We start from the raw sequence: 56,511 nt of genomic DNA, 5'->3' as shown, positions 1-56,511 counted from the left end.
CCATTACCCGCCCACCCTGGGTCAATGAACAACTGTCGCGACCGCAACCCGCGCAGTTCCTGATCGATTCGGCCGCAGCCGGGCGCGGGGTGGTGGTGAGAATCCCCTTTTACCCGCTGGACCTCAACCGGCCTCCCAGTACCTACCGGGCGGTACGCGATCGCATTCGCTTGATCATCGGCGAGCAAATCATCGAGCACATCGTCACAGAGAATGAGGCCAGCAGCCGCAACCCGATTTCAATCACGGTCTATTACGGCACCTGGCTGCGCATCGGCAGTGGCTTTCAGGCCTGCGCCTACGATGTCATCGATGAGGTCGGCAACTACGCGTCGGGGCGCTCGCCGATGCAACTGATCGAAGTGCGGCTGGATCCCAACGAACGGTTGCTGGACGCCGCCCAGATTGTCGAAGCACCGACCGGCACGCTGGACGCGGACACGCTGGCAGGCAAAGACGCAACCCTCAGGGTGGCGGTCGAGGGAAAAGGCTGGGCGTCGGGCGACGGTCTTCGACTGACCATTCGCGGGCGTTTGCCGGAAGGTGTCGATGTCGAACAGACCTACGATGCCAGTATCACATCGACCACAACGCCTTTCGTCGACGTCCCATGGCCCAATGCTGACGTGCGTATGCTTATCGGCGCCTTGATCCAACTGAGTTATGAGCGAATTCGCACAGGACAAGTCAACCGGCCCTCGGAAAACACCTTCGTCCAAGTGAGCGGAACCCCCGAACAAACCGGCCTCGTAGCACCGCAAGTGCCCGCCGCCAGCGGCGGCGTCCTGCATCCCTTGACCGACCCGGTGACCGTTACGATCGCGGCTTACACCGGCCAAAAGCCCTTTGACCGTGTCACGCTGGTGCTGGAAGGCACCTACGCCAACGGCCACCGTTTTTATCAGGAGCACGGGTTGCCGGCCGGCGAAGGCAGCGTCGTGTTCGAACTGCACAATGGGATCGACGGTGACATCCGCCAGCTCGATGGCGGCGAGCTGATGCTCTACTACTACATCAACACCGCCGGGGGGCGCCCACCGTCGGCCATTCTGCAACTCAACATCGGCGAGCCCCAGGACGCCCTGCCCGCGCCTGAGGTGTTGCAAGCCCCCGCCCCCGCCTTCAACTTCGACCCCGAGCAATCCCGAGGCAATGCCAACGTGAGGGTTGCGGCGCATGCCGCTTTCACGGAGGGCGCCACGGTCACCCTGTACGTCGAAGGCAGCGCCATGGGCGGCAGCGCCCCACCGGACCGGTTCCCCATCACCCGGCCGTGGGTCGGGCAGGACCTGGCGTTTGTCATCGCACGGGTGTTTGTCGTGGCCAACCTCAACGGCTCGGCGCGCATTTACTATCGGGTGGAGCACACCGGCCAGCGCACCCGTTATTCCCAGGCGTTGGTGATGACCGTCGGTAGCGGCCTGCAACTGCCGGTGCCGCATATTCTGGAAAGCACGATCAACATCGCCGACCCCTCCACCGCCCGGCTCAACCCGCAACATGTGCTGGAGCCGCCGGTCTGTACGTTTCGGGTGAGCTACAAGCCGATGCTCGCCGGCGATGATATCCAGCCCAGATTCATCGGCACCTACGGGCTCGGAACGCCCGTCATCAATCCACGGCCAGGCGACCCGCTGAAGGGTTATGTCGACTTCATCATCAGTAATCGGGTGATTGCCGCCAACCTGGGCAGAGACGCTGCATTGTCCTATACCGTGACCCGCGCCGGTGCCACCAGCGCCTCCCAGGTGCTGACCTTGACCATCGACCCGCTGACTGAGCAAGCGCTGGACCTGGTCAACGTGCCCCAGGCGTCGAACGGCATCATCAACGCCAACGTGACGCACAGTGCAGTGATTCAGGCATGGCCGTTCATGCGGATCGGGCAGCCGGTGTGGCTCGAAATCAAGGCCGCGGCCAATCGGGTGCTGCGCGACGGCACACCGCTGAGCGCCGCGGAATTCAATGCCAAACGCGTGGAAGTCCGCTTACCCGCCGATTATCTGCGTTCCTTGCCGACCCAGAGCACCCTGCGGGTTGAGGCGCGGGTATCGCTGAACGGCAGCGCCCATAAGGATTTCGCCATCGCCTTTCGCCCTGTCGACTACCGCATGAGCAACACCGTGGGCATCTTCGCCACGATCCCGGTGGGCAATTCGCCGAACGCCCTGGCGCTCAGCCCGGACGGTACGCGGCTCTACGTCGCCTGCACCTTCGGCCGCACTTCGATCTGGGTCATCGACACCCTGCGTAACCGCGTCATCGACAGCTTCGACGTGCCGGGCTCGCCGTTGCGCCTGGCCATTCATCCAACGGCCGAGCGTCTGTATGTGACCGACAACAGCAGCGCCACCAATACCCCGATTCGCCTCTACAGCACGCGGGACTATTCGCTGATCGACACGCTGACCGGGTTCACCACCGTCCGAGGCATTCGCTTCAATGCCAACGGCTCGCGCCTGTATGTAGCCGATGAAGGTGCATCGCGCCTGGTCGTCATCGACACAAGCAACCACCAACGCGTGGCTTCGATCCCGGTGCGCGCGCCCATCGATGTCGCCGTCAGCCCCGATAACAACCGCGCACACGTGGCCACATTCTTCGACTGGTCCATCATCAATCTGCCGACCAACAGCCTGATCAACAGCGCCGACACCCGCTCCGCCCCCGTCGCCATCGCCCATAACCCCCGTGGCTCTCAGGTGTATATCAGCGCGCGCGAAGGCGGCAGCGTCACGATCGGCAATACCTCGACCCAGCGCATCGAGCAGACCTTGACCGGGTTGCTGGGCCCCTACGACATCGCCTTCGAACGCGGGCGTGATCGGGCCTACGTGTCGCAGACCGATGGCGACCTGCTGGGCATTATCGATACGCGCTCGCGACAGGTGATTGGCAGCTATGCCGGGTTTAACAAGCCGCGCGGGCTGGTGGTGGCCCCAGACGATTCCCACGGCTACGTGGCCAATATCGGCGGGGATTCAGTGTCGTTGGTGGTGTTTTAGCTGACGGACAAGTCGGGTTCACCATTCGTCGGCACTGTCATTTCTCACAGCTAGGCAGGCGATAGATGACGGGCGCTGAATCAAGCCAGAGACCCACTTGTGTGACGGGTTTCCGATCGTTTTCCCTATGACAAGGAATCCTAATCATGACATACGATCAAGCCCCTGACCCCATCGACAACCAGTCGATTTTTCCGGAGGCCCTTGATATTTCCTCCAGCGATACACTCGGTGTGCTTCACCCCAATGACCTGCGTCGCAAAGGCTTCACCTCACCACCGCCAACCGACGTTGCATTGAACTCAAGAACATTTATCAACACTCCATTTTCCGACTTGCCCCTGTATTTCCCAACGTTATGGGAACCTGTCGCAGGTGCTGATGGTGGCTTCAATGATGCCGCCTTGAAGGTAAACCCTTCGGGGGTCATCTGCATCCTTCTGCCGTATCTGGAACAAGCTGAAAATGACTTCATTTGGCTGGAACTCAACGGCGTGCAAGTAGCCTTCCATACCGTCAGCGCTGACGAAGCCGACTTGGGCACGCAAATTGTCCTGTTTATAGAAAGCACCCGCTTTATCGATCAGGCAAACAATAAGGTACAGGCCTTTGTCGAACAACTGAGCGGCACAATTGATAAAAGCAAGCTGTTCACAATCTACGTTGATCGTGAGCACCCAGTCGGCCCGGACCCTATCGTCAGCACGCCCAACGTCAACGAAAATATGGCTGCCGTGAAGTTTGCAGACCCACAGATCGAGGCCTTCGGCGTGATCACGAAGGAAAATGCCATCGCTGGGGTCGAGATATTGATTGAAGACTATCCACTGAATCCCGCAGTTCCCACGAAACATCACCGTAAAGAAGGCGACGTAATTTTCGTAAGTATCGGCGGCTTGCTGATCAAACACACGGTTACCAATTTTGAAGCCTCAGGCAACTTGCCTATTAGTGTCTGGGCCTATTTCGGCACATGGGAAGCGCTACCTGACAGCGAATATATTGTGGAATGGTATGTGCTCGACAAGGTGGGTAATCATTCCCCAGGCTTCTCGCCTCGCAGGCTCATTGAAGTGCAATTGGGGAGTGGCAGCGAACCAATACTGCCCGCCGTGTTTGTAACCGAGTCCGACTACGACGAGGAGCACGATCAGGACTTTATCGATATCCGTGATCTCGATGGCGACGCAAACATCGAATTGCCCATACGCAATAACGGATACGCCGTCAGCGATACGGTGCGCCTGACGATAAAGGGCCTCAGCGCCAGCAGCGTGCCAGTCGAAATAACCATCGACCATCGGGTGACCTCGATCACTCCAATCAGGGTCAACATCCCCCTGCCTGCTGACTTTCTGCTGCCCCTGCCGGGTGGGCACATCTTCATCACTTACAAACGGATTCGTCCAGGCGTTGCTGATCGTCCCTCCAGAGGCTCGCTCTACGCGATCTACGGTGACCCGGTCGGAACCCGTTTACCACCACCACAAGTCCTGGATTTGGACAGTGACGGCTCTCTACCCGACCATACCAATCCGGTACGCATTCTGGTGCCTAAATTCCTCGGGCAGCATGAAAATGACAGAGTCGACTTGATAGTGGTCGGCCGTAGCGCCAATAACGTGCCCAGCTATGCCGAATTCACCGAAATGGCAGGTATCGGTGACGTTGTTTTCTTGTTGGAGAGCGCATTCTTCAATGCACTGAGCGGTGGGTATTTTACTGCTCATTACTTGATCAATGGTGGCGTAACAAGGCCAGCCTCTGAACAGGTAACGGTGCCTGTCGGTGATGCAAGGGCAACATTACCGCCCCCCAGGACATTGCAAGCGTTACCGCCCGGTTTTGTGTTCGACCCCGGTACCAACCTGGCCAACCTCAATGTCAGGATTGACCCCCATCCGTTCATTGTAGAAGGCGTAGAGATCAGAGTGATCGCCACAGGTACCCGTCCAGGCGGCAGCATTACGACTGACTGGTTCAATGTCGATATCAACTGGGAGGACGCGGTCATCCCTTTCACTATTCCGAGAACTATCGTCCTGGCCAATCTCAACAGCACGATGACGCTTTCCTACGAGGTAAGGCCTAAGACGCCAGGTGCAATTTCCCGGTTTTCCCAGGAGCTTGTGATCTACATCGGCATTAAGCTGGAACTGTCCGAGCCGCCGGTTGTTGTGCAGGCCACCGCAATTACGCCAACCCTGTCGCGCCTGAACCCGTTGCACGTGCTGCCTCCGGTCGAAGTAGAGTTCAGGGTGAAATACTTCCCGATGCTCGACAGCGATGACGTCAAACTGAGGGTCGTGGGCAAATCAGGCTTGGGGACTCCCGACATTCCGTCAAAACCCGGCATTGCGGAGCCTGGCGAAGACTATATTAGATTCGAACATTTCAGCGATTTTGTCGCCGCCTACCTGGGGGACTCTTGCGAGGTGTATTTCGAGGTTACCCGCAGCGGCAATACCACTGGGTCGGTACCACTGACCCTCGAGGTGGAGCCTCTGCCGGCACAAGCATTAGACTTGTTGAGCGTTCCTGAGGCCACGGCAGGTGTCATTGATATCAGAAACGCCGCCACCGTCAGAACCGCTGCCTGGCCCTTTTATGCAGTAGGACAATCCTCGTGGATCTATCTGGAAGGTGTCAAAGCCGGGAATCAACCCCACTTGCTCACTTTGCGAGATGCTAGCAAGGCTCTTAATCAACAGGAGTTTGATCAAAGGTTCGTACAGGAGCCCGTACCGAGTGCCTATTTGAGCCAGCTGCTTGCAAACAGCAAGCTGCACGTCAAAGGCTCTGTATCCGTGGACGGTACCAATGGCGAGGCTAGCGCCTTGAACCTGGAAGACGTCAGCTATACGGTCAGAACTACGCCCGCTCTGGCAATGGATACCAGCCCAAGGTTTCTAAATCTCAATGGTTACTTGCTGGTGAACTTTTTCGGTGGTTTCAATGAGATCTTTTACTTTGGCTCAGCTCGGACTGCCACTGGCGGCGTACCACCGTACACCTACAGTTCCAATAATCCAGGAGCCATTTCCGTCAATGCGGGGGGCCGCGTTCACATCACTGCCGCAGGTACCGCGACGATCACAGTTCGGGACAGTGCGCAACCCGCGCAAACAGCCAGCTATAACGTGACTGTCAACGGGTCCTTCCGCAGATGCCGGTTTGTGGGGACAGGGCAATGGCATTCCATGGTGAGTGCAGCCGCTGCATGGGGCGGCGTACTTCCTAACTTCAGTATCGCTGTTGAGCTTAGTGGCCAATACAGTGGGCGCTGGCCATCGATGGGTAATATATGGACCACTGAACAAGCACCTGGCCAACCGCAACCTGGGCTGGCTTATTGCTTTGTCAACATTTATGGAAACCGGGGGTGGCCACCTAATGACATGCAGTGGGGTAGTACAACTAACAGCTTCGATGGTTTAGCGATTTACTAACACTGTAAACATAAAAAGCCCCGTTTCTTCCGAGACGGGGCATTTTTTCATTACCCAGCATGTTGAGTTTCCTTCGGGCTATACGCTCACGCTTTTAACATCGCCACCCAACCGCGCACGCCCGGCGGCGGTTCAATATGTTTACCCGCGCAATATCTCCAGGGTTTTACCATTCGTCGGCACTGTCATTTCTCACAGCTAGGCAGCCCATTGCACGGGGCGTTGAATCAATACTGAAGCGCCCTCCTCCTCCCCACGGAACATTGCGCCCACGCCTATTGCCCAGACAGGACGATGATCATGACCTTCGATCAAGACACTGACGCCATCTCAGACGACAACACTCTACCCGCGCTCATCGCCCCCTCCCACCACCGGCCCGGCGGGCTTATGCCCAATGAACTGTTCCCCGACGATGCAACCTCCGGCATCCGGCCGTTCAGCGACCTGGTGGTGCTTTTCCCCACTGAAACAAAGCCGGTTAGCGGCCATGATGCAGCGTTCAACGCAGCGGCATTGACGGTCAACACCAACGGCGTCATCTGTCTGCTGCCGGGGTATCTGAATAAAGCCGAACATGACTTTATCTGGATTGAAATCAACGGAGTGCGGGGGCCTATCCACACTGTTACCCAAGAAGAAATCGACCTTGACCAACTCACCCTCCTGTTTATGGACGCCGGCCGTTTTATTGACCAGGCGAATAATACGGTGCAAGTCTTCGTCGAACATCTGAGCGGCACCACTGATAGCACCCGCCGGTTCAATTATCTCGCTGATCGCGAGCCACCTGTCGGCAGGGACCCGATCGTCAGCACGCCGTATAACGACAACATGAGTCCCGTCAGGTTTACCAACCCGCAAATCGAAGACTTCAGGGTGATTACCGATGCCGATATCAGCGCGGGCGTGAAGATACAGATTGGTAATTACCCACTTGACAGGGCAGAGCCTCAAGTTCACCACCGCAAAGAGGATGACGTCATTCACCTGAGTATCGGTGGCGTGATCATCAAGCACACCGTCACGTCTTTCGAGGCCTCTGGCAATAACCCGATAACAATCACGGCGTATTTCGGAACCTGGAACCAGTTGCCCAACGGCGCGCACCTTGTCGAATGGTTCGTCGTCGACAAGGCAGGTAATAAATCACCGGGTTTCTCCCCCTCCCGAATGATCGAACTGCGGGTCGGGAGTGGCGTTGAACCTCTGCTGTCGCCTGTGCATGTCACCGAGTCCGATTACGACCCGGAAAGCGAACAAGACTTCATCAATGTGCCGGACCTCGATGGCGACGCGACCATTGAACTGCCGATACGCGGCCAGGGGTATAGCGTCAACGACAAGGTTATCCTGACCGTCAGCGGACTCAGCGCAGACGGCGTGCGTACCGAAATCACCCTCGAATACGACGTACAATCTATCAACGTGATCCGGGCGCTTATCCCGCTGCCCCTTTCCTTCCTGCGGCCCCTGGCAGGTGGTCGTATCCTGATCACCTACAAACGCGTTCGCCCTGGAACTCCCGACCGCCACTCCGAAGGGGCGCTATATAACATTTTCGGCGACCCCGTCAGTCAACGACTGCCGCCTCCAGAGGTACAGGACCTGGTCAATGGCGCACTGCCAGAAGATACCAACCCAGTCCGCATCGTGGTCCCGCACTACTTCGGGCAGAACCCCAACGACCGCGTTGACTTGATCGTACTGGGGCACTCCGCCAACGGTACGTCCACTTATGCCGAATACACGGAAATGGCCGGCAATGGCGATGTTGAATTCTTGTTGGACAACGCCTTCTTTACCGCACTCAGCGGTGGTTATTTCGAGGCGCATTACCTGATCAATCGAGGTAATCCAAGACCCGCCTCAGAAAAGGCAAGCGTGCCCGTCGGCGATGCCCTGGAGGACCTGCCAGCGCCCACCACATTACAGGCGGTGGCGCCTGACTTCACCTTCAACCCATTGATTCACAAGGCTAACTTGAACGTCAGGGTGCGTCCGCACCCCGCCATCGTCGCAGGCACCGAACTCAGGCTGATCTTTGTAGGGTCGGCACCCGGCGGCAGTTTCACCAGCCCCTGGTTCGCGGTCGACATCAACTGGGAAGACGCCGAGATCCCTTTCACCGTCCCTCGCAATATTGTCCTGAACAATGACGATGGCACGGCACGCTTGTACTATGAGCTCAAGCCCATTAGCGGTCCGAACCGTTTCTCTCTCGACCTGCTTATCAAAATAGGCACGCCTCGCACCCTGCTGCTGCCCCAAGTAGTGCCAACCACATTCATCTCGGACACTCGCGTTGAACTCAACCCCACACACGTGATTGCACCTCAACCACAAACGATTGAGATTCGCGTGATCTCAGACAAACTCCCGCGTGATGCAGACATCAAAGTCAATATCAAAGGCAAATCGGGGATTGGTAATCCAAACATTCCTGCGAAACCGGCCGTGCCTGAAGCGGGTGAGAACTACACACGCTTCGAGCTGTCGAGCGACTTTGTTGCGGCTTATCTGGATGGTGAGTTCACGGTGTCGTACCAACTCATTGAATCCTCAGGAACGACGATTTCCGGCGACCTGACAGTAGAGGTCCTGGCGCTGCCGAGTTCGTTGCTGGACCTGGTCACTATCCCTGAAGCCTCGGGTGGGACGATCAATACGGCGGTGGCGAACAACGTGCGGATTGATAAATGGCCGTTCTTCAGGGCCGGGCAACCCGTGTGGATTCAGTTACTCAGCACGACCAATCGCGACCTGCGGCTTGCGGTCGGCGTGACATCCGCGGAATTCAATGCCGGACGCACGCTCGACCTGATACCCGCCAGCTATTTGTCGGGCTTGGAGAACAACAGCGAGGTTGCGGTCAAAGCCTGGGTATCGCTGGACGGTTCCAACAGCCTGGATACGGCCAAGTACTTCAAGGTGCCCACTTATGTGACGCGTAAGGGAACCGGGGAGATTATTCGTCATATTACAGCTGGGAATGGCCCGGCTAAAATCGTAATCAGTCGAGACGGCACAACGGCATGTGTCGCGAACTCGCGTGCCAATGCGATTTCAATCATCAATCTTACAACTGATGCAGTCAGAACACTGAGCACTCCCTATGCCTATGCTGCTTATAGATTGGCGTTGCACCCTACTGACTCAAGGCTCTTTATCTCGGCCTATGGCAGTACCGCCAACTCCAACATCCTAGTCTTTAATATCAGCTCCTTCAGCTTCTCTTACCCCTACAACTATGGCGCCATAACCCAGGCAATTTGCCTAAACCCCACCGGTTCGCGAGTACTTTTCGGCCCTAACACCGCATATGGTAACTATGCGCTGTTCGGCTACAATACAATAAGCAACCAGCTTTCAACTTACTATACTGGCACGTCCGCCCCTAGAGCTGCGATAGTCGATCCACAAGGCATATCGGCATTTACAACGGGCGTCAACACGGAGCGATTTATTTTCAGCAGCGGGCTGCGTACCCACACCGTTGTCAACGGGGGAGTTGCTCAAGAACTTGCCCACAGCCCTCTTAACTCCCCCTTGGAACGACTCTATGTGTCGGTATCGGCCATAAACAGAGTTGAAATCTACAACACCGCCGATGAGGGTCTTACTCACGTCAAAACCCTAACCGGGCTGAGTGATCCAAGAGGAATTGCCTTCCATCCCACTCTCCCCCGGGCGTATGTAGCGGAACTTTCCGGTAACCGTGTCAGAGTCATTGATACGACCACCGAGACACTCGTTGGTACTATTACTGGTTTTGATCAACCCGATGGGGTGGCTTGCACACCCGATGGCCAATACTTGCTGGTCTGCAACTCTGGCAACACGACCGTGGCGGTGGTGAGCATTTAAAAACCACCCCGCCCTGCCTTAAAGCAAAAAAATGCCCCGCCTCTTTCGAGACGGGGCATTTTCATTACCCGCACGGTTTATACCGCTACCGCGCTATACATCCAGCCCGTTAAAAATCGTAGCGCAAGCCCAGGTTAACCCCATACGGCTGCTTGATGTTCTTGCCCGTGCTGTGTTCCAGATCCGCATGCAACTTCAGGTTCTGCGATACCGACATCGCCACACCCGCACCCAGCTTCAGGCGCGAACCCGACAAGTCATTGTTGAACGAATTGTCGTTGACGAACACTTTGTTGCTCTGATCGAACTCGTGGGCCACCGCCGCCTTCAAGTACGGCTGCAAGACGCCGCCGCTTTCCAGCTGGATATTGCGCCCCACGGTAGTACCGAGTTCACCGATCACCGTACTGGAGCGGTCACCCTTGGCGTCCAGGCCATTGTCCAGCGTGTAGCTCTGGGCCTGGGTAATCACCGCAGACAACTGGCCATATGGTTCAACGAAGAAACCGTCGTCCAGCGTGATGTGGCGACCGACTTCCGCCGATGCGCCCACCGCGTTTTGCGTGTAGTTGCCCTTGGCTTTCTTGCCGTCACTCATGGCCACATTGGACTCGTTGTGCAGGCGGTTGAACTTGAGCACACCGTCAAAGTAGAACCCGCTCTCGGCATCCAGCCAGGTGGCGTAACCGCCGACATAGTAGCTGTTGACGGTAGCATTGCTGCCATGGTTAAGGTCCAGGTCCGAGGTGCTGTGACCGGCCATTGCACCGATCAACCACTGGCCGTCGCCACCCGATACCGGCACGTCGGCACCAAGGGTGAAGCCGCGTTGCGACTGGTTGTAGCCCAGGCCGGTCTTGTCATTGGACACCTCATACTTGTTGCCATAGGCGCGGGTCCACAGCCCAGCCGACTGACCTTCGCTAAAGCGCAGTTCACCCATGCGGGTGCGCAGGGTGGTCATTTCACCCAGCAGCACAGTGGGGGCTGCGTTGAACAACGCCAACACCGAGTTGGTGCTCGGGCTGATCACCTTGCTGCCTGGGTCGAGCAGCCAGTCCTTGCCGTCGTTGTCATTGATCAGGCTGTAGGAATAGGTCCCGATATCCACGCGGTCGCCGATCAGGCTGAACTGGGCGCCAGCGTCGGCGGTGTGTACGACATGCAGGCGGTCGTCGCTCAACGGGTCGGCACCGCTGCTGGCGATCAGCAGTTTGTGGTCGCCCGACGACGTGCCAGTCACATTAAGGAAATCGCTGCTCAGGGTGGCGAAATCCGCGCTCATGATGAAGGTGCCGTTGCCCGATAGGTTGGCCACGTCCAGCTGGTAGAACGTACCGGTCTCGCCGAACTTGACGTTGCCGCCGCTCAGGGACAAGTCACCCACCTGCTGATGGTCGACCATCACCCAGGTGGCGTCGCTGTTGATCGCCAGTTTATCGACGTGCTCCAGGCGACCGGTGAGGACCGAGCCGTTGTTCAGCCCCACACTGGCGGTACCGCCACCGTTGATCACGTCACCGTTCATGATGGCGCGATCGAGGTTAAGGTCCAACTCACTGAGGCTGCCAACCTGGATATTGCCGCTCAGAGCGCTGTTGTTGACGCGCATGTTGGCCGAGCCACCCGCGGTCAGTTCCAGCATGTTGCCGTTACCGCCCACCAGGGTGGAGCCATTGTTGACATCGATTTCAACCGTGCCGGGAGCATTCACCACAATGGCCGCTCCGGTCTCACCGACCACAGCCGTCTGGTTGAACGTAAAGGAGGCCGAGTCTGGGGTTATCGGATGACGATAGATTTCAATGCCGTTGGTGGCGCCAGTGATGCGACTCTGGTTTGCGATCAATTGGCCGTCGACGGCCAACAAGCCCTGCTCGCCCCCTCTGACCTCACTGTTATTCAACGACAGCACACTGGAGCCGTTCAAGATGACGCCTTGCGTGGCGCCTTCGATCGAGGTATTGAAAACAGTAGCGGTCGACGCCCGGTTATCCACGGTGCCGACGATCAAGCCCGTGGATCGTCCACTGGAAATATGTGCATCACGAATGGTGGCGTTACTGCCGTAGAGCGAAACACCGACTTCATTACCGGCTTGTACCCGGCCGCCATTCATTTCGAATGTCGAGTCGCGGGCAAGGACACTGACGATCCTGGCGCCATTGGAGATGAGTTTTGCATCACCGCTCAATTGATAGCGGTCAAAAGGCGAACTGGCGTCAATTGTCAGTTCATGGCCTGGAAAAATTTCGAGTGCAGCTGCTTTCGTAGCGGCCAACGACAGTGGCATCAGTGCCAGTACCTTAATAGCGGTCGCCAGTCGAGAAGGGGTGAACGTTTTAACATTAGTCATGGGGGTGATAAACCTCTAGTCGGGTGACTGAACAAGCCAAGCGATTAACAGATCTATCGCCTCAGGCTCTCAGCGGCGCCAAGAGTACGGACCTAGAGGGGAACTTCATGTAGGGCAATTCCAGTGCCTTGTAGGACTTTCCTTAAGAATGCGCCCACTAAAATTTAACGCGCGTAGCACCTCCTTCTCGTGTATCAAAACCATGGTTCCGATCCCGCAAAATGGCGGGGCCTCACCAGATCAGAGCCAATAGACCGCTACCCGGACGCTTTCGCGACCAGGTAGCGGCCTATTGGCTCAACGCATTCACACTGGGTACTAACCGCAGGTGGTGCCATCTGTCTGGCGCCGTGTCATCAGCACAATGGTGGCCGGTGAATTGCCTTCAGTTACGCCATCCGCTTTTAATACGTGATAGGTCGCTTCAATACGCCCGACCAGGACAGGCTGGATATAGGTCGGGAACGGTACGGTAAAAAGCTCTCCTGGATGGCCCGGATTGTCGTGATTGTGAGTAATCGTCACGCTAGGGAAGGACTCATCAACCGTAATGACCGTGGACTCGAAATCATCCGGGCCAAAGATGACCCAATGAAGCGTAATCCGATCGCCCGCCCGCAGGTTTGCAGGGTCCTTGATAACGGTTCTGATCCCACTGGGAATCCCTTGCGCGCAGGTGAGCGCAAATCGGCCATCACCGAAGGACAACCCATCCGGATAGTTGATGGGCAATAGGTTATCCACCGCAAATGCGCTGACTGACACCGTTGTTTCCACGGAGTCGATGACGTTATCGTTCGCGCCGTTATTGAGCGTGTACCAGGTGGGAATATCACCGTTGCCTGCGTCCTTGATCACCGCAGCGGGAACCGTAAGCACAAACTCAGTAGCGCTCTCATCTGCAAGAGTGACTTCGTAAGGAGGGTCATAACAAGGCAGGCCTTTCCACCACAGTTGAATGAGATGCCCCGCCGTCGCCCCCGTATACACGTCAAACCGCGCCGTCGCGTCGTCCATGTCGCCTGGGCCGATCTGATTGGTCAGCCCCTCGGATGAAGTCACCTCCACCGGATCAAGGTCAGGGTTGACAGGCCCCGGATCTTCCGGACGCCCACCCGCCGACCTCAAGTCCACATCCACCGTGATGGTGTCGGAAGGCCCGGTGATGACCCCGCCACGATCAATGTTGTAAAGCACGTCAGCCTCGTAAGGCGCGTCAAGACCGCCATCGCGAAGCACGTCCCATGGGATTGTCACCCTGAGCGGCCAGACCATATTCACAATGCCAACGAGCAGCAGGGTATTGAACTCGACAAGAACGCGGTCCCCAGCAAGTGCGTTGTCGTATTCGCGGATCCAGATCTCGGCGCGGTTCAATTGGGCGTCAAGCAGGTCAAGCGGCGCCTCGGGGCACTCGGGGTCACGCAGGTTCTCGGGAAGATCTTCCGTTACCAATGTGAACTCTCGAAACGAGCTCGGGTAGCTGGTTGGGTTACCGGCACGATCCGTGTAGACATAGTTGAGCTGCTTCACGCCGCCGCCACTCGCCTCAAGCAGCGCTTTGGTCAGACTCACCATCACGGGAGCCGTGGTGCGCGGTAAATCATCAATGGTCAATGAGGGAGTATCACTTGGAAACTCTGTGTAGATCTCCAGTTTGTCGCCCACTTGCGGGTCCAACCGACGTGGAACCTCGATCACCATGGCGCCGCCGTTAGCGTCCAGGTCCTGCAGCGTCACGAAATTGCCGACCCAACTCGGTAACGTCACCGAGCCAGGCCTGATACCTGCGTTAGGATCTCGGCGGTCGATGGTGACAGGGGTAGGCGCGGCAGGGCCATCTGTCGAACCGTTAGATGAAAACACTTCATACGTCAGGTTCTTCAGCCCATGTTCGCCAATATCCTCCTCCGGTATCGAGAAACGGTAGGGCCAGGTATGGGCAGACAACGGTTTACTGAACGGGATGCGACTGCCATACAGGACATTATTGATAAAGACCTCCAAGCCATCGTTGCCAAAAGGCAGGATCTCAATCCACATGTCGATTTCGCACTGAACACCCTCAGCGTACAACTCACTGATGTCCATCAAGTTCGGCTGCCCGTTCGTCACTGGCGGCAGTGCATTCATCACCCGCAAATCACTCAACACCAGCGGCCCCACAGGGGTTCGAGCCCACGGCGGCCGTACCAGCAGGGGGGAATCGGGCGCCACTGCCGTTTTTTTTGTGCTCCGGGCCTTTAATTGAGGTGCTTGGTTTTTTTTGGACTTCGCCATAGCTAGTTACTCTCGCAGGATAGAGAATGGCTCGTTCTCCGACATCTAACTGGGCCGAGTGACAGCCCTATTAAATCTGCGTCTTGCAGGGCGCGCACCTGTCAAACTTCACAGGTGCGTAAACCAATAAAGCGTGTATCCGCGCTGATTCAATCAATACATAGCGTTTTAATAACCGATCAAAATCAACAGTCCAACTATCAGCAACATAAAGTCTAAGTGGTGATGAAAACGCCGACTATAAAAAAGAGGGCATTAGGTGTAATGCCCTCTTTCGCCGCCGCTGTTTTTCAATGATTCATGACGTACGGACAGGTCCAAGGCACACACCACCCTGCGGTCTTTTCAGATTAATGAAAATCAGTTTTTTAGACGACACACCTGTTGCCCCCGAAACTTTGAACAGCCGGTAGTAAGTCACGCCTGAGCCAAAATCACTGACTAGCCCTGGACGGGTAAACAATGGGTCAAAGGGTGTGATGAGAACATCTACTCGTCCGGCGTTCCTATGATCCTCGGTCAACACGACGTCGAACGTGACACTCGTTCCCGGGAAAGGATCACCATTGCCGGATTTTGTGGGATAGCTGCTCCAGTACACTTGAATCCTGTCACCCACCTCGAAAAGGGTCACATCCCAGAGCACCCCGATGAAGACACCTGTCCAAGGTTCCGGGCGGGTATCACAGGCAACGAAATCACGGGTGCTGTCGTTCAGTAATACAGGCTTTTCCAAGCCCCTGAGTGTATCGAGTTCCACCCGCACCAGTTTGGTGGGGCTGCGTTGGCGGTTGACGGAATTATCCGTCCAGTAATACACCGGTATCTGGCCGGACGCGGCGCCCATGATCACGATCCAGGGCACAAAAAAAGCCACCGTTTGGCCGGGCAGGTCTGTGGGCTGGATCTCGTAGTCGCCTACAAATGCAGCCTCACCGCCCCAGAACAATTCCAGCCGGTGCCCAGGTACCGGGGCGGGAGTGCTCCATAGCGGCACCTCTACACGGACGGGCCCCGGGGCATCCAACTCGGTGACAACGTCGTCCCCTGTGACACCTTTCACGACAACCCGCGCCAACTGGGTATTGATCGGGTCGGGGCCTTGCGGGTCTGGCCCGGCCACACTGAGGTCCTGAATAAAAAAGTTGTTGGGCGAGTTTCTCGACGCAGTACCGCGCTGAAACAGGTAACGCACGCGCACGGGAATCGACTGCGCAAAACCACCGGCAGAGAGGATCTCCCAAGAAACAGGAACACGGATGGGCCACGCTTGCCCTGCACCGACCGTAATAGGGGGCAGCGAGTGGGTATTCCAAAAGATGACAAGCCGGTCGTTTTCCTGCGCCCCAAAAATCTGAGGAATTTCGATAACTACGCCGGTACGTGCATCGTCCAGGTCAATCAGGCCGTCGAACTCCGCCAAGGGTACTTCAGGCCGTGGCAGATCCGGCAAAACCTGCAGGTTGACGTTTATTTCGTTCACCGTGGAAAACGGCCCGACATTGCCCGCACGGTCAGTGAGCTGATAGGAGGCAAACCTTCGGCCCTCCCCACTGTCGCGAATAAAGGCCTCATCAAAATGTATTTCTATCGGCGCGCCAGCAATATGCCCCAACCCGATGCTCAGCGTGCCCGCAGAACGGACGTTGGGAAGTTCCCCCCAAAAGAACTCAATCCGGTCCTCAAGGCGAATATCCGGCCAACGCACAACTTCTGCATCGACACCGTTGTGCGCCACAAGGTAGTCGTCGGTCACCCCGTCGCTTATCACTTCAGGGTCAAAAATCAGCGCCGGCCCTTGATTGCCATTATTGGGCGCATTCTTGTCGACATTGACCATTGTTCGGAAAGAGTCAGTCGTCGTCAGCAGCGGAGCACTCACCCGATACGTGAGCTGGCGAATCCCCCCCGTAGACAGCACACTGGCCGGCAACAGTTGAACCAATGGAAATTCGACGTCCGGCTCGTAAGGGCCAAAGATCTCATGGCGGTGAACCTCAAGGCCCTGCCAGAGATACTGAACCAATGTCGTCATCGAGACGTTAGCGAAATTTACCGGCCAAACCCTCTCGATCGTCACCATCAATGACTGATTCTGAAGGGCTAACGGAATCGTGTACGCCGCCTCGTCCGACAGCAGTGGCAAGGCTTCAGGCACCAAGGGTACGTCGAGAGTCTGGATGGAAGCCGAACGCTTGCGTTGGGGGACGTCGACGGGTTCTGAAGCAATCGACTCGGCGGTTGAAGATACTTTCGAATCAGACATTTCTACTCTCCTCGCAATGAGTCACAGGTTGACCATTGACAAACGCGCCGGCCGGCATGAGACCGACGAGGCCAGGGAGATCATTTAATGCTGATACAAGACGGTCGGATACTGTCAGAAATAACAGGTACCCCCCTTGATTCGCGCATATCAAGGGGGCGCAGTTAGCCACGCGCGCTGCGAATCAAGCGGGTGACACATCGCAGCGAATGGTTCAGACCGGTGGCAACACCCAATCAATCGGCGTCTCGCCATTCTGCTCAAGAAACTTGTTGGTGCGGCTGAAATGCCCGCAGCCCAGAAAGCCGCGATACGCCGACAACGGCGACGGGTGGACCGACGTCAGCACCAGATGCTTGGTCGCATCGATCAGCTTCTGCTTGCTCTGTGCATGCGCGCCCCACAGCAGGAACACCAGGTGCGGTTGGTGCTCGCTGACGACTTCGATAATCCGGTCGGTAAAGAACTGCCAGCCCTTGCCCGCATGGGCGTTGGCGTTGGCGCGCTCCACGGTCATGGTGGTATTGAGCAGCAATACGCCCTGGTCGGCCCAGCTTTGCAGGCAACCGTGGTTGGGGATGTCGATATTCAGGTCGCGCTTGAGCTCTTTATAGATATTGACCAGCGACGGCGGCGCCGGCACGCCCGGTTGCACCGAGAAGCACAGGCCGTGGGCCTGGCCGGGGCCGTGGTAGGGGTCCTGGCCGAGGATCACCACCTTGACCTTGTCCAGCGGCGTGGAATTGAGCGCGTTGAAGATCAGCGGGCCAGGCGGGTAGATCTCCTTGCCGGCCGCGTGTTCCTGGCGCAGGAACTCACGCAACTGGGCCATGTAGGGCTGCTCGAACTCATCGCGCAGGGCGTGTTTCCAGCTGGGTTCGAGTTTGATACGGTCGCCTTCGCTCATGATTGACTGGTCTTGTAAAAAAGAATGAGGCGAACCCTAGGAAAGCCGACCCCGCTTGTCAATTGATCTGACACACAACCGGCACTTTCCCATGAAGGGATCATACTCAACCTTCACCTTCCCGATTGAGGTCACGATGAACCTGCACTTCGAAGAGCTGACCGGCAGCGGCGGCGCGCGCATCGGCATCGCCAGCCTGGACGCCGAAAAGGCCCTCAACGCCCTCTCCCTGCCGATGATCCTGGCCCTGGGCGATCGCCTGGACGCCTGGGCCAAAGACCCGAACATCGTCTGCGTGCTGTTGCGCGGCAAGGGCCCCAAGGCATTTTGCGCCGGCGGCGAAGTGCGCAGCCTGGCCATGGCCTGCCGTGAACAACCCGGCGTCGTGCCGGAGCTGGCCGCGCAGTTTTTTGCCGCGGAATATCGCCTCGACTATCGCCTGCACACCTACCCCAAACCGTTGATCTGCTGGGGCCACGGCTATGTGCTGGGCGGCGGCATGGGCCTGCTGCAAAGCGCCTCGGTGCGTATCGTCACCCCCAGCAGCCGCTTGGCCATGCCCGAGATCAGCATCGGCCTGTACCCGGATGTGGGCGCCAGTTGGTTCCTGTCACGCATGCCGGGCAAACTGGGGTTGTTCCTTGGCCTGACCGGCGCGCACATCAACGGCCGCGACGCGCTCGATCTGGGCCTGGCCGACCGCTTCATGCGCGACGACCAGCAAGACGAACTGCTCGAAGGCCTGTTGCAACTGAACTGGCAGGAACAGACCGCGATGCAGCTCAACAGCCTGCTCAAGGCCTTGGCCCAGGAAGCCATCAACCAGCAACCCGAAGCGCAATGGCTACCACGCCGGGCGCAGATCGATGAGTGGCTGGATGTCAGTGACGTGCGCAGTGCCTGGCGGGCCTTGAGCCCGTTGCGCGAGCACGCCGACCCGTTGCTCAGCCGCGCTGGCAAGACCCTCAGCGAAGGCTGCCCGCTGACCGCACACCTGGTGTGGGAACAGCTCCAGCGCGCCCGCCACCTGTCGCTGGCCGAGGTGTTCCAGATGGAATACACCCTGAGCCTCAATTGCTGCCGTCACCCGGAATTCAGCGAAGGGGTCCGCGCGCGGTTGATCGACAAAGACCAGCAGCCTCATTGGCATTGGCCGGATATCAATGCCATTCCGCAGGCCGTGGTGCAGGCGCATTTCAACAAAGCCTGGGAAGGCCGCCATCCGCTCGCGGATTTTTCCTACTTTTGACAGTCAGTTTTTTGGCTTTTTAACCGTGAATGCGCAATTGTCCGGCTGACTGTCCTGGCAGATATACACCGGCAGGCCGAAGGGGTCGCTGGCAAGGTGCCAATGCAAAGTACCGGTCAGCGACATCGTCTCCACCTCTGCCGATTTGCTGTACCGCAAGTCCACTCTCTGACCGTCACCGGTCAGGTAACTGCACTTGTCTACATAGCCGTTTTCCCGATCCTGTTCCTTGCCCGGGGTAAAAATGGCGCCAATAAATTGGTCGACAAAGTCCCGATAGCCGATCTTCGGGCTTTGCCAGACGAGTGTTCCCGCCGTCGCCTGGAAGTGGCCATCGACGTACTTGATTGCCGAGGAATAAGGGCAGCCTTGGTCCGCTTGCACGTGTGCAACGCCGCCGACCATGAGGAGTAAAACGCACATCAATTGTCTGATCATCGGGGGTTCCTTCGCTCACTGGGCGGTCAAAGAGGCGCAACGGCCGCTCCCAGTTGAATGCACCAGAAACCCAAACGATAGCTGTTAAATCTGACAGTACTGCTAAATGCTACGAAAAAGCGGCGCTGCCTGCGCCGCTTGCCTTCAAGAGCGGTCAACGATGACCGCCGCGACCAGCGCCACGATCGCCACCGCGACCGTGCCCGCCATTGCCCCAGCGATCCCCCCAACCCTGGTTTGGATAAGCCCGGTAACCCATGCGGGGCGCCGGCTGGTAATAACGTGGCACCGGCTGGTAATAACGCGGCGCCGGCTGGTAATAACGCGGCGCCGGCGCGTAGTAACGCGGCGCCGGGTAATAGCCACGCCGATATTGATACGCCGGGCCGCCGCCGTAGTAATACACCGGCGCGGGCGCGGTATAGACCTCGGAACGGTAATAACCTGGGCCTCCATCGTAATAGGGCACGCACGCAGAAAGGGATAGACCGAGCACAGCGATAAGAAGCAGTCGTCGATACATGGCGGCCTCCTGGACCGCGAAAGAGCACCGCCAGCGACGCTGGGGGGCGGCATTCAACTTTTGCTGAATGACGAAATATCTGACATCAAAAAGCGAAACTGGTGCGATTTCGACACAGACTGAAACATCTGTTTCGGACGAGCCGAATGCCTCATTGCAGTGCGACGGCGCACCACTGCAACGCAGCCGCACGCACTCAAGCGTCGGGCGTTGCGCGCAAACCCGCGACCTACACGCCCGCGCCCTACTTGGCATGACTCTCGCTTAGCCTCTTGCGTGCAGGATTCATCACAGGTTCGCGGCACCACAATTTGCAATGGCTGACTAGGGTTCCGGCTCGCGAAACGCGAGTGGCTGGTCCGAGAGTCGGCGACCTCCAGTTGAGGTTACACGGCGGGATAAAAGCCCGGGAGACAAGCCACCGTTCACGGTGCCGCGTTGCTCCTGCTCGCCCTCGATCAACTGGAGAAGCCCCATGCCCTCAATCCGTTTACCCGCCCTGCTCGCCGCCGCCTTTGCCGCTGTGCTGAGCGTCCAGACCCAGGCCGCCGTCAAAGACCACTTCAGCGTGTGCTGGACAATCTATGCCGGCTGGATGCCGTGGGAGTATGCCGGCAGCCAAGGCATCCTCGACAAGTGGGCCAAGAAGTACGGCATCACCATCGACGTGGTGCAACTCAATGACTACGTCGAGTCCATCAACCAGTACACCGCCGGCCAGTTCGACGGATGCACCATGACCAACATGGACGCCCTGACCATCCCCGCCGCCGGTGGCGTCGACAGCACCGCGCTGGTGGTCAGCGACTTCTCCAACGGCAACGATGGCGTGGTGATCAAAGGCAGCGGCAAGACCGTCGCCGACCTCAAGGGCATGAACGTCAACCTGGTGGAACTGTCGGTGTCCCACTACCTGCTGGCCCGCGCGCTGGAGTCGGCGGACCTGACGGAAAAAGACCTGAAAGTGGTCAACACCTCCGACGCCGACATCGCCGCCGCCTTCAACACCGACCAGGTGCAAGCGGTGACGACCTGGAACCCGATGCTCTCTGCGATCAACGCCAAACCCGGCGTCACCCAGGTGTTCGACTCCAGCAAAGTGCCCGGCGAAATCATGGACATGATGGTGGTCAACACCCAGACCCTCAAAGACAACCCGGCCCTGGGCAAAGCCCTCACCGGCGCCTGGTTCGAAGTGGTCGCCCTGATGAACGCCAAAGGCGCCGCCAGCAGCGAAGCCCTGGAACACATGGCCAAGGCCTCGGGCACCGACCTCAAGGGGTTCCAGTCGCAACTGGACACCACCAAGTTGTTCGCCACGCCCAAGGAAGCCCTGGCCTTCGCCACCAGCGCGCAGCTGCCAGCGACCATGCGCAAGGTCGCCGAGTTCTCGTTTGAACACGGCCTGCTCGGCGAAGGGGCCAAGGACACCAGCGCCGTGGGCATGAGCTTCGCCAATGGCGTGACCAGCGGCGACAAGGCCAACCTCAAGCTGCAGTTCGACCCCCGCTACGTGCAGATGGCCGCCGACGGCACGTTGTAAGAGGACCCGGCCATGCGCCTGATCAACCGTCACCCGGACCGCTCCAGCCGCCTGTTGTTGGTGCTGCTGCCGTTCGCCCTGCTGCTGTTCGCCTACTTCGTGGGCTCGGCCGAGCGCCTGGCGGATAACCCCAACGACAAACTGCTGCCCAGTGCCGGGCAAATGTTCGAGGCGGTCAAGCGCCTGGCATTCAGCGCCGACAGCCGCACCGGCGAATACGTGCTGTGGCAGGACAGCGCGTCGAGCCTGCGCCGCCTCGCGCTCGGCCTGGGCATCAGTGCCCTCGCCGGCCTGTGCCTGGGCATCGCCGCCGGGACGTTGCCATTGTTCGGCGCGCCGTTGTCACCGTTGCTGACGGTACTGTCGATGGTGCCGCCGCTGGCGATCCTGCCGATCCTGTTCATCGTGTTTGGCCTGGGGGAATTGTCCAAGGTGATGCTCATCGTCATCGGCGTCACCCCGTGCCTGGCCCGCGACCTGGAACAGCGCGCACGCGAAATTCCTGTGGAACTGCTGGTGAAGGCACAGACCCTCGGCGCGTCGACCTGGACCCTGATGCTGCGCGTGGTGTTGCCGCAATTGCTGCCGCGCCTGCTGATCTCGCTGCGGCTGATGCTGGGCTCGGCGTGGTTGTTCCTGATCGCCGCCGAAGCCATCGCCTCCACCGACGGCCTGGGCTACCGGATCTTCCTGGTGCGCCGCTACCTGGCGATGGACGTGATCCTGCCCTACGTGGTGTGGATCACCCTGCTCGCCTGGCTGATGGACTGGGGCCTCAAGGTCCTGACCCGGCGCGCGTTCCCGTGGTACGAAGGAGCGCGGGCATGAGCTTTATCAGCGTCAACAATGTGTGGCAGCGCTACGGCGATCAGGTGGTGCTGGAGGGTTTGAATCTGCAGGTCGCCGAGGGCGAATTCTGCACCCTGGTCGGCACCTCCGGCTGTGGTAAATCGACGTTTCTGCGCCTGCTGCTGGGCCAGGAAACCGCGAGCAAGGGCCACATCCTGCTCGACGGCCAACCGCTGGCCGGCGAACCGGATGCCAGCCGTGGCGTGGTGTTCCAGCGCTACTCGGTGTTCCCGCACCTGAGCGTGCTCGACAACGTCGCCCTCGGCCTCGAACTGCCGCGCGCGCCGTTGCTCGGACGGCTGTTCGGCAAAGCCAAAAAAGCCGCGCGCGAACAGGCCGCCGCGCTGCTGCACAAAGTCGGCCTCGGCCACGCGTTGGACAAGTACCCGGCGCAGCTCTCCGGCGGCATGCAACAACGCCTGGCCATCGCCCAGGCCCTGATCATGAAACCGCGCGTCTTGCTGCTGGACGAACCCTTCGGCGCCCTCGACCCGGGCATCCGCAAAGACATGCACCAGTTGCTGCTGGAGCTGTGGCGCGAAACCCGGCTGACGGTGTTCATGGTCACCCACGACCTCAGCGAAGGCTTCAGCCTCGGCACGCGCCTGCTGGTGTTCGACAAGGTCCGCGTCGACCCCCACGCCCCCGGCGCCTATGGCGCCCGTATCACCTACGACATCCCTTTGAACAGCGAGCGGCGCAAGGCGCTCGCCGCCGAACTTGGAGCGACTTCCAAATGACCGATTCGACTCAATTGTTCCCGCCGTTCGCCGAAGAAATACTGCCCGGCGGCGGCCACCGTTCCTTCGTGCTCAAGCGCGGCCAACTGCTGCGCCTCACCGACCTGCGCGGCGGCGCCAACGTCAGCCTGACCCTGCTCAACGCGAACGAAAAAACCGAACGCCTGAACCTGCCCGACAGCCTCAAATGCCAACACACCGCCAAGCTCACCCGCGGCCATTGCCTGTACTCGGACATGGGCCGCGTGCTGGCCGCCATCACCGCCGACACCTGCGGCTGGAGTGACAGCATCGGCGGCGTGCTGTGCGCGGCCGAGGTGGCCGAGAAGTACGGCCAGGGTCGCTATCAGGAACTGCGCAACGGTTTCTATCGCAACGGCACCGACAACCTGCTGGTGGAATTGGGCAAGTGGGGCCTGGGGCTGTCCGACCTGCTGATGACCCTCAACCTGTTCAGCAAAGTCAGCGTGGACGACAACGGTGGCCTGCACTTCGTGCCGGGCAATTCCAAGGCGGGCGACTACATCGAACTCTACGCACCGATGGACACCCTGGTGGTGCTCACCGCGCTGCAGCATCCGATGGACCCCAACCCCGACTACGCCCCGCAACCGCTGAAACTGAGCTGGATGAACGCCGACCCAAGCGTCGCCGAACACTGCCGCACCTCGCGCCCGGAAAACGCGCGCGGTTTTATCAACACCGACCGTCTGTTCGCCTGAGGAGCTGCCATGTCTATCGCACTGAAACAACCCGACACGGCGGTGTACCGCGCCACCATTCCCGCCGGCGAGCCGTGGCTGATGGAGGTCAAGGCCGGGCAGACCCTGCGCATCCTTGACCTGGAGGGCAACCAGGCGGTCGACACGCTGTTCTTCAGCGTGAAAAACCCGCGCGAGCGCTACGACGTGCAACGCACCTTGCGCCGCCAGAACAGCGTGTACCTGGGCGCCGGCAGCGTGCTCTATTCCAACCTCGGCCAGCCGATGCTGACCCTCGTCGCAGACACCTGCGGGCGCCACGACACCCTCGGCGGCGCCTGCGCCCAAGAGAGCAACACCGTGCGCTACGCCCTGGAAAAACGCTACATGCACAGCTGCCGCGACAACTACCTGCGGGCCTGCGCCCATGACGGTCGCCTGGGCAAACGCGACATTGGCCCGAACATCAATTTCTTCATGAATGTGCCGGTCACAGCCGACGGCGGGTTGACCTTCGAAGACGGCATTTCCGCCCCCGGCAAATACGTCGACCTGCGCGCCGAGATGGACGTGATCGTGCTGATCTCCAACTGCCCGCAATTGAACAACCCGTGCAACGCCTACAACCCGACGCCTGCGGAGTTACTCGTATGGAACTGACACTCAAGCGCTTGCGCAGTTGGCTATTCGCCCTCTGCCAGGCCCGAGCCGGGCAGTGTCTTCAAAACCACTGAACCCTGTGGGAGGGGGCTTGCCCCCGATGGCGGCAAGTCAGCCAAACACGCACCCACTGGCTCACCACCATCGGGAGCCCCCCCTCCCACACTCACGACATGCACTGCGGACGACCGTAGTGCTCCTTCACTTTGCGGGACGGCCCGCAGGGTTTTGCCATGTTCGAAAAACTCTTGATCGCCAACCGTGGCGCCATCGCCTGCCGCATCCTGCGCACCTTGCGCGAGCTGCATGTAAAGGGCGTCGCCGTGTACGCCGAAGCCGATGCGGCCAGCCTGCACATCCAACACGCCGACGAAGCCTACAGCCTCGGTGAAGGCGCCGCGGCCGGCACCTACCTGGCGGTGGACAAAATCCTCGCCATCGCCAAGGCCAGCGGCGCCACGGCGATTCATCCCGGCTACGGCTTTCTCTCGGAAAACGCCGCCTTCGCGCAAGCCTGCGAAAACGCCGGCATCGCCTTTATCGGGCCGACCCCGCAACAGCTGCGCGTATTCGGCCTCAAGCACACCGCACGGGCGCTGGCCAAGCAACACCACCTCCCCTTGCTCGAAGGCAGCGAACTGCTCGACAACCTCGACGCCGCCATACTCGCCGCCGACCGCGTGGGCTACCCGGTCATGCTCAAGAGCACCGCCGGCGGCGGCGGCATCGGCATGCGCGTATGCCGCCACGCCGCGGAGTTGAACGAGTGCTTCGACGTCGTCAAGCGCCTGGGCCAGAACAACTTCAGCGATGCCGGCGTGTTTATCGAGAAGTACATCGAGCACGCTCGCCACCTGGAGGTGCAGGTGTTCGGCGACGGCGCGGGCGAGGTGATCGCCCTTGGCGTGCGCGATTGTTCGGTGCAGCGGCGCAACCAGAAAGTCCTCGAAGAAACCCCGGCGCCGAACCTGCCCGAAGGCATGGCCGAGGCCCTGTGCTCGGCCGCCATCACCCTGGCCAAGGCGGTCAACTACCGCAGCGCCGGCACCGTGGAATTCATCTTCGATAGCGCAGACAGTCGCTTCTACTTCCTGGAAGTGAACACGCGGTTGCAGGTGGAACACGGCGTCACCGAACAAGTGTGGGGCGTGGACCTGGTGCGCTGGATGGTGCAACTGGCGGCGGGAGACATGCGGCCATTGAGTGAGCTGGCGTTGAAGCCCCAGGGCCATGCGATCCAGGCACGCTTGTATGCGGAAGATCCAGGCCGCGATTTCCAGCCAAGCCCGGGGCTGTTGACCTGCGTGGATTTTCCGCAGGCCGAAGGCTTGCGCATCGACACTTGGGTCGAGGCCGGTTGTGAGATCCCGCCGTACTTCGACCCGATGATCGCCAAGCTCATCACCTGGGCGCCCACCCGCGAACAGGCGCGCCTGGATTTGCATCGCGCCTTGAGCGACAGCCAGCTCTACGGCGTGGAAACCAACCGCGATTACCTGCGCCAGATCCTGCTGGCCGCGCCCTTTGCCGGTGGCCATCCATGGACGCGCTGCCTGGAAGACCTGGTCTACGTTGCCCACACGTTCGAAGTGCTCAGCGCGGGCACGCAAACCAGCGTGCAGGACTATCCCGGACGCCTCGGTTATTGGGCCGTGGGCGTACCGCCGTCGGGGCCGATGGACAGCCGCGCGCTGCGCCTGGGCAATCGTCTGCTGGGCAATCGCGAAGGCGCGGCAGCCTTGGAGATCACCATGAGCGGGCCACTGTTGCGCTTCAACTGCGCTGCCGTGGTGGCGGTGACCGGGGCGGAGATTCCGCTGCTGCTGGACGATCACCCCGTGCCGATGAACACCACGCTGCGGATCGAAGCCGGATCGCGGTTGAGCCTCGGCACTCTCGCCGGGGCCGGCGCGCGCAGTTACCTGTGCCTGCGCGGCGGGCTGCAGATGCCGGACTACCTGGGCAGCCAAAGCACCTTCACCCTGGGCCAGTTCGGCGGGCATGGCGGGCGCGCGTTGCGCGCGGGCGACGTGCTGCATCTGTTGCCGCTGGTCGACGTCACCGCAGGGCAACAACTGATCGCGCAACCGCTGGCGCAGGTCCGCACGCTACGGGTGATTTACGGCCCCCACGGCGCGCCGGAATACTTCCGGCCCGAGTACATCGACACCTTCTTCGCCACACAGTGGGAAGTGCATTTCAACTCCAGCCGCACCGGCGTGCGGTTGATCGGCCCCAAGCCGTTGTGGGCGCGCACCGATGGCGGCGAGGCCGGACTGCATCCGTCGAATATCCACGACAACCCTTATGCGATCGGCGCGGTGGATTTCACCGGGGACATGCCGGTGATCCTCGGGCCGGACGGGCCGAGCCTGGGTGGGTTCGTGTGCCCGGTGACGGTGATCGAAGCCGACCTGTGGCAACTCGGGCAACTCAAGGCCGGCGACAAGCTGCGCTTCGAAGCGGTGAACGTCGAGACCGCCCGCGATCTCGCGCTGAAATGGGATCAAATGCCGGAGCCGGGCTTGCCCGCGATGCAGGCGACGCGCGCTCACAGCAACACCGAGGCGATGCCATCGCGAACAAGCCCGCGCCCACATTGGCCCGCGTCGCCTGTGGTGTTGGATATCGGCCAGGAAGATACGCGTCTGGTTGCCCGATTGGCCGGCGACACCCACCTGCTGCTGGAAATCGGCGCGCCCGAGCTCGACCTGGTGCTGCGCTTTCGCGCCCACGCGCTGATGCAGGCCCTCGAAACCCACGCACGGCACGGCGTGATCGACCTGACGCCGGGCATCCGCTCGCTGCAGGTCCACTACCAGCCGGAACAATTGCCCCTGGCCGACCTGCTGGCGCTGATCAGCGGCGAATGGACGGCCGTGTGCGCCACGCCCAACCTGCAAGTGCCTTCGCGCATCGTCCACCTGCCGCTGTCCTGGGATGACCCGGCGTGCCAGTTGGCCATCGACAAATACATGACCACCGTGCGCAAGGACGCGCCGTGGTGCCCGAGCAACCTGGAGTTCATCCGCCGCATCAACGCCCTGGCCGACCTCGACGCGGTGCGCCACACCGTGTTCGAAGCGAGCTATCTGGTGATGGGCCTGGGCGATGTCTACCTCGGCGCCCCGGTGGCCACGCCGCTGGACCCGCGTCATCGCCTGGTGACCACCAAATACAACCCGGCCCGCACCTGGACCGCCGAGAACTCGGTGGGCATCGGCGGCGCGTATCTGTGCGTGTACGGCATGGAAGGCCCCGGCGGTTATCAGTTCGTCGGGCGCACGTTGCAGATGTGGAACCGCTATCGCGAAGTCGCGGCCTTCGACGGCAAGCCGTGGCTGCTGCGGTTTTTCGACCAGATCCGCTTCTACCCGGTGAGTGCCGAAGAACTGGTAAAGATTCGTCGGGACTTTCCGCTGGGGCGCTTTGCGTTGCACATCGAGGACAGCGTGTTGAACCTGGCGGACTACCAGGATTTTCTGGCGCGTGAAGCCACCGGTATCGATGCGTTTCGTGAGCACCAGCAACAGGCGTTCAATGCCGAGCGCGAACGCTGGATCGCCAGCGGCCAGGCGCACTTCGACAGCGAGGAAGCGCCAGCGCCGCTCGCGCAGGACACGCCGCTGAAGGCCAACGAGCACAGCATCGACAGCCATATCGCGGGCAATCTGTGGCAGGTCCGGGTGGCGGTGGGCGAACGCGTTGCGGCCGGCGATGTGCTGGTGGTGCTGGAGTCGATGAAAATGGAGATTGCGCTGCCGGCGCCGTTTGCCGCAGTGGTGCGGGAAATCACCGTGCAGCCCGGCAGCGCGATTGGCGCCGGCCAGCGGGTCGTGGTGCTGGAACGGGACTGAGCGGCGCTGTATCGTGCAGGGACCTTCGGCGCCCTGCCCGATCCAGCCTGAACCGAACGATGACCACAGCCACCCTCTGCCCCGCCTGCGGCGCCCGCAACGACTGCACCCTGGCCGACCCGCGCACCGCCGACCAGGCCTGCTGGTGCTACAGCGTCACCATCGACCCGGCGGTGCTCGAAGCCCTGCCCGATGCATTGCGCAACCAGGCCTGCCTGTGCCCGCGCTGTGCCCAGGTCGATGCACAGTTGCGCGGGGCTGAGCCGTTGTAATGCGGGTTGATCGATTCCTCAGCAACCTGCCGCGTTTCAATCGCCAGCAAGTGCGCCTGCTGTTGGTGGAACGGCGGGTGAGCGTCGATGGCGTGCCCGTCAGCGATCCTCACCACGAGGTGCGCGAATTCAGCCGGGTGTGCGTGGACGATGAGGTGCTGCAGGCGGGTAAACCGGCGCGCTATTTCATGTTGCACAAACCCCAGGGCTGCGTCAGCGCCACCTGCGACCCCCAGCACCCGACCGTGCTGGATTGGCTGGACGAACCGGACAAGGACGAGCTGCACATCGCCGGCCGCCTGGACTTCAACACCACCGGGCTGATGCTGATCACCAACGACGGCCAGTGGTCGCGGCGCCTGACGCAACCGACGACCAAACTGCCCAAGGTCTACCTGGTGGAGACCGAACAACCGATCGGCGCGGAATACGCCGCCACCTTCGCGGCGGGCGTGTATTTCGCGTTTGAAGACCTGACGACTCAACCGGCCCAGTTGGAGCTGTTGGCGCCTCGCCTGGCACGCTTGAGCATCATCGAAGGTCGCTATCACCAGGTGAAGCGCATGTTCGGGCACTTCGACAACAAGGTGCTGCGCTTGCATCGGGAATGCATGGGGCCGCTGGCGTTGGATGACGCGCTGGCGCCCGGTGAGTATCGAGCGTTGAGCGCCGATGAAATCCGCCAGGTCTGACGACCGTTCGGCCGGTGATGGCTAAAACCCATCCCTGCGACTTGCGACATCCCGAACCGACTGCTTGAATCAAAACGTCAGCCAAAAGATGACTGGCGAGTCGCCTATAACCTCCAAGAAACACCTTGCCGCGCCCGCGCTTGATCCACGGGCCTTCCCGGCAAACAACCCGCCCTGGTAACACCCGTCGGCCAGCCGTCATCGGCGCGACATGGGCGCTCATCTTCAAGGCGTATGCCTACCTGTCACAAAGCTCGTGCAGAGTGATCTGCGCGCCCTACCCGCTTGCCAGGAGTCTTACGACATGAGGCCAGAAATCGCTGTGTTGGATATACAGGGTCAGTATCGGGTTTACACGGAGTTCTATCGCGCGGACGCGGCTGAAAAGACCATCATCCTGGTCAACGGCTCCATGGCCACCACGGCCTCCTTCGCCCAAACCGTGAAAAGCCTGTACCCGCAGTTCAACGTGGTTTTGTACGACCAGCCCTACGCCGGTCGCTCCAAAATCCATAACCGCCATGAGCAGATGCTGACGAAGGAAATCGAAGGCCAGATCCTCCTGGAACTCATCGACCACTTCGCCGCCGAACACGTGTTGTCCTTCTCCTGGGGCGGCGCCGCCACCCTCGTCGCCCTCGCCCAACGCCCGCGCCGCGTGGAAAAGGCGGTGATCAGCTCGTTCTCGCCGGTGATCAACGCGCCCATGCGCGACTACCTCGAACGCGGCGTCGACTACCTCGGCAAGCTCGACCGCGACCGCGTCGGCCACCTGGTCAACAGCACCATCGGCAAACACCTGCCGTCGCTGTTCAAGCGCTTCAACTACCGCCACGTCAGCAGCCTGGCCGAGCACGAATACGGGCAGATGCACTTCCACATCAGCCACGTACTCAACAGCGACCGGCTGTGCTACCTCAAGGCCGCACGCCAGATCACCGTGCCGGTGCTGTTCATGAACGGTGAATGGGACGAATACACCAGCGCCGAGGATGCCCAGCTGTTCGGGCAATACGTGCCAAACAGCAGCTTCAGCACGATCCAGGCGACCGGGCATTTTCTGGACATGGAGCACAAAGCGGCCAGCCGCGACAGCCGCGACGCCGTGGTCGGCTTTCTGAAGCCCACGCGGCAGACCAGCCGATTGCGCTATCACCAGGGCCAGGCGCAGCATGCCTTTGCGCTCTGAAACACAGCCGACTGTAGGAGCGAGCACGCCCGCTCCTACAGTCGGTCGGCTCGTTGCCTACGCAAACACGCGCAACCTGCACATTTCTCAAAGAAAAACTTCAAATCGCGGCGCACATCTGGTACAAAGTCAGCCGCTCTGAGCGGGTGTCGTATAATGGCATTACTCCAGCTTCCCAAGCTGATAACGAGGGTTCTAATAGGACACCCCGTTTTGTGAGCAAAGAAATATGTGTAATGCGGGTATAGTTTAGTGGCAAAACGAAAGCTTCCCAAGCTTTAGTTGAGGGTTCGATTCCCTCTACCCGCTCCACAACACAGCACCACGCCCCAGCAAATATGGATTGCCCCTCCCCTCATCCCTGATCAGCATTCCCTCCATCCCGGCCTACTTTCCAATCGCACAGCCCCTCCCCTCCGTGCCAATGAACGACCATCCGCGATCACATTAGGTTGTGAATAAAGAAACTCTGAAAACGCACGCCAAACGGTCAACTATCGGACACGGTGAATACGCGCTAGGCAGTGAGACCTGCATGAGGCAGGAAATCATAGATTACCTACTCCGCGCATCAGACCAAAGCCATCGTGTGAACTCAAAAAAGGTTCGGCCTGGAAGATCAATATCGTCTGCTGGAAGGTCAGCAGATTCCAACGCAGCGCGAAAGCGTTGCCATTGCTCTCTGGCTATCTCCGTGGACTGGATCATCATCTTCCTCTCCATGCTTTTATCTCCTTTATGCCGCTTTACATGGACTGTTACGGCTCAAGCCGAAGCAGCATTCATCATATTCGCTTTACCGAATATTCGCTAAAGCGTATATTCGATTTTCCATATACATCGAGTTCAACCATGAGCCCTGCGATCAAAGTGCTTTTCGTATGCGTTGCCAACTCAGCCCGCTCCCTGCTTGCAGAGGCTTTGCTGCGGCACACCGACCCGCGCTTCGAGGCCTTCAGCGCAGGGTCCGAACCGTCTGAGGTTGATCCGCGCACGACTCAAGCATTGGAGGCAGTTGGAGTCGATGCAACGGGCCTGCGCAGCAAGTCCATCAGCGAGTTTCAAGCTGATCGATTCGATTACGTAATCACTCTTTGTGATAAATCCGCAAGCGAGTGCCTACCAATGCCCAGCGCAGGTGAAGTCATTGCCTGGGACTTTCCTGACCCAGTAAATAGCGATGATCCCGGCGCATTTCGCCACACGCTCCACAACATCCACGAGCGCATCAAGCTCTTCGTTTTGCTTAAGACCAAACACTTGGAGGATCTATGACAGACCCCATGAACCCCATCACGCTATTCAAGTGCCTGGCAGACGACACCCGAACCAAAATTACGATGCTCGTCGTGAGTGAAGGCGAGTTATGTGTCTGCGAGCTGACAGCCGCTCTTGAGATGAATCAGCCCAAAATTTCTCGTCACTTGGCGCTGCTTCGTTCAGCAGGCTTGCTGATGGATCGTCGCCAGGGTCAGTGGGTGTACTACCGCCTGAATCCCGATTTGCCTGCGTGGGTAACTGCGGTTTTGAAAGAAGTCGTAGACGCCAATCAGCAATGGCTGGAAACCGAGACTAAACGCCTGTGCGGTATGAACGACCGTCCGATCAATCAGGCCGTGTGCAGTTGATTCACACCCAACCGGATTAACAAAATGCTGATTGCCGTATTGATATTTATCGCCACCATCGTGCTCGTCATCTGGCAGCCCAAGGGGCTCGGAGTTGGTTGGAGTGCCACGTTGGGTGCCATCGTGGCGTTGCTGGCAGGCGTCGTTACTCTTGCAGACATACCCGAGGTCTGGCGCATCGTCTGGAATGCTACCGGGACTTTCATTGCGGTCATCATCATCAGTTTGCTGCTTGATGAGGCAGGCTTTTTCAAATGGGCTGCGCTGCATGTGGCCCGATGGGGAGGCGGGAGCACCCGCAAGCTGTTCGCATTTATCGTCCTGCTGGGCGCAGCGGTGTCGGCCCTGTTCGCCAATGACGGAGCAGCATTGATCCTCACACCCATTGTGATCGCGATGTTGCTGGCGTTGCGTTTTTCTCCTGCGGCTACTTTGGCATTCGTCATGGCCGCCGGTTTTATCGCCGATACGGCGAGCTTACCGCTGGTGGTTTCCAACCTGGTCAACATCGTTTCTGCCGACTACTTCGATATCGGCTTCAACGAATATGCTTCGATCATGGTGCCGGTAAACATCGTCAGCGTGGCGGCGACATTAGCCATGCTGCTGTGGTTTTTCCGCAAAGATTTACCAAAGACCTATGACCTCAACCAACTGGACAATCCGGACGAGGCAATCCACGACCGGGCCACTTTTGTAGCCGGCTGGTGGGTGCTGGCACTACTCCTGATCGGCTTCTTTGTCATTGAGCCATTGGGGGTACCAATCAGCGCCATTGCAGCGGTCTGTGCATTCATTCTCTATGTCATCGCGGCTCGTGGTCACGCCATCAACACAAGCAAGGTGCTCAAAGAGGCGCCATGGCAGGTGGTGATTTTTTCTTTGGGTATGTACCTGGTTGTGTATGGCCTGAAGAACGCCGGCCTGACCGACCACATCGCGCAAATCCTGAACGTGTTCGCCGGTTATGGCGTTTGGGGCGCGTCCCTGGGTACAGGGCTGCTAACAGCGCTGCTGTCATCGATCATGAACAACATGCCCACCGTTCTGGTAGGCGCCTTATCCATTCATGCCGCCGAAGTCGATGGTGTAGTCCAGCAAGCGATGGTTTACGCCAACATCATCGGCTGCGACCTGGGCCCGAAGATCACCCCAATTGGGAGCTTGGCCACTCTGTTGTGGCTGCACGTGCTGGCCCGGAAAAACATAACGATCAGCTGGGGTTACTACTTCAAGACCGGGATCGTGCTGACCGTGCCCATCCTCGTCGCCACGTTGTCCGCCCTGGCACTGCGCCTCAGTTTCTGAATCAAGGAATCGTCTGATGAAAGTCTTGTTCATGTGTACCCACAACAGCTGCCGCAGCATTCTGTCCGAGGCGCTTTTCAACCACTTGGCACCCGAGGGTGTAGAAGCCGTCAGCTCAGGAAGCTTTCCCAGTGGCCGAGTGAATCAACGGGCACTGCAGACGCTGGAGGCGGCGGGTATCTCTACGGTGGGCTTGAGCAGCAAGGCTTCGGATGCTTTTGAAGGCTCGCCTCCAGACATCGTGATCACTGTCTGCGACCGGGCAGCGGGTGAAGCATGCCCAATCTTCTTTGGGCCAGCTTTGAAGGCGCATTGGGGGCTGGCCGACCCGTCTGAGGCTAGCGGGTCGGAAGCCGAGATCACCGCAGCGTTTGAAGCCACACTGGCCAAAATTCACGAACGCGTGAGTGCGTTTCTTGCACTGCCGCTCAAGACCATGAGCCCTGACCAACTGAAAGCTGAACTGAACCGCATCGGTTCGCTTTAAAGATCAACCGAGGCGGCGTCCTAGCCGGCGCCGTGGTAGGAGTTTATATGCAAGATACATTGCCGAACGTACACACCGACCTGATCGACATTCCGTCGTTGGAGCAACTGGAGCCGCGTACACCGTCACTCCATAAGCCTCGAATTCTGCTTTTGTACGGATCGACGCGAGAGCGCTCTTTCAGCCGGTTAGTCACGCAAGAGGCGGCACGCCTGCTGAATGAGTTTGGCGCTGAAACCAAGATCTTTGACCCATCGGGTCTGCCGCTGCCGGATGACGCTCCCGATACACATCCCAAGGTCGCTGAGCTGCGCGAGCTGATGCAATGGTCTGAGGGGCAGGTGTGGTGCTCCCCTGAGCGTCACGGCTCGATGAGTGCAGTATTCAAAGCCCAAATTGACTGGGTTCCGCTGGCGATTGGCGCTGTACGACCTACGCAAGGCAAAACCCTTGCTGTGATGCAGGTCTGCGGCGGCTCGCAATCTTTCAACGTGGTCAATCAGCTGCGCGTACTGGGTCGATGGATGCGGATGTTCACCATCCCAAACCAATCTTCGGTGGCCAAGGCGTTCACCGAGTTCGACGAGGTAGGCCGCATGAAGCCGTCCTCGTACTACGACCGACTGGTGGATGTGATGGAAGAGCTAATGAAGTTCACGCTGCTGTTGCGGGGTCGCCAGGACTACTTGGTTGATCGCTACTCCGAGCGTAAAGAGTCCGCTGAAGAGCTGTCCAAGCGCGTCAACCAGCGCTCCATTTAACGTCACCGCGAGGAAACTGTATGAGTCAGATAACGATCTACCACAACCCGCAATGTGGCACCTCTCGCAACACCTTGGAGCTGATCCGCAACAGCGGAGAAGAGCCGACTGTTATCGAGTACCTACAGACCCCACCTGACCGCACCACGCTTGTCAGGTTGATCAAGGATATGGGTATCGAGGTGCGGGCCCTGCTTCGTATCAAAGGCACTCCCTACGAGGAGCTGGGACTCGGTGATACGTCACTTACTGATGACCAGCTCATCGATGCCATGATGGCTCACCCCATCCTGATCAATCGCCCCATCGTCGTGACGCCCTTGGGGACACGCTTGTGTCGTCCGTCAGAGGCAGTCCTCGACCTTCTGCCGCAAGAGCAGCGCGGCAGCTTCGTAAAAGAAGACGGACAAGTCGTCATTGATGAGAATGGCCGCAGGGTTTAAACGGATGTGAAGCAGATGGGCCTGGAGGGATGCTGGTGAATCAAAACTCGAAATTTGATGCAGTGGTCATTGGCGGTGGCCAATCCGCGCTCACCGTTTGCATGAGGCCTAATTGCCGGCTGGCCAATGGCAGCTTTAGCATCCTCAACATATGAGCTAGATCAGTTGGGTTCAAACTTGGCTCGCTATACTGGCTACCGCCCAACATCGACTCAAGGTTTTCCCATGACTCCTTCGCCCAGCGACCAACGAGATGTAGTCATTATCGGTGGGGGGCAGTCAGCCTTGGCGGTAGCGTATTTCCTGCGCCGAACTCAACTTTCGTTCGTCATCCTCGACGCCGAGGAAGAGCCCGGTGGTGCATGGCGGCATGGCTGGAACTCGCTGCGTTTATTCTCCCCGTCCACTTGGAGTTCGATCCCAGGCTGGATGATGCCTCCTGCGCAGGAAGGGTATCCAACGCGAAATCATGTGATCGACTATCTCAGCCAATATGAGCAGCGCTATCAATTCCCGGTTGAGCGCCCGGTTCGCGTCGTTTCTGTAGAGCGTATAGAGTCTGGCTTACGAGTGCGTTCTGACGCCAAGTATTGGGATGCCAAGATTGTAATCAGCGCTACCGGCACTTGGAGCAATCCGTATATCCCTCACTACCCTGATGCCGAGTTATTCGCCGGTCGGCAATTGCATTCCGCGAACTATGTCGATGCACAAGCGTTTGCTGGCAAGAAGGTTTTGGTGGTGGGTGGTGGCAATTCAGGAGCGCAGATTTTGGCAGAAGTCTCCAAGGTCGCTGAGACCACTTGGGTGACTCCTACTGAGCCGGTGTTTTTGCCTGATGAAGTGGATGGGCGGGTGTTATTCGAACGTGCCACTCAGCGCTTGAAAGCTCAGCAGGAGGGGCGTGTCATTGATCAGCCCGTCGGCGGGTTGGGAGACATTGTCATGGTGCCGCCAGTTGTAGACGCCCGTGAGCGTGAAGTTCTCAAGTCTGTACGCCCTTTTGAACGCTTCACTCGCGACGGTGTGATGTGGGCCGACGGCTCCGAATCTGCAGTGGATGTAGTGATCTGGTGTACCGGATTCAGGCCCGCACTTCAGCATCTTGATTCGTTGGGGGTGATCGACACTGAAGGTCGTGTTGAGGTCGACGGCACTCACTCGATCCTGGAACCAAGACTATGGCTGGTGGGCTATGGCGAGTGGACAGGTTCGGCTTCCGCCACACTGATCGGTGTAACACGCACAGCACGCAGCACAGTCAATCAGATCGCGACCTATCTTGACGAGCCGTCCGTGGCCTAGTGCGCCTACACCCCAGGAGTAGAGGACATGAATGAAATGATCGTGCGCTGGCCGGAGCGCAATCCCCGCCTGTTTTTAGCGGTTGCAGCGCTTGTCTGGTTCGGATTGTATGAAGCCCTGATACCTGTTTCAGAGGTTTTGGTCGCAGCGCTTCCGGTTGATCGAAATAGCCACCTTGGAGGCGCGTTACAGTTTTTTTTCTACGACACGCCCAAAGTGTTGATGCTGTTGACTGGCATCGTGTTCTTGATGGGCATGCTCAACTCCCACTTCACGCCTGAACGCACCCGCGCAATATTGGCAGGGCGAAGCGAGGGCACGGCCAATGTCATGGCGGCCTCGCTCGGTGTGTTTACCCCATTTTGCTCGTGTTCAGCCGTTCCTCTTTTTATAGGTTTTGTTCAAGCTGGCGTGCCCCTGGGGGTAACGTTCTCTTTTCTCATTTCTGCGCCCATGGTGAATGAGGTCGCGCTGACACTGCTGCTTGGCTTGTTCGGCTGGAAAGTTGCGTTGCTGTATCTCAGCCTAGGGTTGTTTATTGCGATTGTGGCTGGCTGGGTCATTGGCCGCCTGAAAATGGAGGCCTATCTGGAAGATTGGGTTCGTGACATGCCGAGGATCCAGGCAACTGCCGGGGACACCCGCATGCCCCTGTATGAGCGGATAAGTGCCGGGTTTGGCAGCGTGCGTGAAATCGTCGGAAAAGTCTGGCCTTACATCCTCGCCGGTATTGCCATTGGCGCGGGTATTCACGGGTATGTGCCAGAGGATTTCATGGCCAGTTTCATGGGCAAGGAAGCCTGGTGGTCGGTTCCGCTCGCGGTTCTTATCGGCATCCCCATGTATACCAATGCGGCAGGCATCATCCCCATTGTGCAGGCACTACTCGCAAAGGGCGCGGCACTGGGCACTGTGCTGGCCTTCATGATGAGTGTCATCGCTCTATCTCTTCCGGAGATGGTGATTTTGCGCAAGGTGCTTAAAGTTCGCCTGATAGCCACCTTCATTGGGGTCGTCGCCGTCGGCATTCTCATCGTTGGTTACGTCTTCAACTTCGCTTTGTAATCCACCTACCGAGGTTTTTATGAAAGACATCAAGGTTCTGGGCACCGGTTGTGCAAAATGCAAATCGACAGTCGCCATCATCGAACAAGTGGCGAGTGCGAAAGGCATCCCCATAAAGCTGGAAAAAATCGAAGACATGCAACAGATCGTCAGCTACGGGGTCATGTCCACCCCGAGTGTTGTGATTGATGGAAAGGTTGTTCACTCAGGGGGCATCCCGACCCGTGACAAGGTTGAAGAGTGGCTCAGCGCTTAGAGGGACTAGAGGCTCCTCAGGCCACAGTGGGGTGACCGCTGCTGGCTGAGAACGCAGCTCGCCTACCTACACACCTACACAACCTTCGTACCTCCTTGTCCATTAAGGGTTCGATTCCCTTCACCCGCTCCACTCAGATATTGGTCTCGCGTCAGGATGGTTTTGACGGGGGTTGTAAAAAACCGGTCCTTGGTGGCCGGTTTTTATGGGTGAAATATAGAGTCGGGCGCTTCAAAGCCTCGGAAGCCTTCAAAATAAACACCGCAAAACATGTACAAAACAATATTTTTGTACAACTATCAGTCCTTGAACCTCAGCACCCCGCCCCACTCGATCAAGGAGCCGGTCCATGGCACGCCTACTGGTTTCACTGCTTCTGGTATTGAGCCTGTGCAGCTGCGGCAACGTAGAGGTCGACCACTACGCCGACCAGCAACCGCAGTTGGACCTGGAGCGTTTCTTCAGCAAACCCGTCAAGGCCTGGGGCATATTCCAGAAGCGTTCGGGGGAAGTGGCCAAGCGCTTTGAGGTAGATATCGCCAGCCGACGCGAGGGCGATGCGTTGATTCTCGACGAGCGTTTTCTCTACAGCGATGGCACGCGCCAGCAGCGGGTGTGGACGTTGACACCGGATGGCCCCGGGCGCTGGCGCGGGCGCGCGGGGGATGTGGTTGGCGAGGCGATTGGCGAGGTGGCCGGCAACGCATTGCGTTGGCGCTACCGCCTCAACCTGGCGGTGGATGGCTCGGTCTACGAAGTCAGTTTTGACGACTGGATGTACTTGATGGACGAAGACACGTTGATCAACCGGTCGAGCATGTCCAAGTTTGGCGTCGAATGGGGCCAGGTCACGCTGTTCTTTCGTCGCCAATGAACGACCCACTGCGAGGCTGAATCATGAATATGCAAATGCTGACCGAACTGGCCGTGAAGGGTGAGATACGCGAGCTGGAGCTGCTGTCGCTGGAGGGCGGTTTCTACATCGCACGCGTCAGGCTCGAGCATACGGCGATGACGCTGCTGGACGAGGATGCGAAACCGATGCGTATCGGCTCGACCACGCATTTGCGCGACCTGTTGCAACGGGTTCCGGCGTTTCCTTGTGTGCTGGTGCAGCACTGCGTCCACGATGAAATGTGCGGTACACGTGAAGGCCCCATCGGTGCGTTGCGTATTCCGTTTACGTTGGCCCAGTCCTTCTAGGGTGCATTTCATTCTTTGGCTGGCCTTCCCCTTGGTATGGGTGGCCTGGAAAGGGAAACCTACCGCACGCGATCCTGTGCCGCTTCTGTCACATGCCTGGGGCGTGGAAGTCCCGGACATTCCTGGTTACTACTCCGTCGGTGACGACTTGGACGACGCCATGGCCATGGCCCGTGAAGCGATTGAAGGCCACTTCGAAATTCTCGCCGAAGACGGTGCGCCGATTCCCAGCGCGCAGAAAGTCACCCTGCATGCAGCCAACCCCAAGTACGCTGGTTGCATGTGGGCAGTGGTGGACATCGATGTCACCAAATACCTGGGCAAGGCGCAGAAACTCAACATCACCCTGCCAGGCTATTTGCTCAATCGTATCGATGAATACGTACTGCACCATCCCGAGAAAAAAAGCCGTTCGGGGTTCCTCGCGTCCGCAGCGCTCAAGGTGCTGCAACAGGATCGATAGCGGCATCTGGATGCGGCGACAGACTCGTTCCGGCGGATGTCACCCCATCCGCCTCACGGCTCATGGCGCTTCTCCACATCACCGGGTTTCGCTATTTTTCTGAATGCCTCGACTGGAACGTCCAGTCGGCGGAATTTGACCGCAAGAAACGTAGTTTGCCTCCAGGTCGATGGAACTACCGTAGCGCTGTACCCTTTTACGTCCGTTCTTCGAGGAGCCCGTTGATGACCTACGAATACACACTCATGCCCTCCCCCGTCGGCGAACTGACCCTGGTGTCCCGCCATGGCAAACTCAGCGCCATCCTATGGGAAACAGAGCGCGCGAACCGTGTACGCCTGGGGGAATTGCGCGAAGTGAAAGACAACCCCGTGCTGTTGGAAACCGAGCGCCAGTTGCAGGAATACTTCGCCGGTGCCCGTCATCGGTTCGAGCTGGAGTTGGACTTCACCGGCACCGACTTTCAGAAACAAGTCTGGCAGACACTGCTGACCATCCCCTTCGGCGAAACCCGCAGCTACAGCCAGATCGCCCAGCAGATCGGCAACCCGAAAGCCGTGCGCGCCGTGGGCGCGGCCAATGGGCGTAATCCGATCTCGATCATTGCACCGTGCCATCGGGTCATTGGCGCATCGGGCGGCTTGACCGGGTTTGCCGGCGGGCTTGCGGCCAAGCAGTATCTGCTCGCACTGGAAGGCACAGGCCAGGCGGAACTGCGGTTCTGAGTGCGCCGGCGACCAGGACCGATTTGAACCCGGCATAAAAAAACGGCGGTTGGATGGGCGCCAACCGCCGTTTTGCATATCGAGTGCAAGCCTCAACCGTCGCCTTGACGGCCTTTACCGTAGGTGGATGCCAGGGCGCGGGCCTTTTGCAGACGCTCTTCCAGCTTGGGCAGCGTCTCATCCACCAGCGCTTTTATTTCCGGGACATCCGACGCGGCACCTTCCTGCTTGAACAGCGCGATGGCGTCTTCGTTTTCCTTGACCTGTTGCGCGGTGTAGGCAGCATCGAAGGAATCACCGTCCTTGAGCTCGGGCATGAGGGTTTCGGCTTTGTCGACGATCTTCTCGCGCGGCGCCACGGGCAGGTCGAGCTTCTTGGCGATGGCCGCCAGATGCTGGTTGGCCAGGGTGCGCTCGTTGATCACCTCGATGGTGTAGTCCTTGATTTCCTGGGACGAGGTCTTGGCGTGGGCCATGCGGCTGGTTTCGATATCGGCCATGCCTTTGGCCGAAGCCTGCTCGATGAATTCAGCCGGCGACTGGGCGAAAGCATTGCTGGCGCCGAGGCCCAGCAGCATCGCGAAACTGGCGGTGCGTAACCGGATAGCCATGCGGCTCATGATGGGTTCCTCCAGGGCAAAAATAGGTGCGAGAACATACGCCCCGCTCTGAATTCGAATTTTAACCGCCGCAAAGGTTTAGAAAAAACTTGCCAGTGCGACGAACGGTCGCCGCCTCACGCCGGTTTACTGCCGAACAGGCCCGGCAACGCGTGGGCCAGCGCATTGACGGCGAAGCCGATGAACATCACCCCACAGAGCTTGGTGATGAGGATTTCGTGACGCTGATACACCGTGCGTACCCGCTGTGCGCCCACCACGCCGATCAGAATCGCGTAGGCCAACAGCCCGCCGATAAAGCTCAGCAAGATCAACGATGGCAGCATCGCCCAGGTCAGCAGCTCGGCACGGCTGGACAGCAAGGCGGTAAACGTGGCGACGGCCACCGGGTAGGCCTTGGGGTTGGTCAGGCCGAACAGGATGCCGTGCCAGAACGGATGCCGCGCCGCGCCCTGGGGTGCCTCGCTACTGCGGCGCTGAGTACGGATCGCGCGCCAGCCCAGCCAGAACAAGTACGCGCCACTGAGCACGCCCAGCACATCGAACGCAGTGCTGCCGACTTCCCGCGCCCCCACGATCGCAATCAGCGCGGTGCTGCACCACAGCACATCGCCGAGCAAATGCCCGCACAGAAAACCGGCCCCGGCGCGACGCCCCCGGGCCGCGCCGATACCGAACACGGCCAACACCCCCGGGCCAGGCGTAATACCGTAGATAAAACCCGAAGCGAGGACGGCGAGCAGCAAGGATGGGGTCATGGGCGTGGCTCTGACTGACGGTTGAGAGGTGGAAGGATTCTGCACGTTCCCGCGCTACGGGTAAAACTGCATGCCGGCATAAGGCTTGGCGCGACAGGCTTGCAGGCGCGAGGCCAGATCACCGACATGGGCTTCGAGCTTGTGGCCATCGGGGTCGAGAAAATAGAACGAAGCGCCCTCGCTGCGGTTGTCGCGCCACTCTGCTACGCCGGCGGCTCGCAGGCGTTGCACCAGCGCGGCGAAGTCGCTCGCGCCTACCGTGAAGGCAAAGTGGGTGTATTCAGCCGCCGGCACCGACGGGCGCAGTGGGTCGAGGCACAGGCACAGCCACAAGCCGGGCAATGACAGGTAGGCGCCGTTGTCCCAGGTGGCGTCGAGGCGAAGTTGCAGCAGGTCATGGTAGAAGCTGACGCTGCGCGGCAGATCGGTGACGGCCAGGGTCAGGTGGTTGAGGCCGGTGAGCATGGGGTCGTTCCTGTTAGTGGCAACCTTCGGACAATACACCCTGCACCTGCGCCTTCAACCACTGCAACCCAGAATCCCCTCCCCGCCGCGCGTGCCACGCCAGCTCAAAGGCGAACGACGGAATATGAAACGGCGGCGGCACCGTCGACAGCCGCTCACGGTCGATGTTGAGCACGCCCCTCGACGAGACGGTCAGGATCAGGTCCGTGCCCTCGATCAACTGCGGCGCCACGCCCCAATGCGGCAGGCTGATCGCCACATGCCGCCGCTCACGGATCACACTCAGTGCCCGCTCGATTTCCGGGGTGCCGCTGCCGCGCATTTCCAAGAACACATGGGGCCGCGACAGGTAGGTGGGCAGGTCGAGCGTGCCGCTGGGTGGCAGGCTGGCGTTTATCGGCAAGGCGCCGCTGTGGATGTGGGCCGGCGGTGCATTTGGCGTGTGCTTTATCTCGTTGGCGTTGATGTTGCTGCCCAAGCTGGGCGCATCGGGCTTTATCGCGCTGGCCATGGCCGGGCAACTTCTCGCCTCGCTGCTGCTCGATCACTTCGGCCTGTTCGGCCTGGTGGAACGCCCGCTGACAACGCCCCGGGTACTGGGCGCGTTGCTGTTGATCGGTGGCGTCGCGTTGATTCAGTTCAGCGCCACCCCCGCCCGCGCACTCGCGACGGCGAGCTGATCAGCGGTTGTTCAGAGAGGCCAGCCGATGGATCTCGGCTTGCTCCACCACCGGCTGTGGTGCGCCGTGACGCACCGCCGCCAACATCGCACGGCCAACGGTCTCGGTGCTGACTACCCAACCTGGCTTTATCCGACGCACCAACGAGAGCAACGGCCCGAGTACCGTATAGAACAACGCGTACAACGGCGTCTTCGAACGCACGTCGTGCAACGGCTGAATCAGCCCCGGCCGGAACACATACACCGCCTTGAACGGCAGGCGCAGCAAGGCATTCTCGGTCTTGCCCTTGACCCGCGCCCACATCGACTGGCTCGTTTCGGAACTGTCGGTGCCGGCGCCGGACACATAGATAAACGTCATTTGCGGATTGAGCCGCGCCAGGGTGCTGGCGGCGACCAGGGTCAGATCATAGGTAAGATGGGTGTAGCGGGTTTCATTCATCCCCGCCGATGAAACACCGAGGCAAAAGAAGCAGGCATCGAAACCTTGCAGCAAGTTCTCCAGAGCCTGCAAATCCAGCATGTCCGCGTGCAGCACCTGATGCAGTTTGGGGTGCTCCAGGGTCAACGGCGTGCGGCCGACGGCGACGACTTCCTGCACGTCGGCGGCCAGCAGGCACTCGCGCAGAACGCCTTGACCGATCATGCCAGTGGCACCGAATAACAGAACTCTCATCAAATCCTCCTTCATCCCGCTAGATTTACCTAGCCGACAGACAAGTCTTTTGAACGCTATCGGCACATCCGTTTGCACGCTGACACCTTACCTAATCGCGTGACGCACAACCTGAATAAATTACATGCCCCCACGAAAACGCCACACTCTAATACTCCTCTGACGCAAAGGGCACAGATTAGAAAGCGTCTATCGAGACATCTATTCGCCATCATAAAAAGTAGGACCTTACTCACACAAATAACTCCATTTTGAGTTACGAGCACGGGAAATGTCTGACTTATTTCACAATGGTTTACCCGCTACTGTTTTCCGCCAACGCCCAAGGACGAATAGGCAAATGGAAAACACATCATTCACAAACAAATTTTCAAACTACAAAAAACTAATTGAGCTGGCTGAAACAGATTGGCACTTTGCAAAGACAGGCAGAATATGCGAACTCAACGTCACCATCAAAAACAACAACTACCTGACCGACCAGCACGGACGTGAATTCCATCACTTCTGCACAACCTCATATCTCGGCCTTGATTATCATCAAGACATAATAGAGGGAGCGATTTGCGGAATAAGGGAGGCTAAAACCCTCCGAATTGCAAACTCAAAAAACCGATGCAAACTTGAAATTCTGGAACGGTACGAACAGGAGCTTTCGACTCTCTTCGACTCCATCTGCTTGAGTACTTTATCGTGCAGTTCAGCCAGCTCGGGGCTACTCCCCTTGCTCGCCAGCGGAGTGTTTACAAATAACTGTTCGCCAACAATGGTTTTCGACAAGCATTCTCACTATTCCATGAACCATATCAAAGCCTCATGCGCTGATGAGACCGAAGTTAAAACAGCGCCACATAATGATCTTTCCTTCATTGAGGAATTATGTAAAAAACGAAAGAAGGTCGCCTATGTATGCGATGGAATATATAGCATGGGCGGAATTGCGGACATCGATGGGTTACTTTATTTGAAATCGCGTTACGGACTATTTCTTTACATGGACGACTCCCATGCGCTATCGGCATTCGGAGAGAGAGGAAGAGGTTTCATCCGGTCGCGCATACAAACGCTAGACGATCAGACGTTAATTGTAGCCTCTCTAGGTAAATCCTTTGGTGCTAGTGGGGGATTAATCATGTTTGGTAGCGAAAGACAAAAGACCCTGATGCACCGATACGGAGGCCCTAGCAACTGGTCTCAAAGCCTAAATTCGGCAGCTATAGGTGCAGGACTAGCCTCAATAAAAATACATCAAACGGAAGAGCTGTGCTCACTTCAAGAGAAACTCCTACTCAACATAAAATTATTTGACAGCCTGATACATACCGACCAATCCGGTACAAATGCTGCAATACGGCTGATCACCTGTGGCAAAGCGGAAAAAGCAAACACCCTCACCATTCATCTTGCGGAAAAAGGCTTTTTTACATCCTCCGTATTTTTCCCAGTGGTGCCAAGAGGAAAAGCTGCAATACGCGTTACTCTTCGAGCAGACATGGACCCTGCAACAATAATATTATTTTGCTCGTACCTCACCACTCTACTGAACAAGCACGAAATCAATAATTAACACTCACACCAGCTAAAAAACAACATTCACTTACTCGCATTGATTATTAACCCCTCTAAAAACCAGGCACCTGTGAACACCACGATAATCCTATAAGACGCATAACATTCCCCTTGAAACTTGAAGTGAAGGACAATACTTATTGAAAAATACCACCCCCCTAGCCCTCGCCTGCAGCGCCGCATTCCTTTCCCAAGTGGGCATCAGCAGCTACCTGCCGGCAGTCCCGGCTATCGCCCAGTCTCTACCGGCCGCCGAAGATCAGGTCGCCCTGGCCTTGGCAGCATATCTGGTGGGCATGGCACTTCCGATGTTGCTGTGGGGCAGCCTGGGCGAACGCTTTGGCAGAAAGCCGGTGTTGCTGGTGGCGCTGGCGGTGTATGCGTCGGCGAGTGTCGCGATTGCGTCGGCGTTCAATGTTGAGTCTTTTCTGGCACTGCGCCTGATTCAAGGCCTGGGCGCGGGCGGCATATCGGTGATGGCGCGAGTATTGGTGCGGGACAGTTTCAGCGGCACGCTGTTGGCCAAAGGCTTGTCGTGGTTGGGGATGACCTTTGTGATCGCCCTGGGCATCGGCCAATTCCTGGGTTCGCTGTTGCAGGCAGCATTTGGCTGGAAGGCGATCTTTTATAGCCTAGCGATCGGCGCCGTCATATTGATGCTGGTGTTACCGCGCGTGATTTTTCCGACATTGGTGAAGGCCGATTCGTCGGCGTCAGCCTGGTGCGTTTACACCCAGATTCTGCGACACCCCGCGTTCCTGCATGCAGCATTAGCGGGTGGGTTGGGTTATGCGGTGATCATTGCGTTCAACACCTGTGCGCCGATGATTCTGCAGGGGCGTTTCGAGTGGAGTGCAGCGCAGTACGGCTGGCTGGGCTGGCCGATCAGCGGGGCGTATCTGGCGGGAGCGTTGATGGTCAATCGCTTCGTCGCGCACACGGGCCGTTTGATGATGATGGGCTGGGGCGTGGGGTTAGTGTTGCTCGGCACAGCGATCATGCTGCTTGGCAGTGTGTTTGCCAGCGGGCTCGCATTGCTGCTGTGGTTGCCGTATTGCCTGGCGGTGCTGGGGCAATCAATGAGTTACCCCATCAGTTTGTCCGTGGCCAATGATGAGTCACCGATCAGCGGCTCCTACGCCATGGCGCTGAGCGGCTTTATGCATCAGTTGATAGCGGCATTGATCGGTGGTGTGGCAAGCCTGCTAGTGAGTCAGCAGGCATGGCCGTTGGCGCTGTTGTGCGTGGCCTTGGCGGGCGGCGCATGTGTGTGTGTCGCCTGCTGCCGGTCGGATCAGAACGCGCTGCGGAAAATCTCCTCAATCTGACGCTGATCAGCCCGGCGTGGGTTGGTCAGGCCACAGGCGTCTTTCAACGCGTTGGTGGCCAGCAGCGGAATGTCCTGCAACTTGGCGCCCAGTTCGCGCAGGCCGGCGGGGATGTCGACGTCCTGGGACAGGGTACGGATGGCGGCGATGGCGGCTTGGGCGCCCTCTTCCGGCGAGTTGCCGTTGATGTCCGCACCCAACGCACGGCCGACGTCGCTCAAGCGCTTGGCACTGACGCTGGCGTTGAAACTCTGCACATGAGGCAGCAATACCGCGTTGCACACGCCGTGGGGCAAGTCGTACAGGCCGCCCAGTTGGTGGGCCATGGCATGCACGAAACCCAGGGAGGCGTTGTTGAACGCCATGCCGGCGAGGAACTGTGCATAGGCCATGTTTTCCCGCGCGGCCTTGTCGGTGCCATCGCGTACCGCCAGGCGCAGGTTGGCGCTGATCAGTTCGATGGCCTTGATCGCGCAGGCGTCGGTGATCGGCGTGGCGGCGGTGGATACGTAGGCTTCGATGGCGTGGGTCAGGGCGTCCATGCCGGTGGCGGCGGTGAGGCCCTTGGGCATGCCGACCATCAGCGACGGGTCGTTGACCGACAGCAGTGGCGTGACGTTGCGGTCGACGATGGCCATTTTCACATGACGGGTTTCGTCGGTGATGATGCAGAAACGGGTCATCTCGCTGGCGGTGCCGGCGGTGGTGTTGATGGCCACCAGCGGCAGTTGCGGCTTGCTCGATTGGTCGACGCCTTCGTAGTCGCCGATATGCCCGCCATTGGTCGCGCACAGTGCGATGCCCTTGGCGCAGTCATGGGGCGAGCCGCCGCCCAGGGACACCACGAAATCACAGGCGCTCTGCTGCAACAGCGCGAGGCCTTTCTCGACGTTGTCCACATTGGGGTTGGGCTTGGCGCCGTCGTAGATCACCGAATCGATGTCCTGCATCGCCAGTTTCTCGGCGATCATGCTGGCCACGCCCGCCTTCGCCAGACCGGCGTCGGTAACGATCAGGGCCTTGCGAAAACCGTAGTTGCGAATGGCGACCATCGCGTCGTCAAGGCAGTCAGTGCCCATGATGTTAACGGCGGGGATGAAGAAGGTACTGCTCATGGCGAATCCTCAGAGGCGTTATGCCGACAGCATCAACGTTCATCACAGGGCCCACCTTGATCAGGATCAACCCTCGCTCGTGATAAAGTCACCGACCCGCCGATTTCGAGTAGACCCGCCGCGATGAAGGATTTTCAGGATATTGACGCCCACCTTGAAGACTGGAGCGCACTGCGCAGCGCCATCGACTTCAGTGGAATTCTGATCGGCAACGGCGCCAGCCGAGCGATTTGGGAAGACTTTGCCTACGACTCGCTGTTCGAAAACGCACGCACCGTTGAAGAAAAACCCTTGAGCCAATCCGAGCTGAGCGTGTTCGACGCCCTGCAGACCCGCAGTTTCGAGCAGGCCCTGAGCGCGCTGAAGACCACCAGCCGGGTCAACAAAGCCCTGGCGGTCAGTTCGGCGGCGCCGCGCAATCGCTACTATGCGATCAAGGAAGCATTGATCAACACCATCCACGCCGTACACATCCCGTGGCGCCTGGTGCAGCCGTCGACATTGGCGACGATCAACGCGGAACTGGCCAGCTACTCCACGGTATTCACCAGCAACTACGACTTGCTCAACTACTGGGCGATCCTGCACACCCCCGGCATCGACGACCTGTTCCGCAGCGCCGACGCCAGCTTCGACCTGCGCGACACCCGCACCGACGCCACGCGCATCCTCTACCTGCACGGCGGCCTGCACCTAGTGCGCAATCTCGACGGCACCGCACGCAAATTGCCGACCACCGACAGCACCCTGCTCAGCAGTTTTGCGATCAACAACACGATCAAGACCCTGGACGATGTGCCGTTGTTTGTCAGCGAGGGCAAGGTGGAAGAGAAGCTCAAGACCATCCGCAGCTCGGATTATCTGTCGTTCTGCTACGAGCAGTTACTCGGCCATGAAGGGGCGCTGTGCATCTTCGGCCACGACCTGGGAGCGCAGGATAAACACTTGGTGGATGCGATTCGCCAGGCCCGGGTGACGACCCTGGCGATCGCGGTATCGGGGCGCAGCGATGGGTTTATCCGCCAGCAGAAGCGGCGGTATTCGCAGTTGTTCGATGGCAGCGGCGTGGCGTTGAGATTCTTTGCCGCGCGCAGCCATGCGCTGGGGCATCCGGCGCTGTCGGTGCCGGTCGAACGCTGAGGTCCTGAGCCGCTTGCGCAGGGTCAGTGTATTTGCCTGGAGACAAACGACAATAATTCTCGATATCATTCACGACCTTTCTACGTCGTGCTTCGCCAAGAAGGATATCCATGTCGCGTCCCAAATCCGACCCGCTGTCGGACGATGCCTTTCGCGGGTTTTATGCAGACATTCTGTATTTCCTGCGCAAGCGCACGGACAACGCCAGCGACGCGGCGGACATGACCCAGGATGTCTTCACCCAATGGCTGGACTACCGCGACCGGGCCAAGGTCGAGCAGCCACGGGCGTTTCTGTTCCAGATGGCGCGCAACCTGTTGCGCGATCACTGGCGCAGACAGAAGGTACGGCAGGCCGTCCACGCCGATCAGGTTGAAAGGGATGCCGAGCCGGTCATTGACGAGCCCAACCCGCCGATGGCCGCCGCGCTTCGCCTGCAACGCCTGGAACAGTTGAAAGAAGTCCTCGCCGAACTCTCGCCGCGCAGGCGAGAAGCCCTTATGCTGCATCGCTTCGAAGGCTTGAGCCAGGCGCAGATCGCCGAGCGCATGGGTATTTCGACCAGCATGGTGGAAAAGCACATCGCTTTTGCCCTGCTGCATTGCAAGCGACGCCTTCAACCTGACCCCGGCACGGAGCAGCCAGCATGAACCGCCTGAGCGACATCGACGCCCCGGACATCGAAACGAGCGACGCCGTCGATGCCCAAGCCGCCAGCTGGTTTGCACGCAACCGCAACGCCACCGCACGCGCCGACCGCAAGGCCTTCGCCGCCTGGCAGGCGGTGCCGGCCCATGCCCAAGCCTATGCCGAATTCGAACAACTGTGGGCCGACCTCGCCCAGTTGCAGCAACTGAACACGCCCGTGGCGCTGCCCAAGCGCACCGCCGTGATCTGGCGCCCGGCCCTGGCCGTGGCGGCCGCCCTGCTCTGCGCGGTGCTGACCACGCCCCTCGGCGCGCCGCGCGAGTTGTATCACACCCAGGTCGCAGCCCACGCCAAGGGCATGCGTACCCTGAACCTGCCCGATGGCAGCCGCCTCTACGTGAATGCCAACACCCGCCTGCGCGTAGATTTCAGCGCCCACCAACGCATCGTTCACCTGGACAAGGGCCAGCTGTATATCGAAGTGGCGGCCGACAAGGAACGGCCGCTGTACGTGCAAGCCGGCGAAGCGACGGTGCGCGTGGTGGGCACCGCTTTCGATGTGCGACGCGGCCAGCAGCAACTGGTGGTGAGTGTTGCCCACGGCCAGGTGGCGTTCGCGCCGGATGCGACCAAACCGGTCGCGTTGCTCGGCGCCCAGCAACGCGCCACCTTCGACTACGCCAAGGGCACCGTGCAACAACAAACCCTCACCGCCGAGGAGGTTGCCGACTGGCGCAGCGGGCACTTGTCGTTCCGCAATCGCGAGCTGGCCAGCCTGATCGATGAGTTGAGTTTGTACCGTCCCCAACCCCCGCTGCAGGTGAGTCACGCCGTGGCGCACCTGAAGGTGTCAGGCAACCTGGATGTGCATGACCCGGATGCCTTGCTCAACGCCCTGCCCGCCTTGTTGCCGGTGAAAACCGTGACCTCGGCCGATGGCATTGTCCGGATCGAACCCCGAAAATAACCCTGAAGCAGACACATGAGAATATTTTTCATTCGCATGTGTGGTTTTTTTCCTCAGCCCCGTCTTCCTCCTGATTGTGTTCGATCCGCACACCTTTTTGGCTGTTTGGCCACCCCGGGGGATTTCATGTTTCGCGCGCCTTGCCACGCTTCGCACCTGCTTTTTCGACCGAGCCTAATGGCGACATGCCTGGCCTTCAGCCTCAGCGCCCATGCGCAGTCGTTCACGCTGCAACTGCCCGCCCAGGCGTTGGCCACGTCCCTGAGCCAGGTCGCGCAACAGGCGAAAATCCAGCTGCTGTTCGATGAAAAGCAGCTCAAGAACGTCCAGGCGCCGGCGCTCAACGGCGACTTCACCGCAGAAGTGGCAATTCGTACCCTGCTGAACAATGGCGCGTTCACCCTGATCAAGGTCGGCAGCACCTACGTCGTGCGCCCCGATGAGGGCAAGACCACCAGCAGCGGCGCGATCCAGCTGGACGCCTTGAGCGTGATCGGCACCGGCAATCAAGTCGACTCCAGCACCGTCGGCCGCTCGACCCTGAGCCAGGCGGACATCGACCGCTACCAGGCCAACAACATCCCCAGCCTGCTGCAGACGTTGCCTGGGATCAGCCAGGGCGGTTCGCTCAAACCCGGCGGCCAGACCATCAACATCCGTGGTTTCGGTGACGCCGAAGACGTCCCGCTGACCGTCGACGGCGCCACCAAGAGCGGCTTCGAGCGCTACCAGCAAGGCACGGTGTTCATCGAGCCCGAGCTGATCAAGAGCATCGAAGTGGAGAAAGGCCCCAACTCGCCGTTCAGCGGCAACGGCGGTTTTGGCGGCACGGTGAACATGACCACCAAGGATGCCCCGGACCTGCTCAAGGACGGCCGCAACAGCGGCGCGATGCTCAAGTACGGTTATTCCAGCAACGACCACGAACAGGTCTACAGCAGCGCCGTGTATGGCCGCACCGACGATGGCCGGTTCGACGCCCTGGCCTACCTGACCCAGCGCGACGGCGGCGACATGAAGGTGGCCGCCAAGTTGCCCAACGAGAACAACCAGTACCCGATCAACCCCCAGCGCCTGCCCAACACCGCCCAGGATGTGGACGGCAAGCTGTTCAAGGTCAACGCGCACTTCACCGATGAGCACAGTGTCGGCCTGTCTTACTCGAGCGCCCGCAGCAACCGGTGGACGCCGTTTTCCGCCGCGAGCTACCCGACGCCACCGACCCAGGCCAACATCGACCGCTACGGCTACGAAGGCGCGTTGAAACGTTTCCTGGCCAACCGCGACACGCTCGACACCACTTGGTCGGGCAAGTATGAATACCAGCCCCTGGACAACCCGCTGGTGGACCTGACCGTCAAATATTCACAGTCCGACACCCAGCAGACCGACGAGCGCGACGCCACCGCGTTTTTCCAGTTGGCCACCGGCGGGCGCAAGATGGACACGGCCTACACCGACAAGCATCTCGACATCCGCAACGTCAGCCTGTTCGACACCGGGCCGTTGCAACACGCACTGACGGTCGGCGGGCAAATCCGCAAGCACACCCGCGAAACCGAGATGTGGATGCCCAGCGCCACCTACAACACGCCGCGCTATAACTATGGGCATTTCCAGCCGAGCTTCATGCCCCATGGCAAGGTGGATACCAACAGCTTCTTCATCCAGGATGCGCTGACCCTGGGCGACGTGACCGTCACGCCATCGCTGCGCTACGACCATGTGCGCAACCGCGGCGAGGCCAACGATGCGCCGTACTACAGCAACCCCGACCCGGCCATCGGCCACGACTACAGCGATCGCACCTATACCGGCTGGTCGCCGCGCCTGGCGCTGTTCTGGACCGTCACCCCGAACGTCGCCCTGTTCGCCAACTGGAGCCAGACCTGGCGCGCCCCGGTGATCGACGAACAGTACGAAGTGCAGGGCCTGGGCAGCCGCACCGCCACCAGCGTCGACCTCGACCCCGAGCGCATCACCTCGATCACCGTGGGCAACATCACCCGCTTCGACAACCTGATCGCCCAGGACGATAACCTGCAACTGCGCACCACCCTGTTCCACAACAAAGTCGAAGACGAAATCTTCAAGGCCACGGGCGTGGGCTGCCAGAACCAGGCTATCAACGGCGGCACCATCGCTACCGCGTGCCCGCCGGGGCCGAGGTCCAACTACCGCAACATCGGCGGCCTGACCATCAAGGGTTTCGAGCTGGAATCGTTCTATAACTCCACCTACCTGTTCGGCTCGGTATCGTTCGCCTACGCCACCGGCAAGCACGAAGGCGCCTACACCAACCCATGGGGCCCGGATGTGTCGGCCCGCGACATTCCGCCGACCAAATGGGTGCTGGTCATGGGCACCCACATCCCGGCCTGGGATGCCCAGGTGGGATGGATGGGGCAATTCATCGGCGCGACCGATCGCCTGCCCAGCGATAAATACTCCGGCGGCCCCGGCTCCGGCGTCGGCGACTTGTTCTACGACCAGTACGGCAACAAGCGCTACAACACCCAGGGCCTGTTCGCCAAATGGGCGCCGCAACAGGCTTACCTGAAAGGCACCGTGGTGAACTTCACCGTGGACAACCTGTTCAACAACAACTTCCGTCCGGCGCTGAGCGGCGACCGTGCCTACACCAAGGGGCGCGACGCGAAGATCAGCGTGACACGGTTCTTCTGACAGCGACCTAGCGGTTGCGCACCAGGCTCAACTCGGCCGTCGGTGTGCGCTGCTTGCTCAAGTAGCGGGTACAGCTGACGCGCAGAAACGAGGCAAAATTGACCACCTCGCCGCGGTAGTCCATGACTTCCTCGTACAGCTTGGTGATCAGTTGATTGGTGGTCATGCCATCCACGCTAGCGATTTCGCTGAGGATGTCCCAGAACTGGTTCTCCAGGCGCACGGTGGTGACGACGCCGCAGATGCGCAGGGAGCGCGAGCGAGACTCATAGAGAATCGGGTCGGCCTTGACGTACAGCTCGCACATGGCGATGACCTCCGTTGCTTACAAGGTGATTGTCGTGCCCAGCAGGCCGAGGAACCCGGCCAGCCAGCTTGGGTGCGCCGGCCAGGCCGGCGCCGTGGCCAGATTGCCTTGAACGTGGCTGTGGGTCACTGGAATATCGATGAACGAACCGCCCGCCAGGCGCACTTCCGGGGCACAGGCCGGGTAGGCACTGCACTCGCGACCGGCGAGGATACCGGCCGCCGCCAGCAGTTGCGCGCCATGGCACACCGCAGCAATCGGCTTGCCGGCTTGATCGAAGGCGCGCACCAGTCGCAGGACTTTTTCATTCAGGCGCAGGTATTCCGGCGCACGACCACCGGGCACCAGCAGCGCATCGTAGTCGGCGGCTTCGACCTGGGCGAAATCCGCATTCAGGGCGAACAGGTGACCGGGCTTTTCGCTGTAGGTCTGATCGCCTTCAAAGTCATGGATCGCGGTTCGCACGGTCTCGCCGGCCGACTTGTCGGGGCACACCGCGTGGACGATATGACCGACCATCAGCAGCGCCTGGAAGGGCACCATCACTTCATAGTCTTCGACATAATCGCCGACCAGCATCAGGATCTTTTTCGCAGCCATGGGGCATTCCTCCAGTTCAACGGTTGGGCAGACAAGAGTAGTCAAGATAGACGCGTGCCGACGGGCCGGGTAATCCCCCGCTACTACAACTGTACGGATCAATCCGCACCCAGCTGTAGACCCCCGATTCGCGGAGGTTGTGGCTAGATGATCGTCCACTTCCGACCACTCGATTCCGGTTCCTGCCATGAGCTCGCGCGAAAACACAGGCATGGCCCTCGGCCTGCTGGGCGTCATCATCTTCAGCCTGACCCTGCCCTTCACGCGTATCGTGGTGCAGGAAATCCACCCGCTGCTCAACGGTCTGGGCCGTGCGTTGTTCGCCGCGATCCCGGCGGCGGCGCTGTTGCTGTGGCGCCGCGAGCGCTGGCCGAGCTGGCGCCAGGTGCGCGGCCTGTGCCTGGTGATTGCCGGGGTGATCTTGGGCTTTCCGGTGTTGTCGGCGTGGGCCATGCAGACGCTGCCGGCGTCCCACGGCGCGCTGGTCAATGGCCTGCAACCCTTGTGCGTGGCGCTGTACGCCGCGTGGCTGTCCCACGAACGGCCGTCGAAAGCCTTCTGGGCCTGCGCCGCCTTGGGCAGCGCGCTGGTGCTGAGTTATGCGTTGATCAGCGGTGCCGGCAGTATTCAAGCGGGGGATCTGTTGATGCTCGGCGCGATTGCCGTGGGCGGCCTGGGTTATGCCGAAGGTGGGCGCTTGGCCAAGGAGATGGGCGGCTGGCAAGTGATCTGCTGGGCGCTGGTGCTGTCGACGCCGCTGTTGATCGGCCCGGTGGCTTACCTGGCGGTGCAGCATCAAGGCGCGATTTCCATGGGCACCTGGTGGGCGTTCGGTTATGTGTCGCTGTTCTCGCAGTTCCTGGGATTCTTTGCGTGGTACGCCGGGTTGGCCATGGGCGGCATTGCGCGGGTCAGCCAGATTCAGCTGTTGCAGATATTCTTCACCATCGCGTTTTCGGCGTTGTTCTTTGGTGAACACATCGAGCCAATCACCTGGCTGTTCGCTTGCGGGGTGATCGTGACGGTGATGCTGGGGCGCAAGACCGCGGTGCAGCCGGCGCCAATCTCGAAGGCCAATGCGATTTAACGGTGGGAGGGGGCTTGCTCCCGATAGGGGTCGATCAGCAACAAATGTGCTGACTGCCCCTCTGCTATCGGGAGCAAGCCCCCTCCCACATTGGCTTCGTGTTCAGCCGAGGTAACCGTCGGTGCGCAACAGGGTTTCCAGGCAGTGCTCGGTGATGTGATAGAAGTCCTTGAGTGCCTGAATCTTGTCCAGTAGCTGCGCGTTGTCCACCGGTTCGGCGCGTTTCACCGCAAGGATCATCTTGTTCTTGTTGGTGTGTTCCAGGGAGATGAACTCGAACACCTTGGTCTCATAACCGCAAGCCTCCAGGAACAAGGCGCGCAGGCTGTCGGTGACCATTTCCGCCTGCTGGCCCAGGTGCAAACCGTATTGCAGCATCGGCTTCAACAGCACCGGGCTCTGGATCTGCAGGCGGATCTGTTTGTGGCAGCACGGCGAGCACATGATGATCGACGCGCCGGAACGGATACCGGTGTGGATCGCATAATCGGTGGCGATGTCGCAGGCATGCAGGGCGATCATCACGTCCAGCTCGCTGGGCGCGACGCTGCGCACGTCGCCGCAGGTGAACACCAGCCCCGGGTGTTCGAGGCGGGCGGCGGCGGCGTTGCACAAGCTGACCATGTCTTCGCGCAGTTCAACACCGGTGACCTCGGCCTCGACATTGAGGGTGTTGCGCAGGTAGTCGTGGATGGCGAAAGTCAGGTAGCCCTTGCCCGAGCCGAAATCAGCGACGCGCACCGGTTGGTCCAGCCTCAGCGGGGACGCGATCAGCGCATGGCTGAACACTTCGATGAACTTGTTGATCTGCTTCCACTTGCGCGACATCGACGGGATCAGCGCGTGCTTGGCGTCGGTCACGCCCAGGTCGGCGAGGAACGGCCGGCTCAGGTCGAGGAAGCGGTTCTTCTCGCGGTTGTGCTCGGCCGACGGCGCCTCACGCAATTGCTGCGGCTTGCTTTTGAACAGCGAGCTTTTGTTCTTCTTGCTGTATTCCAGTTGGGCTTCGTCGGTCAGCGCGAGCAAGTGTGCGTTCTTGAACGAGGTCGGCAACAACTCGGCAATCGCCGCCACACCGTCGGCCACCGGGAGGTTTTTGGTGATGTCACGGGTTTTGTAGCGGTAGACGAAGGACAGGCAGGGCTGCTCCTTGACCGTCACCGCCTTGATGATCAGCCGTTGCAGCTCGGCTTCCTCACCGACGTACTTGGCCAGCACCAGCTTGATAAAGGCGTTATGCGCAAGGCTTGCGCTGAGCAGTTCGATGAACTGGGCGTGATGATCCGGCGCAGGGCGGGCAGGTTGAGCGGTGACGGACATGAACAAAAACGCCTCGGGCTGGGAATGCCGGGCATTTTAGGGGGGATGGGGGCTGAG

Annotated in this window: 47 protein-coding genes, 1 tRNA gene, 2 pseudogenes and 1 riboswitch; of the genes and pseudogenes, 35 read left to right on the top strand and 15 right to left on the bottom strand. The window is 59.4% G+C overall.

Going from position 1 to position 56,511, the window contains the following annotated elements:
• The 3 genes from AC07W0_RS24080 to AC07W0_RS24070 form a co-directional block, all read left to right on the top strand.
• On the top strand, positions 1-3,005 hold a 3,005-nt coding region (locus AC07W0_RS24080; RefSeq protein ID WP_102618417.1), incomplete at its 5' end, for a YncE family protein.
• A 146-nt stretch (positions 3,006-3,151) separates the two neighbouring features.
• A complete protein-coding gene (locus AC07W0_RS24075; RefSeq protein ID WP_017844897.1) occupies positions 3,152-6,454 on the top strand; it encodes an immunoglobulin-like domain-containing protein in 3,303 nt (1,100 codons plus the stop codon).
• Between the two features lie 300 nt (positions 6,455-6,754).
• The gene (locus AC07W0_RS24070) at positions 6,755-10,321 is read left to right on the top strand and encodes a YncE family protein (RefSeq protein ID WP_102618418.1); all 3,567 of its coding nucleotides are present in this window, start codon (positions 6,755-6,757) and stop codon (positions 10,319-10,321) included.
• 109 nt (positions 10,322-10,430) lie between these two features.
• On the opposite strand, the gene AC07W0_RS24065 is transcribed toward AC07W0_RS24070, so the two are convergent.
• The 4 genes from AC07W0_RS24065 to ung form a co-directional block, all read right to left on the bottom strand.
• Positions 10,431-12,677 (bottom strand): autotransporter outer membrane beta-barrel domain-containing protein, encoded by a 2,247-nt coding sequence (locus AC07W0_RS24065; protein WP_173677833.1) that lies wholly within the window; start codon positions 12,675-12,677, stop codon positions 10,431-10,433.
• Between the two features lie 318 nt (positions 12,678-12,995).
• Complete coding sequence (locus AC07W0_RS24060) at positions 12,996-14,957, bottom strand: hypothetical protein (RefSeq protein ID WP_102651120.1); 1,962 nt, start codon at positions 14,955-14,957, stop codon at positions 12,996-12,998.
• A 298-nt stretch (positions 14,958-15,255) separates the two neighbouring features.
• Positions 15,256-17,223 (bottom strand): hypothetical protein, encoded by a 1,968-nt coding sequence (locus AC07W0_RS24055; protein WP_102618421.1) that lies wholly within the window; start codon positions 17,221-17,223, stop codon positions 15,256-15,258.
• Between the two features lie 214 nt (positions 17,224-17,437).
• Positions 17,438-18,130, bottom strand: a complete 693-nt coding sequence (gene ung, locus AC07W0_RS24050; RefSeq protein ID WP_017844892.1) for a uracil-DNA glycosylase — start codon at positions 18,128-18,130, stop codon at positions 17,438-17,440.
• A 136-nt stretch (positions 18,131-18,266) separates the two neighbouring features.
• Between ung and dspII the strand changes: the two genes are divergently transcribed.
• A complete protein-coding gene (gene dspII, locus AC07W0_RS24045) occupies positions 18,267-19,379 on the top strand; it encodes an enoyl-CoA hydratase/isomerase DspII (RefSeq protein WP_102618422.1) in 1,113 nt (370 codons plus the stop codon).
• A gap of 3 nt (positions 19,380-19,382) precedes the next feature.
• On the opposite strand, the gene AC07W0_RS24040 is transcribed toward dspII, so the two are convergent.
• Complete coding sequence (locus AC07W0_RS24040) at positions 19,383-19,817, bottom strand: DUF3757 domain-containing protein (protein ID WP_017844890.1); 435 nt, start codon at positions 19,815-19,817, stop codon at positions 19,383-19,385.
• A 154-nt stretch (positions 19,818-19,971) separates the two neighbouring features.
• Positions 19,972-20,340, bottom strand: coding sequence for a hypothetical protein (locus tag AC07W0_RS24035; RefSeq protein ID WP_102618423.1), 369 nt, complete (start codon positions 20,338-20,340; stop codon positions 19,972-19,974).
• A gap of 313 nt (positions 20,341-20,653) precedes the next feature.
• A riboswitch (guanidine-I (ykkC/yxkD leader) is annotated at positions 20,654-20,755 on the top strand.
• Between the two features lie 60 nt (positions 20,756-20,815).
• On the opposite strand from AC07W0_RS24035, the gene AC07W0_RS24030 reads away from it, so the two are divergent.
• From AC07W0_RS24030 to AC07W0_RS23920, 23 genes are all read left to right on the top strand, one after another.
• Positions 20,816-21,883: a putative urea ABC transporter substrate-binding protein gene (locus AC07W0_RS24030; protein ID WP_046384382.1), complete on the top strand. Its 1,068-nt coding sequence runs from the start codon at positions 20,816-20,818 to the stop codon at positions 21,881-21,883.
• A 12-nt stretch (positions 21,884-21,895) separates the two neighbouring features.
• Positions 21,896-22,711, top strand: a complete 816-nt coding sequence (locus AC07W0_RS24025; protein WP_102618425.1) for an ABC transporter permease — start codon at positions 21,896-21,898, stop codon at positions 22,709-22,711.
• Positions 22,708-23,472: an ABC transporter ATP-binding protein gene (locus tag AC07W0_RS24020; protein WP_046490324.1), complete on the top strand. Its 765-nt coding sequence runs from the start codon at positions 22,708-22,710 to the stop codon at positions 23,470-23,472. Before AC07W0_RS24025 ends, AC07W0_RS24020 begins: the two co-directional genes overlap by 4 nt.
• Positions 23,469-24,194, top strand: a complete 726-nt coding sequence (locus tag AC07W0_RS24015) for an urea amidolyase associated protein UAAP1 (protein WP_017844885.1) — start codon at positions 23,469-23,471, stop codon at positions 24,192-24,194. The genes AC07W0_RS24020 and AC07W0_RS24015 overlap by 4 nt, the downstream gene beginning before the upstream one ends.
• 9 nt (positions 24,195-24,203) lie before the next feature.
• On the top strand, positions 24,204-24,833 hold the full coding sequence (locus AC07W0_RS24010) for an urea amidolyase associated protein UAAP2 (protein WP_017844884.1): 630 nt from the start codon (positions 24,204-24,206) through the stop codon (positions 24,831-24,833).
• A gap of 233 nt (positions 24,834-25,066) precedes the next feature.
• Complete coding sequence (gene uca, locus AC07W0_RS24005; RefSeq protein WP_102667089.1) at positions 25,067-28,690, top strand: urea carboxylase; 3,624 nt, start codon at positions 25,067-25,069, stop codon at positions 28,688-28,690.
• 59 nt (positions 28,691-28,749) lie between these two features.
• Positions 28,750-28,962, top strand: coding sequence for a cysteine-rich CWC family protein (locus tag AC07W0_RS24000; protein WP_017844882.1), 213 nt, complete (start codon positions 28,750-28,752; stop codon positions 28,960-28,962).
• Positions 28,962-29,654, top strand: coding sequence for a pseudouridine synthase (locus tag AC07W0_RS23995; protein ID WP_102618427.1), 693 nt, complete (start codon positions 28,962-28,964; stop codon positions 29,652-29,654). Before AC07W0_RS24000 ends, AC07W0_RS23995 begins: the two co-directional genes overlap by 1 nt.
• Before the next feature lie 304 nt (positions 29,655-29,958).
• Positions 29,959-30,843 carry an alpha/beta fold hydrolase gene (locus tag AC07W0_RS23990; protein ID WP_102618428.1) on the top strand — a complete coding sequence of 295 codons (885 nt, stop codon included), beginning with the start codon at positions 29,959-29,961 and terminating at the stop codon, positions 30,841-30,843.
• 238 nt (positions 30,844-31,081) lie between these two features.
• A tRNA-Gly gene (locus AC07W0_RS23985) sits at positions 31,082-31,155 on the top strand.
• Positions 31,156-31,695: 540 nt separating this feature from the next.
• Positions 31,696-32,118 (top strand): arsenate reductase ArsC, encoded by a 423-nt coding sequence (locus tag AC07W0_RS23980; RefSeq protein ID WP_017844878.1) that lies wholly within the window; start codon positions 31,696-31,698, stop codon positions 32,116-32,118.
• Positions 32,115-32,471, top strand: coding sequence for a metalloregulator ArsR/SmtB family transcription factor (locus tag AC07W0_RS23975; RefSeq protein ID WP_102618429.1), 357 nt, complete (start codon positions 32,115-32,117; stop codon positions 32,469-32,471). The genes AC07W0_RS23980 and AC07W0_RS23975 overlap by 4 nt, the downstream gene beginning before the upstream one ends.
• 24 nt (positions 32,472-32,495) lie before the next feature.
• Positions 32,496-33,779: an arsenic transporter gene (locus AC07W0_RS23970; protein ID WP_017844876.1), complete on the top strand. Its 1,284-nt coding sequence runs from the start codon at positions 32,496-32,498 to the stop codon at positions 33,777-33,779.
• A 16-nt stretch (positions 33,780-33,795) separates the two neighbouring features.
• The gene (locus AC07W0_RS23965) at positions 33,796-34,266 is read left to right on the top strand and encodes an arsenate reductase ArsC (protein ID WP_007247285.1); all 471 of its coding nucleotides are present in this window, start codon (positions 33,796-33,798) and stop codon (positions 34,264-34,266) included.
• 47 nt (positions 34,267-34,313) lie between these two features.
• The gene (gene arsH, locus AC07W0_RS23960) at positions 34,314-35,027 is read left to right on the top strand and encodes an arsenical resistance protein ArsH (RefSeq protein ID WP_017844875.1); all 714 of its coding nucleotides are present in this window, start codon (positions 34,314-34,316) and stop codon (positions 35,025-35,027) included.
• Between the two features lie 20 nt (positions 35,028-35,047).
• Positions 35,048-35,470 carry an arsenate reductase (glutaredoxin) gene (gene arsC / locus AC07W0_RS23955; RefSeq protein ID WP_058410998.1) on the top strand — a complete coding sequence of 141 codons (423 nt, stop codon included), beginning with the start codon at positions 35,048-35,050 and terminating at the stop codon, positions 35,468-35,470.
• Between the two features lie 225 nt (positions 35,471-35,695).
• Positions 35,696-36,775, top strand: coding sequence for an ArsO family NAD(P)H-dependent flavin-containing monooxygenase (locus AC07W0_RS23950; RefSeq protein WP_102618430.1), 1,080 nt, complete (start codon positions 35,696-35,698; stop codon positions 36,773-36,775).
• Between the two features lie 27 nt (positions 36,776-36,802).
• Positions 36,803-37,840, top strand: a complete 1,038-nt coding sequence (locus tag AC07W0_RS23945; RefSeq protein WP_079443032.1) for a permease — start codon at positions 36,803-36,805, stop codon at positions 37,838-37,840.
• 19 nt (positions 37,841-37,859) lie between these two features.
• Entirely contained in the window at positions 37,860-38,096 is a 237-nt protein-coding gene (locus AC07W0_RS23940) for a thioredoxin family protein (protein ID WP_046490302.1), read from the top strand.
• Between the two features lie 349 nt (positions 38,097-38,445).
• Positions 38,446-38,970 carry a DUF3833 domain-containing protein gene (locus AC07W0_RS23935; RefSeq protein ID WP_017844870.1) on the top strand — a complete coding sequence of 175 codons (525 nt, stop codon included), beginning with the start codon at positions 38,446-38,448 and terminating at the stop codon, positions 38,968-38,970.
• 23 nt (positions 38,971-38,993) lie between these two features.
• Positions 38,994-39,299: a DUF6482 family protein gene (locus AC07W0_RS23930; RefSeq protein ID WP_017844869.1), complete on the top strand. Its 306-nt coding sequence runs from the start codon at positions 38,994-38,996 to the stop codon at positions 39,297-39,299.
• 76 nt (positions 39,300-39,375) lie between these two features.
• The gene (locus tag AC07W0_RS23925) at positions 39,376-39,762 is read left to right on the top strand and encodes a type II toxin-antitoxin system HicB family antitoxin (protein ID WP_102618431.1); all 387 of its coding nucleotides are present in this window, start codon (positions 39,376-39,378) and stop codon (positions 39,760-39,762) included.
• 224 nt (positions 39,763-39,986) lie between these two features.
• Positions 39,987-40,487: a methylated-DNA--[protein]-cysteine S-methyltransferase gene (locus AC07W0_RS23920; protein WP_102618432.1), complete on the top strand. Its 501-nt coding sequence runs from the start codon at positions 39,987-39,989 to the stop codon at positions 40,485-40,487.
• 92 nt (positions 40,488-40,579) lie between these two features.
• On the opposite strand, the gene AC07W0_RS23915 is transcribed toward AC07W0_RS23920, so the two are convergent.
• The 4 genes and pseudogenes from AC07W0_RS23915 to AC07W0_RS23900 all read right to left on the bottom strand — a co-directional run.
• Positions 40,580-41,107 carry a DUF4142 domain-containing protein gene (locus AC07W0_RS23915; protein WP_017844866.1) on the bottom strand — a complete coding sequence of 176 codons (528 nt, stop codon included), beginning with the start codon at positions 41,105-41,107 and terminating at the stop codon, positions 40,580-40,582.
• Positions 41,108-41,223: 116 nt separating this feature from the next.
• The gene (locus AC07W0_RS23910) at positions 41,224-41,865 is read right to left on the bottom strand and encodes a LysE family translocator (protein WP_017844865.1); all 642 of its coding nucleotides are present in this window, start codon (positions 41,863-41,865) and stop codon (positions 41,224-41,226) included.
• 54 nt (positions 41,866-41,919) lie between these two features.
• Positions 41,920-42,330 carry a fosfomycin resistance glutathione transferase gene (gene fos, locus AC07W0_RS23905; protein WP_017844864.1) on the bottom strand — a complete coding sequence of 137 codons (411 nt, stop codon included), beginning with the start codon at positions 42,328-42,330 and terminating at the stop codon, positions 41,920-41,922.
• Between the two features lie 13 nt (positions 42,331-42,343).
• Positions 42,344-42,724: pseudogene (locus tag AC07W0_RS23900) on the bottom strand (type 2 periplasmic-binding domain-containing protein); the annotation flags it as partial.
• Here AC07W0_RS23900 and AC07W0_RS23895 point away from each other — a divergent pair.
• A pseudogene (locus AC07W0_RS23895) lies at positions 42,717-43,010 on the top strand (DMT family transporter); the annotation flags it as partial. The pseudogenes AC07W0_RS23900 and AC07W0_RS23895 sit on opposite strands and share 8 nt — an antisense overlap.
• Here the strand turns inward: AC07W0_RS23895 and AC07W0_RS23890 are convergent.
• Positions 43,011-43,688, bottom strand: coding sequence for an NAD(P)H-binding protein (locus AC07W0_RS23890; protein ID WP_046384400.1), 678 nt, complete (start codon positions 43,686-43,688; stop codon positions 43,011-43,013). It lies immediately after the preceding pseudogene.
• Between the two features lie 340 nt (positions 43,689-44,028).
• Between AC07W0_RS23890 and AC07W0_RS23885 the strand changes: the two genes are divergently transcribed.
• Positions 44,029-45,255 (top strand): aminotransferase class I/II-fold pyridoxal phosphate-dependent enzyme, encoded by a 1,227-nt coding sequence (locus AC07W0_RS23885; RefSeq protein WP_102618433.1) that lies wholly within the window; start codon positions 44,029-44,031, stop codon positions 45,253-45,255.
• A 142-nt stretch (positions 45,256-45,397) separates the two neighbouring features.
• Positions 45,398-46,585: an MFS transporter gene (locus AC07W0_RS23880; RefSeq protein WP_102618434.1), complete on the top strand. Its 1,188-nt coding sequence runs from the start codon at positions 45,398-45,400 to the stop codon at positions 46,583-46,585.
• Here AC07W0_RS23880 and yiaY read toward each other — a convergent pair.
• Complete coding sequence (yiaY, locus tag AC07W0_RS23875) at positions 46,552-47,700, bottom strand: L-threonine dehydrogenase (protein WP_017844859.1); 1,149 nt, start codon at positions 47,698-47,700, stop codon at positions 46,552-46,554. The genes AC07W0_RS23880 and yiaY overlap by 34 nt on opposite strands.
• A 123-nt stretch (positions 47,701-47,823) precedes the next feature.
• On the opposite strand from yiaY, the gene AC07W0_RS23870 reads away from it, so the two are divergent.
• The 4 genes from AC07W0_RS23870 (at position 47,824) to AC07W0_RS23855 (ending at position 53,140) form a co-directional block, all read left to right on the top strand.
• Positions 47,824-48,840: a DUF4917 family protein gene (locus tag AC07W0_RS23870; protein WP_017844858.1), complete on the top strand. Its 1,017-nt coding sequence runs from the start codon at positions 47,824-47,826 to the stop codon at positions 48,838-48,840.
• 110 nt (positions 48,841-48,950) lie between these two features.
• A complete protein-coding gene (locus AC07W0_RS23865) occupies positions 48,951-49,490 on the top strand; it encodes an RNA polymerase sigma factor (RefSeq protein ID WP_102618435.1) in 540 nt (179 codons plus the stop codon).
• Positions 49,487-50,455 carry a FecR family protein gene (locus AC07W0_RS23860; RefSeq protein WP_046490287.1) on the top strand — a complete coding sequence of 323 codons (969 nt, stop codon included), beginning with the start codon at positions 49,487-49,489 and terminating at the stop codon, positions 50,453-50,455. The genes AC07W0_RS23865 and AC07W0_RS23860 overlap by 4 nt, the downstream gene beginning before the upstream one ends.
• Positions 50,456-50,581: 126 nt before the next feature.
• Positions 50,582-53,140, top strand: coding sequence for a TonB-dependent receptor (locus AC07W0_RS23855; protein ID WP_102618436.1), 2,559 nt, complete (start codon positions 50,582-50,584; stop codon positions 53,138-53,140).
• A 7-nt stretch (positions 53,141-53,147) separates the two neighbouring features.
• Here the strand turns inward: AC07W0_RS23855 and AC07W0_RS23850 are convergent, their stop codons facing one another.
• Entirely contained in the window at positions 53,148-53,447 is a 300-nt protein-coding gene (locus tag AC07W0_RS23850; RefSeq protein ID WP_017844854.1) for a ribbon-helix-helix domain-containing protein, read from the bottom strand.
• An 18-nt stretch (positions 53,448-53,465) separates the two neighbouring features.
• Positions 53,466-54,047, bottom strand: coding sequence for a DJ-1/PfpI family protein (locus AC07W0_RS23845; RefSeq protein ID WP_102618437.1), 582 nt, complete (start codon positions 54,045-54,047; stop codon positions 53,466-53,468).
• 187 nt (positions 54,048-54,234) lie between these two features.
• On the opposite strand from AC07W0_RS23845, the gene AC07W0_RS23840 reads away from it, so the two are divergent.
• A complete protein-coding gene (locus AC07W0_RS23840) occupies positions 54,235-55,134 on the top strand; it encodes a DMT family transporter (RefSeq protein ID WP_046490281.1) in 900 nt (299 codons plus the stop codon).
• A gap of 102 nt (positions 55,135-55,236) precedes the next feature.
• Here the strand turns inward: AC07W0_RS23840 and AC07W0_RS23835 are convergent, their stop codons facing one another.
• Positions 55,237-56,454 carry a class I SAM-dependent methyltransferase gene (locus AC07W0_RS23835; protein WP_017844851.1) on the bottom strand — a complete coding sequence of 406 codons (1,218 nt, stop codon included), beginning with the start codon at positions 56,452-56,454 and terminating at the stop codon, positions 55,237-55,239.
• Positions 56,455-56,511 lie beyond the last annotated feature (57 nt).

This window comes from Pseudomonas sp. GW704-F2 (assembly GCF_059423025.1).
Note: the sequence above shows the minus strand (reverse complement) of the source record. Positions and strands in the feature narration are given on the sequence as shown.

Excerpts from the sequence above, each read along its gene's own strand:
- AC07W0_RS24075 (WP_017844897.1), top strand. The coding sequence starts at position 3,152 with ATGACATACGATCAAGCCCCTGACCCCATCGACAACCAGTCGATTTTT.
- AC07W0_RS24070 (WP_102618418.1), top strand. The coding sequence starts at position 6,755 with ATGACCTTCGATCAAGACACTGACGCCATCTCAGACGACAACACTCTA.
- AC07W0_RS24065 (WP_173677833.1), bottom strand. The coding sequence starts at position 12,677 with ATGACTAATGTTAAAACGTTCACCCCTTCTCGACTGGCGACCGCTATT.
- AC07W0_RS24060 (WP_102651120.1), bottom strand. The coding sequence starts at position 14,957 with ATGGCGAAGTCCAAAAAAAACCAAGCACCTCAATTAAAGGCCCGGAGC.
- AC07W0_RS24055 (WP_102618421.1), bottom strand. The coding sequence starts at position 17,223 with ATGTCTGATTCGAAAGTATCTTCAACCGCCGAGTCGATTGCTTCAGAA.
- ung (WP_017844892.1), bottom strand. The coding sequence starts at position 18,130 with ATGAGCGAAGGCGACCGTATCAAACTCGAACCCAGCTGGAAACACGCC.
- dspII (WP_102618422.1), top strand. The coding sequence starts at position 18,267 with ATGAACCTGCACTTCGAAGAGCTGACCGGCAGCGGCGGCGCGCGCATC.
- AC07W0_RS24040 (WP_017844890.1), bottom strand. The coding sequence starts at position 19,817 with ATGATCAGACAATTGATGTGCGTTTTACTCCTCATGGTCGGCGGCGTT.
- AC07W0_RS24035 (WP_102618423.1), bottom strand. The coding sequence starts at position 20,340 with ATGTATCGACGACTGCTTCTTATCGCTGTGCTCGGTCTATCCCTTTCT.
- AC07W0_RS24030 (WP_046384382.1), top strand. The coding sequence starts at position 20,816 with ATGCCCTCAATCCGTTTACCCGCCCTGCTCGCCGCCGCCTTTGCCGCT.
- AC07W0_RS24025 (WP_102618425.1), top strand. The coding sequence starts at position 21,896 with ATGCGCCTGATCAACCGTCACCCGGACCGCTCCAGCCGCCTGTTGTTG.
- AC07W0_RS24020 (WP_046490324.1), top strand. The coding sequence starts at position 22,708 with ATGAGCTTTATCAGCGTCAACAATGTGTGGCAGCGCTACGGCGATCAG.
- AC07W0_RS24015 (WP_017844885.1), top strand. The coding sequence starts at position 23,469 with ATGACCGATTCGACTCAATTGTTCCCGCCGTTCGCCGAAGAAATACTG.
- AC07W0_RS24010 (WP_017844884.1), top strand. The coding sequence starts at position 24,204 with ATGTCTATCGCACTGAAACAACCCGACACGGCGGTGTACCGCGCCACC.
- uca (WP_102667089.1), top strand. The coding sequence starts at position 25,067 with ATGTTCGAAAAACTCTTGATCGCCAACCGTGGCGCCATCGCCTGCCGC.
- AC07W0_RS24000 (WP_017844882.1), top strand. The coding sequence starts at position 28,750 with ATGACCACAGCCACCCTCTGCCCCGCCTGCGGCGCCCGCAACGACTGC.
- AC07W0_RS23995 (WP_102618427.1), top strand. The coding sequence starts at position 28,962 with ATGCGGGTTGATCGATTCCTCAGCAACCTGCCGCGTTTCAATCGCCAG.
- AC07W0_RS23990 (WP_102618428.1), top strand. The coding sequence starts at position 29,959 with ATGAGGCCAGAAATCGCTGTGTTGGATATACAGGGTCAGTATCGGGTT.
- AC07W0_RS23980 (WP_017844878.1), top strand. The coding sequence starts at position 31,696 with ATGAGCCCTGCGATCAAAGTGCTTTTCGTATGCGTTGCCAACTCAGCC.
- AC07W0_RS23975 (WP_102618429.1), top strand. The coding sequence starts at position 32,115 with ATGACAGACCCCATGAACCCCATCACGCTATTCAAGTGCCTGGCAGAC.
- AC07W0_RS23970 (WP_017844876.1), top strand. The coding sequence starts at position 32,496 with ATGCTGATTGCCGTATTGATATTTATCGCCACCATCGTGCTCGTCATC.
- AC07W0_RS23965 (WP_007247285.1), top strand. The coding sequence starts at position 33,796 with ATGAAAGTCTTGTTCATGTGTACCCACAACAGCTGCCGCAGCATTCTG.
- arsH (WP_017844875.1), top strand. The coding sequence starts at position 34,314 with ATGCAAGATACATTGCCGAACGTACACACCGACCTGATCGACATTCCG.
- arsC (WP_058410998.1), top strand. The coding sequence starts at position 35,048 with ATGAGTCAGATAACGATCTACCACAACCCGCAATGTGGCACCTCTCGC.
- AC07W0_RS23950 (WP_102618430.1), top strand. The coding sequence starts at position 35,696 with ATGACTCCTTCGCCCAGCGACCAACGAGATGTAGTCATTATCGGTGGG.
- AC07W0_RS23945 (WP_079443032.1), top strand. The coding sequence starts at position 36,803 with ATGAATGAAATGATCGTGCGCTGGCCGGAGCGCAATCCCCGCCTGTTT.
- AC07W0_RS23940 (WP_046490302.1), top strand. The coding sequence starts at position 37,860 with ATGAAAGACATCAAGGTTCTGGGCACCGGTTGTGCAAAATGCAAATCG.
- AC07W0_RS23935 (WP_017844870.1), top strand. The coding sequence starts at position 38,446 with ATGGCACGCCTACTGGTTTCACTGCTTCTGGTATTGAGCCTGTGCAGC.
- AC07W0_RS23930 (WP_017844869.1), top strand. The coding sequence starts at position 38,994 with ATGAATATGCAAATGCTGACCGAACTGGCCGTGAAGGGTGAGATACGC.
- AC07W0_RS23920 (WP_102618432.1), top strand. The coding sequence starts at position 39,987 with ATGACCTACGAATACACACTCATGCCCTCCCCCGTCGGCGAACTGACC.
- AC07W0_RS23915 (WP_017844866.1), bottom strand. The coding sequence starts at position 41,107 with ATGAGCCGCATGGCTATCCGGTTACGCACCGCCAGTTTCGCGATGCTG.
- AC07W0_RS23910 (WP_017844865.1), bottom strand. The coding sequence starts at position 41,865 with ATGACCCCATCCTTGCTGCTCGCCGTCCTCGCTTCGGGTTTTATCTAC.
- fos (WP_017844864.1), bottom strand. The coding sequence starts at position 42,330 with ATGCTCACCGGCCTCAACCACCTGACCCTGGCCGTCACCGATCTGCCG.
- AC07W0_RS23890 (WP_046384400.1), bottom strand. The coding sequence starts at position 43,688 with ATGAGAGTTCTGTTATTCGGTGCCACTGGCATGATCGGTCAAGGCGTT.
- AC07W0_RS23885 (WP_102618433.1), top strand. The coding sequence starts at position 44,029 with ATGGAAAACACATCATTCACAAACAAATTTTCAAACTACAAAAAACTA.
- yiaY (WP_017844859.1), bottom strand. The coding sequence starts at position 47,700 with ATGAGCAGTACCTTCTTCATCCCCGCCGTTAACATCATGGGCACTGAC.
- AC07W0_RS23870 (WP_017844858.1), top strand. The coding sequence starts at position 47,824 with ATGAAGGATTTTCAGGATATTGACGCCCACCTTGAAGACTGGAGCGCA.
- AC07W0_RS23865 (WP_102618435.1), top strand. The coding sequence starts at position 48,951 with ATGTCGCGTCCCAAATCCGACCCGCTGTCGGACGATGCCTTTCGCGGG.
- AC07W0_RS23860 (WP_046490287.1), top strand. The coding sequence starts at position 49,487 with ATGAACCGCCTGAGCGACATCGACGCCCCGGACATCGAAACGAGCGAC.
- AC07W0_RS23855 (WP_102618436.1), top strand. The coding sequence starts at position 50,582 with ATGTTTCGCGCGCCTTGCCACGCTTCGCACCTGCTTTTTCGACCGAGC.
- AC07W0_RS23850 (WP_017844854.1), bottom strand. The coding sequence starts at position 53,447 with ATGTGCGAGCTGTACGTCAAGGCCGACCCGATTCTCTATGAGTCTCGC.
- AC07W0_RS23845 (WP_102618437.1), bottom strand. The coding sequence starts at position 54,047 with ATGGCTGCGAAAAAGATCCTGATGCTGGTCGGCGATTATGTCGAAGAC.
- AC07W0_RS23840 (WP_046490281.1), top strand. The coding sequence starts at position 54,235 with ATGAGCTCGCGCGAAAACACAGGCATGGCCCTCGGCCTGCTGGGCGTC.
- AC07W0_RS23835 (WP_017844851.1), bottom strand. The coding sequence starts at position 56,454 with ATGTCCGTCACCGCTCAACCTGCCCGCCCTGCGCCGGATCATCACGCC.